Below are 57,671 nucleotides of genomic sequence, written 5' to 3'. Positions count from 1 at the left end.
GGAAGTCATTAGCGATGTTGGAATTATAAATATTTTGTAACAGTTTCACCGCTTTGACATTTTTTGTGGTGAATTTAAGGCGATCGTCACCACTAACGGTTATTCCTTCTTTGGTCACTCTCCCATTTTGTTCTGTAACATCAGCATAAAAGTATAAATTTCCCTTTGTACCCTCATAACCGTGGGCTTCGGTGTTGTATCTCAGAGTTGGTAGTTGTGATCGAGTTTTTGCCCATTTAACAACGGTGCTAATATTTTGTTCTGGAAGCGCATTTGCAGGAGTGACAGCTAAAATAACTGCGATCGCAGACAAAGTAGCATTGAATAAATAGTTAAATTTAGAACTTTTGTGCATAGTATTTTCCGGTTAAAGAATGCTGATAGCTAATGCTTAAACCACGACAATTTAAGAATTATTTCCAGGGTGGGATTATTTCTTAATTTTAAGTGACTAAGTAGCAAAAATAACTTAACATTGACTAATGACTACTGTCCACTGACTTACTGAAGGGAATTTTATTTCAACTGAGATTTTGCACAAATTGCAATAATTCTAGGGTAGACACTGCCACAAACTATCAAAATCGAAGTTTTCGGCGTCGGTAGACCATGCCTACCCTAGTACTGAGTTACAAAACTTAGATTTTATCTCAGCAAATAAGAGTATCTATTTTTGAGATTGCATGGATAAAAGCTACAGGTTCTACACACTTCTTAATAAACCCGCCTTGAGAACGCAAAACGTTTTAATCTAAAAGCTAACTGGGTTAATTTACTGGCAGTTTTGCAGGCAGTACTCTCAAGCTCAAATAGCATAGACACAGCGATGTGTCAAGCCTCAAAACGATCCAGACTTAACACATAAACGCTTATGATGGGAGTTTTACAAATCCGATGAGTGTTAAGGCGAGTGGTGGAAGCTCAGTTGCGCGTCCGCAACTATATCAAACCCTAGCTGTTGCGACAATTACCCAAGCGGAGCAGCAAGACCGCTTTTTGGGAAGTGGTGAACTAAATGAACTGGCAAGCTATTTTGCATCTGGTGCAAAGCGTCTAGAAATTTCCCAGAGGCTTACGGAAAATGCCGAGATTATCGTATCTCGAGCTGCCAACCGGATTTTTGTCGGTGGTTCGCCAATGGCTTTTCTAGAAAAGCCTAGAGCAGTAGAAATAGTACCTGTTAGTGCTGGTGCTAATGTTCAACAAGGGATGCAACTGGGAACTGTAACCTACGTTGAAAGTCGTGGTGGGTTCCTAGAAAATTTACGCTCAATCTTTAACTCATCCCCCAGTGGGCCGACACCTCCAGGTTTCAGACCAATTAACATTGCCCGTTATGGTCCGAGCAACATGGCCAAGAGCTTGCGGGATTTATCCTGGTTCTTGCGCTACGCTACTTATGCGATCGTTGCTGGAGACCCCAACATCATAGCGGTGAACACACGAGGTTTGCGGGAAATAATTGAAAATGCCTGCTCTGGTGAAGCAACGCTAGTAGCTTTGCAGGAAATCAAAGCTGGGTCACTTTCCTTTTTCCGCAATGATGCTGAGGCTATAGAGATTGTGTCTCAGTACATGGATGTTTTGCTAACAGAATTCAAAGCAGCCACACCTTCAAATAAACTGCGCCAACGCCCCTCTAGCGACCAGCAAGGGTTGGAACTACCGCAAATTTACTTTAGTGCGGCAGAACGGCGTCCCAAGTTTGTGATGAAGACTGGGTTATCAAGTAGCGAAAAAAATGAGGTAATTAAGGCTGCATATCGGCAAATCTTTGAGCGCGATATTACCCGTGCTTATAGCTTGTCTATATCTGACCTAGAATCCAAGGTGAAAAATGGCGACATCTCCGTGAAGGAGTTTGTCCGTCGTCTAGCTAAATCTCCCCTTTACCAAAAACAGTTTTACCAGCCTTTTATTAACAGCCGAGTCATTGAACTAGCTTTCCGTCATATTCTGGGACGGGGGCCAAGTAGCCGCGAAGAAGTACAAAAATACTTCTCCATTATTTCTAACGGTGGTCTATCAGCCTTGGTAGATGCCTTAGTAGATTCTGCTGAATACGGCGACTATTTTGGTGAAGAAACAGTACCTTACCTCCGGGGTCTGGGTCAAGAAGCACAAGAATGTCGCAACTGGGGACCGCAGCAAGACCTGTTTAACTACAGTGCGCCTTTCCGCAAGATACCTCAGTTCCTCACCACATTTGCTGCTTACGAACAACCGCTACCAGATCAGCATCCTTACGGTTCTGGGAATGACCCCTTGGAAATTCAGTTTGGGGCAATTTTCCCGAAAGAAACTCGCAACCCCAGCACCAGTCCGGCTCCTTTTGGTAAGGATACCAAGCGCATCCTAATTTACCAAGGAGCAGGGATTAATAACCAAAATAGTAATCCCAAGGCGCGGGGTGAAGCTCCTGGTACCCTTGGATCTAAGGTGTTCAAATTAGACCAACTGCCTGGTACTGTTGGTAGAAAAGCTGCCAAAGGTTCTAGCGTCAGATTCTCCGAAAGCTCTACTCAAGCAGTAATTAGAGCTGCTTACCTGCAAGTTTTCGGTCGTGATGTTTACGAAGGTCAGCGGCAAAAGGTATTGGAAATCAAGCTGGAAAACGGCCAAATTTCCGTGCGGGAGTTTATCCGTGCTCTAGCTAAGTCAGACGTATTCCGCAATCTGTACTGGTCATCGCTGTATGTTTGTAAAGCGATCGAGTATATTCACCGCCGCTTGTTGGGTCGTCCGACTTATGGTCGTCAAGAAATCAACAAGTACTTTGACATCGCTGCCAAACAAGGCTTTTACGCAGTAGTTGATGCCATTATTAACAGCGTAGAATACAGCGAAGCATTTGGTGAAGATACAATCCCTTACGAACGGTATCTAACTCCTGGTGGTGTAGCAGGGCGACAATTGCGCGTTGGTAGCATTCGTGATGATGTTGCTGCGAAAATCCAGAAGGAAGTAACGCCGAGCTTTGTGACACTGGGTACAGTTACAGAAAAACGGTCAGAACCAGATATTCAGTTCCGCATTAACCAAGGTGTCAGCAAGCAACGGGAACAGACCAAAATCTTCAAATTGGTGGCGAATACTACTGACAAGGTTGCAGTAAAAACTTTGATCAGCGCTGCGTATCGTCAGATATTTGAGCGGGATATTGCCCCCTACATCGCCAAAAACGAATTTACAAAATGGGAAAGCAAGCTGGGGAACGGCGAAATCAGCGTGAAGGAATTTATTGAAGGTTTGGGTTACTCTAACCTCTACCTGAAAGAGTTCTACACACCCTACCCCAACACCAAAGTGATTGAGTTGGGAACCAAACACTTCTTAGGACGTGCGCCACTAGATCAAGCAGAAATCCGCAAGTATAACCAGATTTTGGCTACTCAAGGTATTCGTGCTTTTATCGGTGCCCTGGTAGATAGTGTGGAATATAACCAGGTATTTGGTGAAGATACGGTGCCTTACCGTCGCTTCCCGACCCTACCTGCGGCAAACTTCCCAAATACGGAGAAGTTGTACAACCAGCTTACCAAGCAAAACGATGACGTGATTGTACCGAGCTTTAAGCCAGTGCAAACCCGCGTGGGAGTGAGTAATGATACAGCGCTTTCGATACAGGCGATCGCAGATATATCAGCGCAAACAAATGGTATAAACCAGAGTCAGCTCTCATTTGCTGAACTAGGTCGTTCCTACAACGATGGTAGCGGACAATCCGTGGAGCTAGATGGGCGTAAACATGCACGCATTTACCGTCTGGCACAGAGCACCAACCCAACCGAAAGACAACAGGTAATTAACGCCATTTACTGTCAAGTGTTGGATGTTAGCGGTGAAGTGCCTGATAATTTCCGCCGTACTGATCTAGACAGCAAACTCCAAAATGGTGAAATTTCCGTCCGGGAGTTTGTGCGTGAACTAGCCAGTTCCCAAATTTATCGCCAGCGCTTCCACATACCTTATCCTCATGGCAAGGTAATTGAGTTCCTCTTCCGTCACCTGTTGGGGCGTACACCCACAACTCAGGAAGAAATTCGCCAGTATAAGAAGCTGCTAGCTGATAGTGGTTTGTCGGCTGCTGTAGAAGCAATAGTCGAAAGCCCAGAATATAGCCGCTACTTCGGTGAAGATGTTGTGCCTTACAACCGCTTCCCATCTCTGCCAGCAGGTAACTACCTCGGCAGTGTACAGGCGGCTGAATAGGGAATAGGGGTTGGGGATTGGTGACTGAGGAGTTAATTTTCTTCTCAATGCCCAATACCCAATATCCCTTTGTAACCTTTCGTAATATTGCTCTCAGATTACAGCTAAAACAGGGAATTCTGAAAAGCAATATTACAAAGTGTTAAGATCAGTCATAAATGCTCAACAGAATGCCGGAAAATGTTTTGCGGAAGGTAACTGAGTTTAAAAGCTTGTGTACTTGTGTTGACTCAAGAAAACTCCTAATTCATTAGCTATAGCAGTTATTAAACTGTTGTATCTAAAAGAACTAGAGAATAAACTCAGTGAACCAAATTAAAGTCGTACCAGTTTAATCAAATCCTGGTTTCATTAGTATTGGAGGAATCCATTAATGAGTATCGTCACGAAAGCTATCGTGAATGCTGACGCAGAAGCTCGCTATCTCAGCCCTGGTGAATTGGATCGGATCAAATCCTTTGTTGCCAGTGGTGAACGCCGTGTGCGGATTGCTCAAGTTTTGACAGAAAATCGTGAACGGCTGGTTAAGCAAGCTGGCGATCAACTGTTCCAAAAGCGTCCTGACGTTGTGTCTCCTGGTGGGAACGCTTACGGTCAAGAATTGACTGCTACTTGTCTACGTGACCTAGATTACTACCTCCGCCTCGTTACCTACGGTATCGTTGCTGGTGATGTTACCCCGATTGAAGAAATTGGTGTTATCGGTGCCCGTGAACTGTACAAGTCCTTGGGAACCCCTATTGATGGTGTTGCTGAAGGAATCCGTGGGCTGAAGAATGTAGCTGGTACATTGCTGTCTGGTGATGACGCTGCTGAAGCTGGTGGCTACTTCGACTACTTAGTTGGCGCCCTGCTATAAGGTGATGCTGTTTCCCTGCCGAAACAGAAGTATTGCAATACGGTTGGAAATAAGGAATTAACAACATGGCTCAAGACGCAATTACCGCTGTCATTAACTCCGCAGACGTTCAAGGTAAATACCTAGACACTTCTGCTTTAGAGAAGCTAAAAGGCTACTTCTCTACTGGCGAACTGCGGGTACGTGCTGCTAGCACCATCAGCGCCAACGCTGCTGCGATCGTCAAAGAAGCTGTAGCAAAATCTTTGCTATACTCTGACATCACCCGTCCCGGCGGCAACATGTACACTACCCGCCGCTATGCTGCTTGCATCCGTGATTTGGATTACTACCTCCGCTATGCCACCTACGCTATGTTAGCTGGCGATCCTTCCATTTTGGATGAGCGTGTATTAAATGGCTTGAAGGAAACCTACAACTCTTTAGGAGTTCCCGTTGGTGCTACCGTGCAAGCTATCCAAGCAATCAAGGAAGTAACCGCTAGCTTGGTTGGTTCTGATGCTGGTAAGGAAATGGGTGTTTACTTAGACTATATTTCTTCTGGCTTAAGCTAAGAACTAGTTTGCGCTTAAGAATTTAGGTGCGGCTTTATTAAGGTCTGGAAATCAACTGTGAGTGCTAGAACGTTATATTGCTTATCTTGGTAAATTATCAGTGATGAGTGTTGGTGGTCTAGTATTGATGTTTGATTTCCAGGCTTTGAATATTAAAGGATTTGCACTCAAGATTTTGAGATAAAAAAAGTTTTCACAAAGTATACAGGAGATTTTCAAAATATGTCCCGTTTGTTTAAAATTACTGCTCTAGTTCCCAGCCAAACCCGAATTCGTACCCAACGCGAACTGCAAAATACTTACTTCACTAAGCTAGTTCCCTATGAAAACTGGTTCCGCGAACAGCAACGCATCCAAAAAGCAGGTGGCAAAATAATCAAGGTGGAACTGGCAACTGGTAAGCAAGGTGCTAATACTGGCTTGTCGTAATTCTGTAAATAGAACGTTATTTTAGAGAATTAGTAAGAGGTCAGCAAAGACCTCTTTTTTGTTGAGAATGTGTATAATTAGCTTTTATAATATATATATCTTCTGTCCACTTCCGTATATGTACCCTGTTTGAAGTAAATACCTAGAATTTCTCAAGATATTATTTCATTTCGGACAATAGATGGAAAACTTTTATTTTGGAAAATTGACTATAGGGGTTCTCAATTGCATGGAATACAGACCTAATAAGAACAGCCCCAACCCTTGTAGCGTTGGGGAGTAAAATTCAAAGCCTCTCTTCTTTTAGGATAGAGGTTTGGAGAGGTCAGAGTGTATTGCATCCAAACGAGAAGCGCTATATCGCAAAGTTTATGAATCTAGCTCTATGGGTAATAAAGATTGATAAAGAGGTCTGGTATTAGACCTCTTTCTTTTTGTTGCTTGTATTTATGAAAGTTAAAAGTTGAACATTTCTACAAAGCGATACCCGCGAGTATATAGCGGAACTGGAGCGCCAGAATTCTGTTTTTTCCTTACTTGTTCAAAACTTTCATCAAACACAATTAGTGTTTCCTTACCAACTTTCAGCCAGTCTTCATAGGGCACACTCATATTTTCTTCAATACCACCAATATTAGGTGCTAGCATTGGCCGGTAAGCTTCATTGAATTTCCTGCGAAACCGAAAATCTACTGAAATTCTCAAACCTTCAGTTTTCCTTCTTACTGTTTGATGCAATCCGCGGGCATCATTAAAGTACATCGTACCGTGTTGCAGTTGTGCTTCCGTGTAGGAGACAACCATTGGAATATTACGACCTTTATCGAAGTCTGACATCACCTGCATAGCCTGTAGTTGCATCTCATAGGGCATTTCACCTGCTTCGATGGTTATATTATCGATGTCGCCAAACAGTGGTAGAACCACTACAGTCGCATCAGCGGCAACACCTGCCCAGACATCGCTATGGCACTTTGAGCTAGCGAAGGGTAAACGCAACTTTGTCGAGTCAGTCTTAGCGTAGACCATACGGAGATTGACTGGTAAATCCACTGCATCAATCAGGTCATTTGCTCCTAGTTGGTAGAAAGCTTCAGCTACACTCTTTTGAAAGAGGTTAAATGCCAGAGTATGTTCTCGCTTAAGCATCAAAAGACCAGTTCCTGTGTAGTTCGGCAAAGTATTTCTTGCTTCCAGTAGTCGTTTAAGCATTTCAGCTTCTGAAAGAATGATCGGACTATTCAGACATACTGAAATATAACCCGCAGCAGCAATGCGGATCTGCTGGAATAACAAGGAACGACTGTTTGATCCATTTTTTACAACTAAGCCTGTAGGTAAGGGTACAGGATTAGGTTTATCAATTAGCTATCAGATTGTAGTTGAAAAACACAGGGGAACACTGACATGTTTATCAGAACCTGGACAAGGAACTGAGTTCTGGATTGAAGTTCCCCTATCTATGGACAGACAACCAGTTAATTGCGTTAAATCATTGAGTTTGATTAAATAAATGGGTATTTGTCCCCATAAAATCGTTCGCGTAGCGCCCGCAAGCTTGAGGCGATCGCGTAATTCATACTTCAATTATGCAACGCCTAAAATTTTATATAATTTGATACTTTTTTTGTAGCGATGTCTTCTCTAGGAGACGCTACGCGAACAGCAGGCATAGCGATCGCAATTTCTCAGAAATATTGATCGAGCGGTGTATTGAAGTTGACAACTTTAAAATTTATGGTTGTAAAGCCTACTTATGAGTTATAAATTATGATTTATGAGTTTTATTGCTAACTCCTAATTTCTAACTTTTTACCTGTACTGATCGTGAATCTACGCCGCCTGATTCCAATTTTTGATAGTTCAGTCTCCAACTGGGCATTAGAAGCGCGGTTGTTGCGCTGGTTAACGTTGATTTGGCTGTTCGTCGGCTTGATCATGCTATTTTCAGCATCCTATCCTGTGGCTGACGCCCGTCATCATGACGGGCTGTACTACTTTAAGCGTCAACTACTTTGGGTGTTAGTTTCTTTAATCGGATTCAATATTATTGTTAATTTCCCATTGCAGAAAATTTTGGGACTATCTCATTGGTTTTTGCTGCTGTTTTTGGCGTTAATTTTCGTCACACTGATCCCAGGATTGGGAAAGAAGGCTTTTGACGCAGCGCGTTGGATAGCGATCGGGCCAATTCCGATTCAACCCTCAGAATTAATTAAACCCTTTTTGGTGCTGCAAAGTGCGCGGCTTTTTGGTCAGTGGGAACGAATCAGTTGGCGGGTTCGCTTGGCTTGGTTGGGTATTTTCGGTCTAGTACTTTTAGGAATTCTTGCCCAGCCTAACTTAAGTACAACAGCACTTTGCGGCATGACTATTTGGCTAATTGCCCTAGCAGCTGGGTTACCTTACAAGTACCTGGGAGGAACAGCAATTGGCGGAGTAATGTTGGCAATCCTCAGTATCAGTATTAAAGAGTACCAGCGTAAGCGGGTGATGTCATTTCTCAATCCGTGGGCGGATGCTACAGGAGATGGCTACCAGTTAGTGCAAAGTCTACTAGCCGTAGGTTCTGGTAGAACTTGGGGAGCCGGATTTGGGCTTTCCCAACAAAAGCTGTTTTATTTACCAATTCAGGATACCGATTTTATTTTTGCGGTGTTTGCCGAAGAGTTTGGCTTTGTTGGCAGTATGGTGTTGTTGGCACTTTTAGCTACATTCGCCACTCTCGGATTAATTGTGGCGCTGAAGGCTAAAAATATAGTGCATCGATTGGTGGCGATCGGCGTGACAATTTTGATGGTAGGACAGTCATTGCTTCACATCGGTGTTGCTACAGGTTCTTTACCAACTACTGGCTTACCTTTACCCATGTTTAGTTATGGTGGTAATTCCATGATTGCCAGCTTAATAGCTGCTGGGTTGCTGATTCGGGTAGCACGCGAAAGTAGTGAAGCTGAGGTAGTACCGTTGCGAAAACCCCTGTTGGAAAATGGGCGCAGACGCCGAGCTTTTCAGAAAAATAAGAATTGAGCTACTACGCTCTTTGCACGATCAAATTAAATAGATTATGAAAGACCTAAAAAAAACAATAATCAGCTACTCCAGCACAGACCTCGAACAGCGCAAAAACTGGTATTCTCCAGCAGCAGAAGCTTACAACAAGGCAAGACCCCGCTATCCTCAGGATTTGATTCAGCAAGTTGTGGAAGTTGCTCAACTCTCCACAGACTCAAAAATTCTGGAAGTGGGATGTGGCCCTGGAACTGCAACAGTAGCGATCGCTCAATTGGGTTGCTCAATGATTTGCTTAGAACCAAACCCAGATTTTTTCCAGTTAGCTCAACACAATTGTCAACCGTATTCCAATGTAGAGATTCATAACACATCCTTTGAAGAGTGGGAACTCAAGCCATTTGAATTTGATGCCGTCTTAGCAGCAACTTCTTTTCATTGGATATCACCAGAAGTTGGATATCCAAAAGCTGCAAATGCCCTACAAGAAAATGGCTACCTAATTTTATTATGGAACAAGGAACTTCAACCCAGCTACGAAGTGTATCAAAGTTTATCGCAAGTCTATCAACTACATACTCCATCTCTTGACCGATATGAAGACCAAGAAACTCAAGAATATATCTTGAGACAATTAGGAAATATGGCCATTGATTCGGGGCAATTCAAAGACTTGATATCTGGACAAGTTATATCAGAAGTAACCTACACTGTCGATGAATATTTAACACTTTTGAATACTTACTCGCCATATATAAAATTAGATCCACACAACAAAGAGTCTTTATTTTCCGGATTAAGGCATCGCATAAAAGATGATTTTGGAGGCAATCTTCAACTTTCATATATCTCTGCTTTTCACATCACCCAAAAAGTTATCTCAGAGGGAAGGGAATCTTAAATGGGCTATTGTTGCGTGGTAGAGTAGATGGAATTGGGTTAATGCTAGGTGTAGGAGTAGGAGTAGGCACCACTTTTTTGATGACTGTGATTGCAAATCCTTTTTGCTGGGGTTGTTGCTTGCCAGATATGTCATTAACTTGCAGTGCGATTTGAGGCGGGAAGGCTTGATTGACTGGAAGTTTTATTGAGTCAACTGGTTTAACGTCATTGCCGTATGGCAGAAGTTTAACCTGAATATTTTCTCCCTCTACTCTCCAACTTAGAGTAGTAAATTCCCCTTCTTTGAGAACCAGATTTGGTTGCTCACTACCGTTGATTCTAAAAGAGACAATCTTAAATGGTTTCGGTAATATTTCAATTTTTGAATCAGTCTTTTTTAAACTATTTTTTTGACTTCCATTGTTAGAAAAAGCTTTGATTTGAAAGGCAAAGTTTCCAGCTTTATTTGCTGGTAGAGGAATATTTGTACATCGTAGTTGTTGATTTTGTTGTGTACATAGTTTTTGAAGTTTAGGGTCAGTAATCTTACCTTGATTAAATTTATAAGCAATTTGTTGACCATAGGATGTACCATCATCTGCACTGCCAGCAATTTGAATTTGTGCTAACAATAATGGACGAGCAATTGTCCAACTGAAAAGAATATTTTGACCTTTTGTATATAGTGGTTTATCTGCTTGGAAACCAACTACTTCAGCAATTTGTTTTTCAGCTATTTCTACTTGTGTTGTTTGGCTTACTACTTGGGTATTTGGAGAAAATAATTGTATACCATTACGATAAAAGGCTTGTAAATCAAAAGTGTAATTTCCTTTTGTTTTCACTCCAGTTTTAACATTGCTACAAATTAGCTCTTGTTTTTCTTGCACCTGACAAGGAGGTATTTGATTAACACTTCCTTTGCCTAGTGTTTCAGGAATACCATTGCTAAAGTCATAGGTAATAGGCTGAATAGGTTGCGAACTTTTGGCTGTTAGAACCAACTTTTGTAACTGTTGATAATTGTGAATGTCCCACTTTAAAGTAACCTCATCCTCCTCTTCAGTAATTCGAGGGTTATTGGCACTAAAGTTTTCTAATCTCAAAGGATCGGGGTTTAAAATTCGCCAAATGATAAATCCTATCCCTCCGATTAAGCCCAAAATTGCCAAAATTAACAGAATAAATTGCCACAAAGGACGGGGTTTCCATACCAAAGTTCCCTGAGGCAATGTGTTAGGTAAGGGTAAATTTTGTTCATCTTTGATATCGAGTTGAAAGTTGACTACTAGCCCTGTGCCAAACCACGGTCTTCGCCACCAAGGTCTGGGTTTAACCGTCAAATTGGCGGCAGCACTTCTATTGGGTAATAATCTTACTTCAGTCGGATCAAATTTGTAAGTATATAGTTCTTCTTCGTCTCGACTTTTTAAATTTAATATTAGTTCGCGAACAATATTGCCCTGGTTTGCTAGCGATAATTCGTACTTGCCAAGACTACGGCTAACTTGTCCCAAGATGGTATTAAGTTCTATATCTAGGCGATAATTTGTCGGAATTTGGATGTACACCAAATCCAGCAGTACTAAGTCTGGAGAGCTTTCCGAATACAAGCGGATTGTTGGAGAATAGCTTCCCGCAAGGGTATCTCCAGGTGGATGAAATTTCAACAATATTTGACCTTGAGTACCAGGGTTGAGTTCTAGTGCACTCACATCAGACACTAACCCTGGCCCCTCAAGTCCAGTTGCAGGATAATTGATTGTGAACCAGTCATTATCTAAATCTGGGCAACTCAAGCGGAACCTGTCTACCAGATAAGAGCGATTGTCAATTATTACCTCTACTTGCAGAGGCTGACTAGGATTGAAAATTAGCGGCTTGCTGGGGTTGGTGTTAGGTCTAATGGAAAATGTCGGGTCATTCACCCGAATTGCGGTCTGTTCTTTTAGTAAAACCTTAATTTGGTTTGGGAAGGTTACGGGAGTGTCTTGTGGATAATGTAGAGGAGAATCTACGACTAGTGTATAGTCATAGGTTCCTGGGAGAGCATTTGCGGGGATTTGAAATTCAAATGTTATTTCGTCACTATTCTGTTGGGGAGCTAATGCTAAACTTTCTCTAGGAGAACTAGACCAACCGATTAAATTTTGAAATACTTCGTCAAAAACAAAATATAAGTCAATAACCGCACTCTGGTCTCCCTGATTGATTACAACAACATACAGTTGAATGGTATCTCCTGGCATCCCAAATTGAATTCCAGGTGGGTTGATAATAACTTCTAGTGGATTGAATTTAGCTTGCATGTGATCGACTCCCTTATTTGATGCGGTGTAGTTTGACCTGAAAATCTTCACTACCACTCACAATCATGGTTCCTTGATTACTTTTCAAGTCGATACTATTGATTTTTTTAGAGCTTTGGTAAATTGTTTTACCTTCTGCTGCCTTTGTTTTGTCGAGCTTATGTTCGGAGGTTAAGTACCAAACCACTACTCGTCCATCATCGCCACCACTTACTAACAGACTACCATCATCACTAAATGCCAGACTATGCACAGATGTTTTTGATGCTGGCCAACGGTCTAGTGGCGAACAATTAAGTTCATTAACTTTTTCCTGCGGATTCGGATTTTTGATAGTTTGGCACTGATTTAAATTCCAAATCGTAATGAATCCCGCAGAATCGGAGGTTGCTAAGATTTTTTCTGCCGAGTTAGGAACAAAAGCTAATCCCCAAATATAGTCTTCACGCCCAACTAATGGATCTAGTTTTTCTAGATTTTGGACTGATAAACCTGGGAATTGTTTATCAGATTGAATTCGATTCCACTGCCATAATATAAAACGCTTAAAGTTTCCGGCAATTACTAAAGTTTTTGCATCTGGGCTGAGATTTAATGCCCGGACTTGGAAACCTGATAGTTTCAATGTACTTTGTACGTCGATAACTTCTCGCGGTTCTGGCAGAAAATCAGTGTTAGACGCTGGTCTTGACCATAATCTAACTTTACCACTGCCATAACCACTGAATAAGTTAAGTGAGTTTGAGGTGAAAGCTAGGTCAAAGACGCGATCGCCTTTTGCTTTAGGATCTTTAAAGTCTTGAAGTTCACTGATCTTTGCACCTGAGGGGACATCTCTTAGTTCAATTACACCATTATCTAAACCAACAGCAACACGATCATTTTGTAACGGCATGAAGCGTAAGACTTCTACAGCGTCGTCAGTAATCGCCATTAAACCTTTGGGCTGTTGCGCTTTATTACAAGCAACAGGCTGCCCAACATATGTTACTCTATCGTCGGGGTCTAACCTTTCAGCACCGATGCTCCAAAGTCTTAAGGTGCAATCATCTGAGCCACTGACCACAGATAAACCAATGCCACTAAAACGCACTGAATTCACAGAACGTGTATGCATTACATCTCTTGGTTGCAGTATCCATGCTAGGAGTGCGGCTAATAATGCGATCGCAGCCAGCTGTAGCCATAGAGGTATAATTGGCAGAGCCTCCACTTCTAATGTCTGCGTGGCCGGGTCTGTACTCCCTAAACGTTGGTCGGATAATTCAGATTTGGCCTCCAGCAACAAAGTTTTGCCGATTCCTAACCAAGGGCGTTTTGTTTTAACATCAAGGATGACTTTACTTGTCTCTGCTAGATGGAGATTGGTAATTTCGGGAAGCTTTTTGAAACTACATTTTCGCCAGTCTCTACCCTGCACTTGTAGATTAATTTCCTGATTGAGGTTACTAGCATTTTTAAATAGTAATTCAAAGGAAGCTGTATCAGACTTCCAGTCAGGCAACCATGCCGATTTACTAGGAATTTTCAGGTGTTTTTGTGTAATACCAAAGTCTATAAAACCCACAGGCAAGACTTCAATATTACCTTCAGCACTACTTGGATAACCATTATTGCTAACAGCTTCAATAGTAAAAGGATAATTTTGACTGGGCGCTTGTACTACAGAAGGAGGTTGGCATTGGAATGTCGCTTCTGCTAAACCACCTGCTTCTAAGAATAATCGGCGTTCTGTACTGCCTGTTAGCCAAGAAGGATCAACGCCTGTAAAACGTAGTACCACATCGGTAGGTTGTTGTCCCAAGTTCCGCACCCGAACTGGTATATCTACAGAATTTCGGGGATAAACTTGGAATTCTCGCACAGGCAATTCCACACTTAAATGTGTTGGTCTGTTGTCTCGCTCGATTTTTAGCCTCAGCACAAGTCTTGACTGCTGTGCTAATTGCGGTGAAAAAATCTTCACCATCAGGTTGACAGTACCGACAAATCCCGGAATGGGTGTATTGTATATGAAGACTTGGAATATTGTACTACTGCCTGGTGGCTTCGCTGCTGCCACCTCTGGTTCGAGTCGATACCAGAGATATCCTGTGTTCCGGGTTTCTCCTGCTGCGGTAACTTCTATCTGAAAATTGACAAAGCGATCGCTGTCATTATTGACAGCTACCTCAAATGAGACAGGAGTATCACCTGGACGAAAGGTTAGGTTCTGAGTAGAAAGACTGGCATTAATAACACTTTTTTCCATGCTATTATTTATACTTCTTTAATATTTTGCATGACTAAGACTCTTAAAAAATTAATATCTGCGAAAATGTCACAATAGTTCTTTTGCTTTGATTATTCAAATGTATATATTCAATATTGTGTAATAAATTTGTCAATTTATAAAATTCATTTTCAGAAAAGCTATATATTCAAATCCAAATTCATCAATTGCATATCTGGTACAATTCCCAACAAAACTTGCTAAACCGGGTTTATGGTCGGAAAATTGAGGTTTTCAGGTTTAACCAGCATAAAACCTGATTTTTGATGCCCATGCTAAATATGAGTTGAGCAACTTAGTAAAATTACATAGTTTGATTGCTTTACAAAAGTGGCAACTTGCTAGATAATAGCAACGAAAGGGAAAGTAATTAGTAGTATAGTTTTTTAGTTATCGGTAGTTGTGTGAAAACCCTGTAATACAAGGCTGAAGTCGGTTTGAGTTTCCCTCATCACCTAAGCTCAAAGTAACAAAATGGCAACGCTACATACCTTACACTTGCAACTAAATCACGCAACTTCCACCTCCAATACTGATAGTCTAGTCTTCATCGACATGGCAGTTGAAGACTATAGCGGTTTAGTCAATGGCGTGCTTGATAATACCGGAGTGTTTTTGCTTGACTCGACAGACAACGGTGTAGAACAAATTACGGAAATTCTGGAGAGTTGGGCTGGCGAGAATTTGACTAATATTCATCTTGTTTGCCACGGTGCCCCAGGTTACTTACAATTGGGGAACACACATTTAGGACTTGATACCCTCGAGGAATACAGCCAGCAACTGCAACAATGGCAGAAAATATTTTCAGCCTCTACCAAAAGCGATAATCCCTGCAACTTACTCATCTATGGTTGCAAAGTGGCTTTTGGTGATGCGGGGGCAGAATTTGTCGAAAAACTGCACCAACTCACAGGAGCGAATATTGCCGCTTCTGGTCACCTGATTGGGAATACAGCATTGGGTGGTAACTGGGAATTGTCAGTTCGCACTGCTGATATGGAAGTAAATCTTGCCTTTGCAGAAACGACGCGAGAAGCTTACGCAGGAGTACTGGCAACGTTCACGGTGAATAATACCAAAGACACGGATGATGGAAATGCGAACAACGGCATCACCACACTGCGAGAGGCAATTAACTTAGCCAATGCCACTCCTGGGGATGATACCATTACCTTTGGGGGTGTATTCAGTGATACTACCCCAGATGTGATTACCCTGACCTCTGGACAACTGACGATTACCGATGATGTGACTATCTTGGGGACTGGGGCATCGAAGCTGACTGTGAGTGGCAAGAATGCCTCTACAATATTCGAGATATCGGGATTAGCGACAGATGCCATCATTGATGGCTTGGCGATCGCTAGCGGCAGTATTAAGGTTAATAGAAATTCCATCCTTAGCCTAGCTAACATCAGCGTGTCTGATAATACAGCAGAAAGTGGCATTTCTAACAGTGGTATCCTCGGTCTTACTAACACCAGCGTCTTTGGCAATACACAGGGCGGTATCTATAATGGTGGTACTCTCAGCCTAACTAACAGCAGTATTCGTGGCAATACCGGGGGAAGCGGTATTTTTAATGACGGTTCTAGTGGTAAAACTGGTACTCTTAGCCTAACCAATAGCAGTATCTCTGGGAATACGGCAAACTCCGGTGGTGGTATCTATAATCAAGGCGGTACTCTCAGGCTGACCAACAGTACTGTCTCTGGCAATAGTGCAAAATTCGGTGGTGGCATTTTTAACGGAGATGATGGTAGTTATTTTTCCGGTTCAGCTACTTTAACTAATAGCACCATCTCTGGCAATACAGCGTTAGAAGATGGCGGTGCCATATACAATGGCAATGCCTACGTGGGAAACAACGAACTCACCATAATCAGCACCACAATTAATCACAACACAGCTGACTCAGATGGTAATGGTACTGGTAATGGTGGAGGTATTTTTAATAATGCTGGGTATATTAGTAGTAGCAACGTCAAAGTTAGTAACACCATCATCGCAGGCAATTTCGACAACTCCACCTCCGGTGATATAAACCCCGACGTGCGTGGTGAACTGATTGACTCCGGCAATAACCTGATTGGCAATAATACTGGTAGCACTGCCTTTACCACTAGCACCCTCGTCGGCACAAGTACTAGCCCCATTAACCCTAAACTTGGACTGCTGCAAAATAATGGTGGTACAACCTTAACTCATGCCTTACTTGCGGGTAGTCCCGCTATTAATGCTGGTAAGAATTCCTTAGTGACGACTGGAATTACCACTGACCAACGCGGTGCTGGATTTAACCGAATATTCAACGGTGTTATTGATATTGGTGCTTATGAAGTCCAGCCCCCCACAACTAAGCCACCTGTTAATACTGACACAGTGGTGACTAATACCAACGATTCTGGGGCAGGGTCATTGCGGCAGGCTATCCTCAATGCTAATGCTACTCTTGGGGCAGATACGATTACCTTTGCGGGTGTGTTCACCGATGCCACCCCGGATATCATCACCCTCACCTCTGGGAAATTGACGATTACCAATGATATTACGATTTTGGGGACTGGGGCATCTAACCTCACTATTAGCGGGAATAATGTCTCAGGCGTGTTCGAGATATCGGGCACAGGCACAGCTGCAAGCATTGATAGCTTGAAGATTGCTAATGCTAATGACCCCTTGGGCAGTATTTTGGTCAATAGTAATGCCAACCTTAGCCTGACAAGAAGCACTGTCTCAGACAATAAGGGGGTGGTAGGCGGTATATTTAACAGAGGCACTCTCAGCCTGACAGGAAGCACTGTCTCTGGCAATAGCGGTTCGTCCTTAGGCGGAGGCATCTTTAACAAAGGCAACCTTAGCCTGACAGGAAGCACTGTCTCTAATAATAATGCATACGTAGGTTTCAACCCTGCCTATGGCGGTGGTATATTCAACATAGGCAAGCTCAGTATAACAGGAAGCACTGTCTCCAATAATAGCGCGTTCGCTAGTGGTCTTAATCGGGGAGGTCCTGACCCTTATCCATCCTTTGGTGGTGGCATTTATAACTTAGGCAGCGTTGATATCACTCGCAGCACTGTCTCTAATAATAGTGCCGCAGACGGCGGTGGCATCTCTAACTCAGGTACTTTTAGCCTGACGGGAAGCACTGTCTCTGCCAATAGTGCATACTACGACGGCGGTGGCATTTATAATAGCGGCACTCTCAGCCTTGCCAACGACACCATTACAGATAACACATCAAAAGGCTTTGTGGCGGATATAGGCGACGGTGGGGGCGTTTTCAATAACTCTGATGGGACTGTTATTGTTGGGAACACCGTCATTGCAGGCAATTTTGATATGGCACCCAACATAACAAATTCTGGACTTTTTATCTTCACCCCTGACGTTTCCGGCAACTTCACCGATGTCGGCAACAACCTAATTGGCGATCGCACTGGTAGCACAGGCTTTACCACCAGCACCCTCGTTGGCACCAGCGCCAACCCCATTAACCCCAAACTCACCCCGCTGCAAAATAACGGTGGTGCAACGTTGACTCATGCATTACTTGCGGATAGTCCTGCAATTAACGCAGGCAAGAATGCTCTGATTCCAGCAGGGATCACCACTGACCAACGTGGCGCTGGATTTGACAGAATATCTCAGGGTACAGTTGATATTGGTGCATTAGAGTTTAACAGGCTGAATGGAACTAATGGCGCCGATAATCTCGTGGGTAAGAACTATGGTGACATCATTAACGCTCAAGCCGGGAATGATACCATCACAGGTAATCAAGGCAACGACGTCCTAACTGGTGGTAGCGGCAAGGATAAATTTGTTTACAACTTAGGTGACGGTGTTGATACGATCACCGATTTTGGTGGGTTAGGTAAAGGCTCAAATCCCTCGGCAGCAGTCATTGCTGAATTGGATACCTTGAAATTCCAAGGTACTGGATTAACTGCCAAAAATTTGCTACTCACCCAAAATGCTAGCAATCTGGAAGTCACCTTTGATGGGGTGGTTAATGAGAAAGTTATCCTGCAAAACTTTCCTTTAGAAAACCTAGACAACCTATCAACGCTGGGCAATATCCTGTTTGATGGGCAAAGCAGCATTAGTGACAGCTTTGATGTCTTCGATGCCAACTCCACCCAAAGCAACATCTTCAACAAAAACACAGTCACCTTTCTCAATGACCTGAACAACAATATCAATGGTTTTGACAACTCAGCTGATGTGATTAATGGTCAGGGGGGTGATGACCGCATCGACGGCAAGAGTGGTAAAGACCTGCTGCGCGGTGGTACGGGTAACGATACCCTGCTTGGTGGTGCAGATGATGACATCCTTGTTGGTGGTGCAGGTAACGATAGTCTTATCGGCGGTGCTGGCAATGACATTCTTATTGGTGGTGCAGATAACGATATCTTGACTGGCGGTAGCGGTAATGACCAGTTCATCTACCAAACCTTAAACAATTCCGGTGATACCATTACTGACTTTAATCAAAGCCAGGATAAGTTAATCTTTACCGACCTGTTTAAGAGCGTGGGCTATAGTGGCAGCGATCCCATCGGTGATGGCTACCTACAGTTTGTGCAATCGGGTACTTCTACACAAGTTAATTACTCTGCTGGTCCTTATTCTGTTTACACCTTGGCAACTTTGAATAATTTTACGGCTACAAATCTGGTAGTCGGTACTAACGTCATCGTCTAGCGCTCAATTATAGCCTGTAGCGACTGTCTTAATAATCAAGTGATTTGCCACTTTTTTCTAAGAGAATAAGACACGCAGTAGATTTAATCGAGACAAAAAATTATAACGAAAGACGACTCTCAAGGACAAGTAATAAAATGCCCAGTTGTCGCTTTTGCCTGAAGGGCAAAAGCACCAAAATACTTGGTTTTGCCAACAGTATCATTGAAACAGCTGGGCATTTTATTTTTTGGATGTTCCCAAACCACGCCAGCTAAAATTAGGCTTTTTGAAAAATCGAGAGAAACTTCACAATTGATAATGCAGAGTTAGACGAAAAGGGCGATTTAAGAATTATTGGGCAAGACGGGGGCAAAGCAGCGATGCCTACGGCGGTAAACTACGCACATTGAGGCGATAAAGACTATGAATTTTAGTTAAATTGGTGTTTTGATGAACAGGAGTTATTAGACATCTTCGAAAACTAGCATAAAATCTGATTTTTGATGACCATGCAAAATATGAGTTGAGCAACTTAGTAAAATTACATAGTTTGATCGCTTTACAAAAGCGGCAACTTGCTAGAAAATAGCAACGAAAGGGAAAAGAATTAGTAGTATAGTTTTTTGAGTTATTGATAGTTGTGTGAAAACCCTGTAATTACAAGGCTGAAGTCGGTTTGAGTTTCCCTCATCACATAAGCTCAAAGTAACAAAATGGCAACGTTACATACCTCACGCTTGCAAGTAAATCCCGCAACTTTCACCTCCAATACCGACAGTCTAGTTTTTATCGACACGGCAGTTGAAGACTATAGCGGTTTAGTCAATGGCGTGCTTGATAATACCCAAGTATTTTTGCTTGACTCGACAGACAACGGTGTAGAACAAATTACGGAAATTCTGGGTAGTTACGCTGGCGAGAATTTGACTGATATTCATCTTGTCTGTCACGGTGCCCCAGGTTGTTTACAATTGGGGAACACGCATTTAGGACTTGATACCCTCAAAGAATACAGCCAGCAACTGCAACAATGGCAGAAAATATTTTTAGCCTCTGCTAAAAGCGATAATCCCTGCAACTTACTCATCTATGGTTGCAAAGTGGCTTTTGGTGATGCGGGGGCAGAATTTATTGAAAAACTGCACCAACTCACAAAAGCGAATATTGCCGCTTCTGGTCAGTTGATTGGTAATACAGCATTGGGTGGGAACTGGGAGTTAGAAGTTCGCACTGCTGAGATGGAAGTAAATCTTGCCTTTGCAGAAACGACGCGAGAAGCTTACGCAGGAGTATTGGCAACGTTCACGGTGAATAATACCGGAGATACGGATGATGGGAATGCAAACAACGGCATCACCACACTGCGGGAGGCAATTAACTTAGCCAATGCCAGTCCTGGGAATGATACCATTACCTTTGGGGGTGTATTCACTGATACTACCCCAGATGTGATTACCCTCACCTCTGGATGGCTGACGATTACCGATGATATTACCATCTTGGGGACTGGGGCATCGAAGCTGACTGTGAGTGGCAATAATGCCTCCAGGGTGTTTGTGATATCGGGCGTAGGAACAGATGCCATGATTGATGGCTTGACCGTTGCTAATGGTAATAGCTATAGCAATCCCAATGATGGCGGTGGTATTTATGTCAGTTCCGGTAACATTCTTAGACTCACTAACAGCACTGTCTCCCGCAATACGGGAGGTGGCATCTATAACTCTGGCATCCTCAACCTAACAGGAAGCAGTGTCTCTGACAATAGAGAAGGCGGGATAGCTAATAATGGCTTCCTCAACCTAGCGGGAAGCAGTGTCTCTGGCAATACAGGAAATACGGGAGTTGGTATTGACAATGATGGTGGTACAGTCAGTCTAACTAATAGCAGTGTCTCTAGCAATACGCTAGGCGGCATCATTAATGAGGCTATTGGCGCTTATTTTTCTTACTCTGCTTCCCTTAGCCTCACCAATAGCAGTGTATCTGACAATACAGGATATTATGGCATCTATAACTCCGGCAGCTTTCTTAGACTTACCAATAGCAGTGTTTCTAGGAATACGGCAGGAGGCATTTCTAACTCACACTACCATGATTCATATACTGATATCTCAAGTTCAGCAATCTTGATTAACAGTACTGTATCTGGTAATAAGGCAACCTCTGACGGTGGCGGTATTTATAACAACGACACTCTCAGCCTTATCAACACCACGATTACCAATAACACAGCTGACTCAAACGGCGATGGTACTGGCGATGGTGGCGGTGTTTTCAACGATGGTGGAACTATCACTGTTGGGAACACCATTATTGCAGGCAACTTCGATAAATCCCCCTCCGCTAATATCTACCCTGACGTGGCTGGAAGCTTCACTGACTCCGGCAATAACCTGATTGGTAATAACACTGGTAGCACCGGATTGACCACAAGTACCCTAGTTGGCAGCAGTGCCAACCCGATTAACCCCAAACTGGGCCCTCTACAAAATAACGGCGGTGCAACTTTTACTGATGCTTTACTTGTCGGTAGTCCCGCTATTAATGCAGGCAATAATTCTCTATTTCCTGGTAGTGTTACTACTGACCAAAGGGGCGTTGGATTTAACCGAATATCTGACGAGACGGTGGATATTGGTGCTTATGAAGTCCAGTCCACTAGCCCACCACCTGTTAATACTGACACAGTAGTGACTAATACTAACGATTCCGGAGCAGGATCGTTGCGGCAGGCTATTCTCAATGCCAATGCTACTGTTGGGGCAGATACGATTACCTTTGCAGGCGTCTTCACCGATGCCACCCCAGATATCATCACCCTCACCTCTGGGAAATTGACGATTACCCATGATCTAACTATTTTGGGAACTGGGGTATCTAACCTCACTATCAGTGGGAATAATGCCTCTGGCGTGTTTGAGATATCAGGTACAGGAACAGATACAAGCATTAATGACTTGAAAATTGCTAATGCTAATGATGGCTTTGGTAGTATTCTGCTCAATAGCAATGCTAGCCTCAGCTTGACCAATAGCACTGTATCTAACAATAGTGGGTTGGTAGGCGGTATCTTTAACAGAGGTAGCCTTAGCCTGACTAATACTACTGTCTCTGATAATCGGGGGTCGTCATTAGGAGGCGGCATATTTAATAATGGCAATCTTAGCATAACGGGAAGCACTGTCTCTGGTAATACGGCAGATACTTATGGTGGCGGTATCTTCAACAAAGGCAGTCTCAGCATAACGGGAAGTACTGTCTCTAGTAATGGCCTGCAAACCATATCAGGTATTGAGCGCGACGGCAGTGGTCCAAATTTAGAAGATAGCTACGGCGGTGGCATCTATAACACAGGCAACCTCAGCATAACCAAAAGCACAGTCTCTGACAGTATCGCGGTCAACGGCGGCGGCATCTTTAACAGTGGCACCTTCAACCTTAACAATAGTACTGTCTCTAGCAATAAATCTTACATCCAGGGCAACGGCATCTCTAACAAAGGCACCCTTACTCTTACCAACAGCACTATTACTAATAATGAAATTTATCCATATAATACCAGTGATGGCCTGTCTTATGGTGGCCAGGGTAGCAGCGTTTTCAATGACTCTAATGGTAGTGTCATTGTTGGCAACACTATCATTGCAGGCAACTTTGGCTTACAGGGCGACGTTTCCGGTAGCTTCACTGACCTCGGCAGTAACTTGATTGGCAATAGGACTGGTAGTACTGGTTTTACCACCAGTACCCTCGTTGGCACCAGCGCCAACCCCATTGACCCGAAACTCACCCCCCTGCAAAATAACGGTGGTGCAACCTTGACTCATGCATTACTTGAGAATAGTCCCGCGATTAACGCAGGCAAAAATGCTTTGATTCCAGCAGGCTTTACCACCGACCAACGTGGCGCTGGATTCGATAGAATATCTCAGGGTACAGTTGATATTGGTGCATTAGAGTTCAACGATCTGAATGGAACCAATGGCGCTGATAATCTCGCGGGCAAGAACTATGGTGACATAATTAACGGTCAAGGCGGGAATGATACCATCACAGGTAATCAAGGCAATGACATAATTAACGGTCAAGGCGGGAATGATACGATCACAGGTAATCAAGGCAACGACGTCCTAACTGGTGGTGGCGGCAAGGATAAATTTGTTTACAACTTAGGTGAGGGTGTTGATACGATCACCGATTTCGGGGGGTTAGGTAAAGGCTCAAATCCCTCCGCAGCAATCGTTAGCGAATTGGATACCCTGAAATTCCAAGGTAGTGGATTAACTGCCAAAAATCTGCGACTCACCCAGAATGGTAACAATCTGGAAGTCACCTTTGATGGGGTGGCTAATGACAAAGTTATCCTGCAAAACTTTCCTTTAGAAAACCTAGACAACCTATCGGCACTGGGCAATATCTTGTTTGATGGGGAAAGTAGCATTCGTGACAGCTTTGATGTCTTCGATGCCAACTCCACCCAAAGCAGCATCTTCAACAAAAACACAGTCACCTTTCTCAATGACCTAAATAACAATGTCAATGGCTTTGACAACTCAGCTGATGTGATTAATGGTCAGGGGGGTAATGACTACATCAATGGCTTGAGTGGCAACGACCTGCTACGCGGTGGTGATGGTAACGATACCCTGGTTGGTAGTGCTGGTGATGACATCTTAATTGGCGGTAAAGGTAGCAATAACCTCAGTGGTGGTGCTGGTAATGACATCCTCCTTATTGGTGATGATAATTATTTTAGTACTGTTGAGAATAATGATATCCTTTACGGCGGTAGTGGTAATGACCAGTTTATCTATCAAACTGATAGCGCTGATAATACGATTATTGACTTTAATCCGAGTGATGATAAGTTAGTTCTTAGTAACGTGTTTAAGAATCGCGGCTACACTGGCAGCAATCCTATCGCTGATGGCTATCTACAGTTTGTGCAATCGGGTACTGCTACAAAAGTTAATTACTTTCCCTATGGTAATGGTGGTTTCGATTATACCTTGGCAACTTTGAATAATTTCACGGCTACAAATCTGGTAATCGGTACTAACGTCATCGTCTAGCGCTCAGTTATAGCCTGTAGTAGAAAAACAGTCGTAGCACTGCTACGTCTCTATAAGGGTTTTGGATAACGCATAATTAATTTCTGGAGATATCTATTGCTAGATTTTGGATTTTAGATGTTTCTAAAATCCAAAATCTAGAACTTTTACAATTGCCGCACTAATGGCTGACCATCTTTGACTTCACCAATCAAAACTAAATCGACACAGTTAACGAAGATACCATTTTCCAAAACGCCAGGAATGTTATTCAATGTCTTTTCTAGGCTGACTGGATCTTCAATAGAGTCAAATCTGACATCTAAGACAAAGTTTCCTTGGTCAGTGATCACTGGGCCAGCTTTTTTTACACCCATGCGGAGTTCTGGTTTACCACCGAGTTTTTTGATGGCATTGGTAACAGGAGTAATTGCCATTGGAATCACTTCCACAGGTACAGCAAAACTAGAACCCAAGCGGTCTACTAACTTGCCACTATCCACCACGACGATGAATTGTTCTGCCAGGTAATCTACGACTTTTTCGCGGGTATGTGCTGCACCACCGCCTTTTATCAAATTCTTCTGCGGATCAACTTCATCTGCACCATCAATGGCAATATCGATGTGGTCGATAGCGTCCAAGGTGGCGAGAGGAACACTATACTGCTTCGCCAGCACTTCTGACTGAAACGAGGTAGGTATACCAATGATATCTTTGAGTTCACCAGACTTGAGGCGATCGCCCAAAAACTGAATCGTATATGCTGTAGTTGACCCCGTACCCAACCCAACGATGGAACCAGATTTTACCAGGGCGGCGGCGGCTTTGCCAACTTCTTGCTTCATCAACTTTACGGGATCTGTTGCTGTCATTCCCAAAACTCCTGAAAAACTGACTATAGTCCATAGTAGTGGGCAGATAACGTCAAAAGATGAAAGGTAAAAAACAAGTTTTTGCTAATTTCTACTTCCTTGATTAGGCACTTCCAAAAAATAAAACATCATAGTGTCCGGGACAAAGGAGATGACCAATGTAATAATAGTGTATATTAATATACGAAGATTATGAATAAGCCACAGTACACTGCTTCTACTTTTGAGCAACTTTTCGCTGAGATTGCCCCGGAAGTAGCAAATACCTTCACGGTGGAGCAATTAGAAGCCATAAAAAGGGGTTTTGTCTCTCGGGGTAGGACCCGTCATGCTTTAGACATAAGAGTTTCAGTGCCAATTCCCGGATTAAGGTTTTATCTGGTGTTGTTAGCAGGTTCAGAACGTCGCTCTAAAGCGCGTTTACGCTCTGAAAAAGGTTTATATCCTTTTTGGACTCCAGCCAATATCTTGTTCCTCATCGGATTTCTAATCATTCTATCGGCTTGTAGCTACACTATATTTTCTTTTGCATTGTCTTCACTTACTCCCATATCTACCTCGTATTACCCTACTTCAATTCCTTGGATTGAGGATAAATCAGAATGTGAACACACTAGTAGAGTCTGGCATGATGGGAAGTGCTGGGATTCTGAACACAGTCCTAATTTTTAAAATTTATAGCTACACGCTACGTAGCGGGAGCAACATTACCCAGTCTAAATTCGTCACTAGTTAAGTTACAGGTTATTAGGAATACCAAATTTCGCCTTAACCTCAATAACGTAGTTTTTTAAATTCATTTAGCAGCTAAAAGTGGTTATTATAATGCGTCAGCTTTCAATTACTCTATCTTTAGTAGCCCTACTACAAAACTTACCAGCAATTGCTCAAGCTCAAGTGCCAGAAACTACTTCTGGAATCCCATCTGATTCCATTCAACAGGTAACTGCTGTCAAATGGATGACAAACTTTTCCGATGGCAAGTTTTATCCAGAAAGGTTAGTGAGTAGGGCCGAATTAGCGTCAATTATGGTAAAAGCATTTCAGCTAAATAAAAGACAAGCTGTTAGCAAAGAAAATTTAGCTATTCCAGATGTTCCTGCTTCTCATTGGGCGTTTAATGATATACAGACAGTCTTAAAAACTGACATTATGAAAGGGTATCGGGGCAATGAATTTTTCCCTAATCAAAAGGTGACAAGGGCAGAAGCTCTTGCTATTTTCGCCCAGGCTTATGGTGTATTTCAGTTTCCTGATGACGCTGTTAATGAGATTCTGGCTTCACATCCAGATGAAAAGTCTATCCCAGCTTGGGCTAGAAAAGCGATCGCTACAGTGGCTAGTGAGGGATTTCTTAACACAGATGCTCAAGGAAATATTTCCCCATTAAAACCTGTTACCCGTGGGGATATGGCTTATGTATTGAGTAAATATTTGCAACGACAACAGCGACAACCCGAAACACCAGAAATTCCGGTTATTCCAGATAGCCGACAATCTCCTTAACTGAATTTTATTCAGTTAAGCGACGTGTTTAAAATCAGTTTTGACCAGGACTTCTATACTTGTCTCGAATCTGGCGAAGATATAAGGAATTAGACTGTGTTGGTTGCTGCAACACATAATTCCCATAATTAGACTGTGGTAGTTGCGTCGGCTGCTGCAAGCCATAATTAGACTGTGGTAGTTGCGTTGGCTGCTGCAAGCCATAATTCCCATAATTAGACTGTGGTAGTTGCGTTGGCTGCTGCAAGCCATAATTCCCATATCCCACAGGGTTTATTGGGGTGACAACGCCTTGACTCGGAATCTGCCTAGAGTAAGGTGAAATATTAGTTGGTGCGGCAGAGGTAACTGGGGGCGTCACTGGTGCTACATTAGGCACTACCTGACCACTATTTAAATTATTATAGGGATTTTGCGGTAAGTTCGTACCCGTTGACGTATAACCTGTACCAGTAGTTAACCCATTACTAGGCAATACCTGACCGTTATTTAAATTACTGTAGGGATTTTGTGGTAAGTTCGTACCCGTTGACGTGTAGCCGTTCCCAGCAGTTAACCCAGTACTTGGTAGAGAATTCTGACTGGGTAAGCTGTTGATGGGTGGCATTAACGTTGTTCCTGAGTCAGAGACTCGGCCCAAGGGATTTGTCTGAGTTGCAGTGATCCCATTGAAGCTAGACGATTTCTGGTTTGTTGATTGGTTGAGTGCTGCTTGCAGAGGGCTAAGGGAGACAGAATTTTGATTTTTTTTGGTTTGATTAGTGAATCCAATACCCAGGGTAGAGGATGTTTGTTCCCCCTCTGTTGGTTCAGACGCTGTATTTAAGGTCTTCAGACCTAGAAACTGGTTATTACTATCAACCGTCCCAGTTCGCAATAAATTTTCTGTTTGGACAACAAAGGGATTTTTCACGGCTGGGGAGGCGTCGCCATTAACGCCTAAACCAGGATTTAATTTGGTATCACTACCAGACTTTTGTTTGTTAGTTACATCCTCTAATAAGCCTTTGCTTTTCTTTTCCTCAGTGTTTTCATTAGGGGTATTTGGCGTTAATGAGACAGTTGCTTGGTCAAAATCATTAAACAAAACTGGCAGGTTATCAATATCTGCGGCAATAGCTCGGTCTTCTGCTGACAGTGAGGAATCAGCAGGCTGTTGTGAAGCGACTTGGTTTTTTTGCTTATAAACGAAAAAATCTGGGTTTGACCAGTATTCCCAGGTTACTAGCCCTACTATAGATAAAAAAATTGCAGTTACCCAAAAACCAGGTCGCCCTAGATTCCATAACCTGGCTTTGAGATAGCGTAAGTAGGCGGGAGGATAATGACGATTTGGCATGGGATTGGTAATTGAAATTTACTCAAAATCGGAAAAACTTGACGAAAGTTGAAAGCGTTGCTGTTTAATGCTTTTGCTTTCCTCAACAGAAAATATCTCAACTTAAGTTTGAATAGTAATTTCATCCTAACTTCTCCATCAGTTATTAGTCATTACCAATAGACATGTAGTAGTCAAAAATTTACTTTTTAGCGGCTGGAGTCCTTTGGCAAGATTTTCTAGAAAGTTATGGTAATTCATGCTCAGTTTTTGGCTATTGGTCACATTGGATAACATCAGGAGTTGACAACTGGTCTAATTTATTGTTGTGGCGGGACAAAAGTTCAACTGTTTTTACTTTCTAGTTAGCAAACTGTGCGCTGCAATGCTTCGATACGCCTCTGAGAGCACTATGCTGCACCGTACTATTAACCAGGAGACTACAGCAATGATGAAAGCTGAAGATATCATGACCAAAGATGTAGTTACCATTCGCGGTTCGGCGACTGTTGCTGAAGCGGTAGGGATGATGAAGGAAAAAAAATTGCGGGCGCTGGTTGTGGATCGTCGCTATGACAATGATGCTTATGGCATTGTCACAGAAACGGATATTGTCTATAAGGTAACAGCCTACGGTAAAGACCCAAAGCAAGTACGGGTTTACGAAATTATGAGCAAGCCCTGCATTGTGGTCAATCCTGATTTGGGTGTGGAATATGTAGCGCGGTTATTTGCTAACACTGGTATTCATCGAGCACCTGTGATTCAAAGCAAGCTGTTGGGTATCATCTCGATTACCGACATTTTGACCAAAAGCGACTTTGTAGAAGCTCCAAAAGCCCTACTGCTGGAGGAGAGAATTCAAAAAGCCATTGAGCAGGCTCGGTCTATTTGCACCGGACAAGGTGCTTATTCTAAAGCCTGTGCAGCTGCCTGGGATGAGGTAGAAGAACTTCAAGCAGAAGCAGCTCATCAGAAATCTGAGGGTATGGTATCAGCCAAAGTCTCTTTTGAAGAATACTGCAAGGAAAACCCAGATGCACCAGAGTGTCGAAGTTATCATCCGTAATTGAGGTGTGGGGATGAAGAGGAAGGGGGCAAAGAAAGGGGCAGAGAGAGGTTCCCCTGTTCCCCGCTTCCTCTACCGTTTGGCAACTCGCATTAATAAAAATAAACCTATTCCTAAAAAAAGAAAGTTCGGCAACCAAGCCCCCATAAAGGGAGAGAGGACACCTGCTTGCGCGATCGCACCACCAATAAAGAAAATTAAGTAGTACGAAAATATAACTACAACGCTAATCCCAAAGCTGGTGCCTCTTCCAGTTCGCTGCGGTATGCTTCCCATAGCTGCACCTACCAAGCCAAAAACTACACATACAAAGGGCAAAGAGATTTTTTGTTGAATCCGCACTTCGAGTTTACGAATTTTTTGGCGATCGCCACCGAGAAGTTCCACTTGTAGTTGATCTAGGGCTTCAGAAATATTCATCTCACCATAATCGCGGCTTTTTTCTGCCAGACTTAATGGCGTGCGCGGTAGTTGCAGTTGTTGGTGTTCAAATCTAACAATGTTGCGATAGGAGCGATCGGCAGCAACAAAATAGATCGTGCCGTTATAAAAATCCCAGACATTTTCAGAAGCATTCCACTGGGCAGATTCTGATACCACAATTTGATTCAGACCTTTTGTTGAGCGGTCTATAATCGTCAAACCTTTCATCCGCTTACCATCAAACTGGTCGGCGTAAAACAAGCGTGTCAATATCCTATTTTTAGAGCCATCTGGCTGGGCAGCATCCTGGTATTCAGGATAGAAAATATTTTGCTGTTTAAAAGTTGGCTTGTCTGATTTCAGGGCTTTATCCAGAGTCATTGCCGCTTGGTAATTTGCTGCTGGTGCAATTTGTTCATTAAACACAAATGTCATTCCTGTAACCACAAGACTTAACATCACAGCAGTTAGCACCATGCGATAGACGCTCACCCCACAACCACGCAGGGCAATTAGTTCGCTCTCGCTAGAAAGACGACTGTAGGTCATCAAAGTAGCCAGCAGCGTAGACATAGGGAAGGCTAAAACAATAAAGTTGGGAAACTTTAACAAAAAAACTTGAATAGCAATGTCTAGGGGTAGCCCAGATTCTACGATTTTTCTAATTAGATCAAATACAGCATCAATGGTGACACCAATTGATGAAAAAGCTCCGACACCAAAGAAAAACGGCGCTAACAATTCGCTGGCAAGGTAGCGATCCATGATCGTAAAAGGCAGCAGCGAATGGAGGTTGTAGAAAGACGTAAACTTCTTTGATATCATAAGCAAAATTAAATAGTTAAATATTGGCAGCCTTAGTGAAGTAAAGTATATCTACTGTATTTAGGATCAAAATTCAATTTTAAATAGCTAAAGTTAATTAATAAATTCATGCTTATACCAATTCTTTAGGAAACTGCACAAAATCAAGCTTGGTCAGACTTAGGGCAAAATCCCCAAGTTCAGGAGCAACCTCAGAATAAAAAATCAAAATAACCTTTGAAATTATTAACTAAATAATTGTTAATTTAGACTTGAAAATTATCCCCTAAATAATATTGCCGCACAAGAGAATTGCCGTAGAGTTCGTCAGTAGCGCCAAAAGCAAGAATTTGTCCCTCGCGCATGATGTAGGCGCGATCGGTGATCGCCAGGGTTTCGCGGACATTATGATCTGTAATTAAGATTCCCATGCCGCGATCGCGCAGTCGTGCGACAATTTGCTGAATTTCTGAGACTGCGATCGGATCAACTCCAGCAAATGGTTCATCCAAAAGTAAAAATTTTGGACCTTCTTGTCCAGCAGCTAAAGACCTTGCTAATTCTGTCCGCCGTCGCTCACCACCAGAAAGTTGAATTCCTTTGCTATTGGCTAATTTTTCCAACCGAAACTCCCGCAGTAAAGTTGTGAGTCGTCTTGTCCACTCCCATCGTGGCACATTAGTTTGCTCTAGCACTAACAGAATATTATCCTGTACCGAAAGTTGGCGGAAAACACTTGGTTCTTGTGCTAGATAGCCAATACCCAGTCGCGCCCTTTTGTGCATTGGCATTCCCGTAACGTCCAGATTACCTAGCCAGACTTTTCCTTGATTGGGTTTTTCTAAACCTGTGGCAATGTAAAAGGTCGTCGTTTTACCAGCCCCATTGGGGCCTAGTAAACCAACGACTTCGCCCTGAGCAACAGAAAGATTGACACGATTGACAATTACTCGCTTGCCATAAGATTTATGAATATTCTCTAAAACAATTTTCATTGTTCGCGCCCTTTCTTGACAGTAGATGCTAATTAGAACGCTTAAATGCTGGTGTTTGTGGGGCAGGTTTTGCAGTTTGTCCATCATTATCTGATTCCTGGATCATATAGATGGACTCTACCTGACGGTTGGATTGGGGTAAGGCAACAAATCGCCCTTGATCAATTAAATAGGTTACTTTCTCCGCCCGGATACTGTTACCGCCCTGTTGCAAAATATAGACATTGCCACTGAAATCAATTCGGCGTTCCTTACTAAAGTACTGTGCTTGGGCAGATGTTGCTTGAATTTGGCGAGCCGGATACGACATTTGCACATTACCGCGAGCAGTGATTACTTGATTTTTGGCGTCATATTCTTGGACATCAGCACGGATAGTGAGGGGGCGATTTTCTCTAGGTGTTTGTGCAGTAGCGGTTTGCAATTGGTTAGGGAAGGCGACGCCCAAGAGTGCAACTGGGAGCATTAAAGCTAATCCAAAGCGACGCATCTGGGATATGGGCAATTGATAGCAGGGCATCATAGCAATTGGGGATTCAGGATTTCATTGCATTCTAATTATCTCAAGTACTTTATCCAGAGATGAAATATCCAATCTGGAGTGATTTACGATAACTACTGGCTGAAATAGTGACGCTACGCCCAACCTCAAGGTTTCAGGTAATTGGCATTTGAGTGAAAATGACGTAGGCACAATTCATGAATTGTGCCTACCAAGGATTTCGGGCAACGTATAATTAATTTCAACAGATGTCTAATCAGTACTTAGCAGAATTATAGGTAAAGATAAGACTTGATTTTCACCCAGATCACCAGCCATAATCAAGTCTGGCCCTATTTGTTGTAATGTCGTCAACAACACTGCGCTCTGACTCAATAGTTCATCTACATCAACACCGCTGTAACTAGATGGGTAACGGCGTAGGCGATTGCTGCCTTCTCCCAGTAGAATTACTGCACCTCGCCAGTTCCGATTCTCCAAATGATACAGCGCTACAGCAATTTGGAGAATGCCTTGATAAAAGGTTTTTTCCGGTTCGCCAGCTTCAATCCACAAAGCTTCTAAAGTGTCATGACAGGCGTAGAACTCACCAGAATTGAACTGTTCTACGCCTTGCCAAAACTCTTGGGGGATGGTTTGGCTCATCCCATGCTGTCTCGTACTTCTTTAATTGTTTCGAGAGAGATTTCTTGTTTTTCTCCAGCAAACTCGTTCTCAGGGGTAAGGAACAACATGCAGTGACACTCTTTGCGTTCTCTCATTGGTACACAGGGACAGTTCCAATATGTGCCGTGAACCTCAGCCTCTTTATCTTCGTAGTGGCGACAGGGACATAAAGGCGCACCCAGTTCATCTTTATGTTTGGCTAGTCCCTCGATCACAACTGCGGTAACAGAAGGTTCAGAACAAAAGTATGTTCCAGTCCGCTTGGCGTATTGTTCGGAAAAATGCCGCATTGCCTCTAGGCTTTTATCGCTGGATTTTGTGTTAGCTTCTGATGAGATCATGTGGATCGGCGACTCATAATTTAAATATTTCTTTGCATTGTACCTCAGCCTCATGTAGGGATTACTGGGTGTTTTTCCCCAACCTCACCTACTCAAATTGTTTTACCTTTGCTCAAAGGCTGATATGTCTGGTCTGCTGGGATCAAAGAAAATCTCAGAAATCACAGAAGCTTAATTTCTAAACTAATCAAAATTCAAGTTGCATCTTCAGGCAGACTTTAAAAGTCAAGAGGTTGATTTATTCTCATCAACAAACGACGCTGTGATGGATCTAAGGGAAGACGCCAAGCGTGATCCTTTTATCAGCCTTATATCAGGCTTTGTATATTTATACATTGTGCTGAATTCTCTTCATCATAACTTTATGAAACTTTATGAAATAACTAAGTAATAACACTTACTACTTTTTGCAATTTAGTGTATTTGCTGAGATGTGTAACAAAAAGCATAAACTTATCAAGAGTTACAACTACTACCATATGAGCATTTCAACTTTTGCAAAAAAGTTATCGACTGCTGCTATCGGGGCAACAGTCATCGTTTTGGGAATAGGAGCAGTAGCACAAGCAACTGTTTTAACATTTGATGATATAGCGCCTGTTTCTTTTGCTCCAATTTCTAACGGCTACGGAGGATTCAATTGGGACAATTTTGACTACACTGATGGCTCAAATTTTCCTATTACAATCTGTAAAGGCAGGCTTTGTTCGTATAGCCCTTTTAGGGTGTGGTTTTTTGCTGAAGGTATTGATTAATATGAATGTAATGTTTTTTGCAGTTGGGATTGTAGTAGGCGATCGCTTTCCAAAACTATACCCGGGTGTTCCCAATTGATTAGCTCTTGTCCTAGTGGTGAGGAAATATTTGGCCACAAAACCCAGCGACTGCCTTGAGGAAGAGTAGAAAGACTCAGGGAGTTTTGAGTCAGCCAAATCAAGGGATAGCTTTTAGGAACTACTGAACTGGTATCTTCTAGGGCTGTGGTTGCTGCTAAGGTTTCTAAAACAAAACGCTCACCTTTGATTAAACTTGTTGATGCTGTCCATAGTTGCACCTGTAATTGCTGTTGCTGTGCATAAAAATACAGTGATGCTGCGGCAATTACTGCTTGTTCAAAGTTTTCTTCTTCCCAATTGCTAGTGCTGTCAAGGGCAATAACTATCTCTTGTCCACCTGTGACCATTTCCAACTCCCGCACCCTTAATTCGCCATAGCGGGCGCTAGTCCGCCAGTGAATTAGACGAGTAGGATCTCCGAGGCGATAAGGACGGAGCGATCGCACCAGCCCTGTTGTGGCTGTCTGCAAGGGTCTACCACGAGGATCGCCCCTTTTGCTCTCTTCTTGTCCCATTTCATCTACTAAGGGGCAGGTAGCCAAGGGTAACACTGTGGGATAGACGATCGCCATTGCAGCACAGTCACGTTGACGGCGACACCAAAACAATCCCAAAGGCGCACCAGAACCCAGTTCGACTGTGTGCCAACGATAAACGCCCCGGCGCTGGGTAGGGTGATAATATATCCAACGGTAACTGCCTTGGCTAGGAATTGTTTCTATTGCTTTTTGTACTGGTTTCCCTAAGACGAAGGGCAACATATCTACGACTTGCAACAAGCTTACAGGCTGCTGTGTCTGATTGCGGATTTCTAATTCTACCGTCAGATCATCGCCGGCTGAGACAGGTTGGATAGGACAGCGGGAGATGGATAGACCTGTAAGCGATCGCGGCGGTAAGATGGCTGCTACACCCAAAAGGGCAAAACTGATGCCGCTAATGGCGTACAGCCAACCAGCCATCGTATTGATACCTGCTCCAAAAAAACAAATAGCCGTTGCTGCTAGTATCCAACCGCCGTATGCAGGGGCACAAGCGCGAGTTTCTAACCAATTGGTGATGGGTTTGATAAAATTCATGTTTCTTTTTTAACCCAACACAACCCGAAATTCACAGTATCTCAGGGGTTTGCCAAAAAAGCTTTTAGTTGGATTCCTCAAAAAGAGATGGAAAGTTACGACGACCACTTATAACCCGTAGAATTTCGATACCATCATCTAGCACTTTGTAGAAAACGATATAACCTTGCAAGGATAAACCTCGGAGGTCTGGACGAATTTTTGCGTAACTTTTACCACTGTTTGGAAAGGCAACAAGTTGTTGGCACTTGCGGTTGAATTCACTGAAAAATCGCTCTCCTGCTTCAACGCTAGTTTGAGCAAAGTAGTCGGCAATTTCATTGATATCTCGGCTGGCAAGAATGTTGATGACGTAGCGACTCATGCTTGCGCCTGATGTCCTTGTCGAAACCGCTCTAGAATTTGGTTTACGAATGTCTCTCCATCAATAGGTGGCGTTTGGTCTGAAGCTAAAATCGCCGCATCAATTTTCTCTCGCACATCCTCGACCCATTCAGCATCAGCGCGATCGTATTCATCAAGCAACCGTAAGGCAATTTCAAGGGCTTCTTCTGCGGAGCGATATTTCCCAGACTGGAGCTTGGTTTGAATAAAGCGTTCTTGATCAGGTGTGAGACTGATGCTCATAGAAAACCTCTATTCAGATTATTCACCATTTTAAGTTAAAAAACGCACCCTGCTTTTTCGTTCAGTTAAAGTTTATTAAAGAAACAAGGAATCCACAGCCTCAAACCATTGTGACCATTTTTCCACGGGTGATTCATCAGGCTGACTCTCAGCAATTTTAACTTGATGTTTGTGGATAACAAAATCAATGAAATCAGTCACTTCTTGTAGGAGTGGTTCGGAAAGTTGCTGCAATTTTGCGTTAGCGAAGCTCGCCGAAGGCATCGCAGTTTCACGAATAGTCATGGGAATAATCCTTTTTCAGTCCTCTTCATTTTTACTCAAGGATTTGACTAAATACACGGCAATTGCGTAGGCGTAGCCCGTCGTAGACATCGCTTTCTGTAAGAATGCCTGCTGGCTAGCGATCTGTCTTTACGGATAACTTGAGGAGCTAAGGTTATGCGGCGTTGATTATGCTGATTCTAGATGAGTGACCGGAATTTGTTCGGTTCTTTCAGGGGGTTTCGCTCCAGTTGCAACAGCATGAACCGTATGAAGAATATCGGCAGAATAGTACCGATTGCCACAGGTATCACAAACACCTATCGTCACATCTTCGAGGATGACAAATCCATCTCTATGTTTAAATGCCTCGCGCTTTACAATTCGAGGTTGAACAGTTCCTTCGCAATACTCGCATCTATATCCATACATAAGGCTAGCCTTGAGCTTCAGTAACTTCATAAACAGTGATAATCAAATAACGTCCGTTGCTTGCGAAACGCCCAACAATCCCAACAGGCGTTTGTTGATCTAATGCAGTTCCTACTACTATATATTTTGTTCCTCTTGGGTCATCTTTTTCAACTCGAACGACTTGACCTTTCAGAACCGCCTCTTCCACATCTAAAATCGTCAGCATATCTTCAGCCATTTCTTCCATTGCATGGGCTGACATATCGTATTGGCTGAGTCTAATCTTTTCTCTGATACGGTCAATATCACTGCGAGGCACTTGTTTGTTTAGATAACATTCAGCTAATCATACCAAGTCTTAAGTACAAAAAATTATACCTTGGTTAAGAGATAAACTAAATCAATTTGATAATAAAGATTAAGGTATTGTACTGTTAAGGATTGTATTAGTCATTTCTATAAAAATATATAAATTGTAGATTGTCGATACTTCCGTAACATACCAATTCTTGTCCAGCCAACCACTATTTTTTTACTGATGTAAAGTTTTCCTGCTGAAATATCTATACTTTTAATGTCTAACCAAGGTAGAGTAACATTTTTAACTTTAATTCCCTTTTTGCTAATTGTTATTTCTCCAAAAACAACCTCTTGTCCTAGAGCATAATTAAACTTGAGGCTAGGCATCAGGTGTTTAAAAAGTTCATAATTTAAATACTTACCTAATTCTTCGTTAGCAATTATTTCATCAATAATTATTTTTTTACCATCTTTAGTTTCAATAGTGTACTCATAAGTTGTTCTAGCAGTAGGAATTACAAAGTATAGATAATATTTAACGCTGTACTGCCATAATGCCACAATATCACTAAAATTTATAACTCTTGTTTTATCGCTAGACTGATACGCTAATCCCTTCTCATACACGAATAAACGGTCTTTTAATATATCTATAATTCCGTATGCCAAAACACTAGACACTATAAGACATCCTAATCCTATAATGAGGCGGACACTTCCTTGCGGCAACCCATCTATAAATAATACGACACCTAGTAAAAGAAAAAATAAGGTAGCACCAATAGTCTTACTAAGTTGTCTGGAAATTTTTGGTCTAAATTCTTTGACCAACTTTCCTAATACAGGATGATTTAAGTGCTGCTTACGCTGGCTCATGTATGATATACATCAAATATTATTAGACTTGTATTATTGTTATACCCATTTTAAAAATCATTGTTACACACCTAGCAAACAAAAAAGCCCACTGGTGTGGGCTTTCTAAATCAATTAGATTATGGCTTGACTTACCGTTTCGCCAACTTTTTCGACATCTTCCGCAGACGAATCGATTGGGGTGTAACTTCCACCAATTCATCAGAGCCAATATATTCCAAAGCACGTTCTAAGCTCATGTCTATCGGTGCTTGCAGTTGCACTAATTCATCGCTACCAGCGGCGCGGTGATTGGTTAACTGCTTGGTCTTACAGATATTCAGTTCTAAATCTTGGGGACGATTGTGTTCTCCCACAATCATGCCTCTGTAAACCCTTGTACCGGGAGTAATAAAGAATGCTCCTCTATCTTCGGCGTTTCTCATGGCGTAGAAGGTAGAAACACCCTCTTCAAATGAGATTAAAACACCTTTGTTCCGGGCTTCAATGTCGCCACTGAGTTGACGGTAGTCTAAGAAGCTGTGGTTCATGATGCCTTCGCCACGAGTCATCCGCATGAATTCACCCCGGAAACCAATCAATCCACGGGCGGGAATGACAAACTCTAGTTGGGTGCGATCGCCACTACCTGGTTGCATATCTTGCATTTCGCCTTTGCGTTGTCCCAGGCGTTCAATACAGCTACCCACAGCATCAATAGGAATGTCTAACACCAAGAGTTCGTAAGGTTCGCAAGGTTGACCGTTGACTTCGCGGTAAATTACCTGTGGCTGAGATACCTGAAACTCGAAGCCTTCCCGGCGCATGGTTTCAATTAAGATACCCAGGTGGAGTTCTCCCCGACCAGAAACGAGGAATTTATCGGGAGAATCGGTTTCTTCGACACGCAAAGCAACGTTGGTTTCAAGTTCGCGGAATAGGCGATCGCGCACTTGTCTTGATGTCACCAACTTGCCTTCTTGACCAGCAAAGGGCGAATCATTCACACAGAAGGTCATTTGCAAGGTTGGTTCATCCACTTTAATTAGTGGTAAAGCTTGCGGTTCATTGGGGTCTGTAATCGTTTCCCCAATATAAGCATCAGCGAAACCAGCCACCGCGACAATATAACCTGCGGTTGCTTCTTCCAGGTCTACGCGCTTCAACCCTTCAAAGCCCATCAATTTGGCAATTCTACCCTTGACAATGGTGCCATCTTCTGTTACCAAAGCTGCTTGTTGTCCTGAGCGGATAGTACCGTTGTGAATTCTGCCAATAACAATCCGTCCCAGATATTCAGAATAATCTAAGGTTGTGACTTGCAATTGCAGAGGCTTATTGCTGTCGCCCACTGGTGAGGGAACGTGTTGCAGAATTGCATTAAAAAGAGGTTGCATATCTACCGATTCTGCTTCCAAACTTTCTTTGGCAAAACCTGCCATACCGGAGGCAAATAAATAGGTAAAATCACACTGGTCTTCATCTGCCCCTAATTCCAAGAACAGATCCAATACTTTATCGACAGCAACGTGGGGGTCAGCTTGACCACGGTCGATTTTATTGATCACAACGATGGGGCGCAGCCCTTTTTCTAAAGCTTTTTTGAGTACAAAGCGTGTTTGGGGCATAGGGCCTTCGTTGGCATCGACAATCAGAAGACATCCGTCAACCATGCCGAGTACTCGTTCGACTTCGCCACCAAAGTCAGCGTGTCCAGGAGTATCAACAATATTAATTAGTGTTTCTTTGTAGCGAACCGCCGTATTTTTGGACAGGATAGTAATACCCCGTTCCCGTTCTAGGGCGTTGGAGTCCATAACGCAATCCGGAACGTCTTCGCCTTCGCGGAAAATGCCGGATTGTTTGAGGAGTGCGTCAACCAGGGTAGTTTTACCGTGGTCAACGTGGGCGATAATGGCGACGTTGCGAATTGGGAGCGTCATAGAAACTTTTGGTGAACTCTAGAGGGGGTTTTGAGATTTACATTTGAATGCTAGGTTTTTGTAACAGAATTAGGTATCATTAACAAAACTCTGTAAAGAACCTTTAACAATTCTAGCGTAATCGTCACAATTGCGGTGAGGTTTGTCAAGGCTGCATGGCGATCGCCTGAGTACACGTCACCGTAAAAAGGGTTCGGAAATATTGAAACTTGATGTTAGGTTTCACTACCCTTTGGCTGTCTACGTTCTACCCAACCTGCGAATGATTAAATTTCATACCCTTTTTGTGCTGTTTCGACCAAACTAGAAATAAAGGGTGAAGACAAGTAGGCGAAACGACAGGAGAATTAACCGTAAAGGTTGAGGTAGTAGACTAGCAGATTGATATATAGTAGTAAAAATGTACTAATTTAATAGATTTAAACTAAAATACAGGAATCATATTTGATTTCTGAAAAAGGCCACGAGATAATACGGGGGGATATATCTGTCTAACAGCAAACAATGATAAACCAGTATCTACAAGCTGCCATTACTTCCTTTCAAGGGCGACTTGTACTAAAGGTTGTTTTGCCTACATATTGCTATAACTGTATAACCTGAGCAGAAATTTTGTGAAATGTTTGTAATTTAGGTTAAGTTATGCGCTTATCTAGCACAGACATCAGAAGATTTTTAGAAGAAGGAAGCCTTAAAATAGTTGGTAAAAGTGAACTTGAGTTCAATGCTAATGAGCAAATCAGACCTTCTTCTGTCGATGTTCGTATCTCCGATGATTTTTGGAAATTTAAAAATTATGAAACACTTGAGTATTTAGATATATTAGATATAGAAAAAGCTAGATATTTTAAAGATAATCCTAAATTAATTTATGAACAAATACATTTACTAAATGGAGAATATTTAGAAATAAAACCCGGTGAACTAATTATAACTGAAACTTTTGAGTGGATAGAGTTACCAACTTTTCTTTCGGCAAATTTGAAAGGGAGAAGTAGTTTTGCCAGACTAGGTATTTCAATACATTGTACTGGTGATTTTATAAATCCTGGATATAAAGGTCATATGCCGATGCAGTTAGTTAATCATAGTTCTATACCAATCAGAATATATCCATATCTAAGTATGGCACAACTAGTTTTTGAAAGAGTATCTTCAGAACCAGATGTTGATTACCAGAACCTCTCAACCAGTATATACAAATCTGACAGTGGAAACGTCGGTGGCTTATCTTTATGGTTTCGTGATAGAGAAATAGAAAAAGTAGCACTTCGTATTAGTGGTGCAAAATTTGAACAGAAAACTCAAATGATGATTGAAGACGCACTAATTAGAAGTGAAAAACGAACATTAAAACAAATAGAAAGTTCTCTTAAACGAGCTAAAGTATCAGAACCAAAGCAAATTGAAAAACGGTTGCAAAATTTTGAATCTAAAGATATCAAGCGTGACAAGAAAATGCGGATATTTTTCTGGATTTTTACATTGCTTTTTGGCGCAGATTTAAGTGTATTTATACCTGAACTTATTAAATTTATTATTACTGGAAATATTCATGAGCCAATGTTTTGGATTAGTTTCATAATAGGATTATTTTCATTAATTATTTTGTGGATTACATTTGATATCAAATTTATTGGGTTTTAATAAAAAGTTTATAATTCAATTGAGGATCAATATCCTATTAATTATCGTAACGAACCTTTATCTAGAAAGATTGAATTAGCTGAAGGATGGTTATTTCATAAGTTATAGTTTAAGGTATCGAAGGCACTTCGGGACAAATTAGATTAATGTATTTAGTCAATACAACTAATTGTGTAATCAAGCTTGTGTGGATTTATAGCCACGAGCAATTTGAATAACACCCTACTGAGGTGGATTTAAAAAACGTTATTAAGAAAATATTAATAATTTAATATTTTAGTTTTTAGATTTTATTAGCTAGGCGTCAATAAATTAAAGTTTGTAGTAAAACTTTAGTCCTGATAATTGTTGTTTTGAGCAATGAATCACTCAGAAGAACTATGATTTTGTTTTATGCTTAATTATACCTACCTATTTAAGATATATGGTTTTAGAAAATTAGCATTAAAATGTTATCCGCCTGGGGATAGAATACAGATTTAAATATTATCTATCTAAAAGTATAAAAATATAATTTGTAACTAAAAGTATTGTTTTTCTACCCATAGTTATGAGAGCGATCGCTCAAAAGAAAGATGGAATATCCCTAACCTCTGTGTAAAAGTTATATCAGTTAAGAATTATGAACACTGCCGAGGAGAACACGGATGGTAGCTACTTTAGATGATACGAAACGCAATGCTATTGCTCTGAAATTGGCAGACCTGAAAGCACTCCAACAATTGGTCATCGAAAAAGAGCAACTCTTTTTGAAAGAAGGACTTGATGCCGAAATTGCTGATCGCATCCGAAATTTTATCAATGATGATCAAAAAAATCTTGGCGTTCTGGAAACCATAATTGGTCAGTATGGCATTCAGGCGGAACCGAGAAATATTGTGAGAGAATTCATTGAAAAATCGAGAGAATTGTTTAAAAGTTCTGAATTAAGCTTATATGACAAAGTATCTCAGCATGAATTGCTGAAACATCAACTAGTAACCACTGGCTTAATAATTCACAAGGCTGCTCAAAAAGTTGGTGCTGACGTTTTGCTAGCGATCGCACCTTTGAATACCGTTAATTTTGAGAACCGCGCTCACCAAGAACAACTTAAAGGTATTTTAGAAATTCTCGGTGTCCGCGAACTCACTGGACAAGATGCAGATCAAGGAATTTGGGCCCGTGTTCAAGACGCTTTGGCCGCAGTCAGTGGTGTGGTAGGTAGTGCTGTTACTCAAAGCAGTGACAAAAAGGATATAAATATTCAAGATGTTATCCGCCTCGATCATGGCAAGGTAAATACCCTATTTACCGAACTCCTGCAAAGCGACAATCCACAGAAGATCCAAGAGTACTTCGGTCAAATTTATAAGGATCTAACTGCTCACGCCGAAGCTGAAGAGGAAGTAGTATATCCAAAAGTACGTCCTTTCTACGGTGAAAACGACACTCAAGAATTGTATGACGAACAAGCTGATATGAAGCGGGTGTTAGAGCAAATTAAGGCTATCAGCCCTTCTTCATCTGAATTCAAAGATCAAGTTAGACAGCTTATGGAAGCTGTTGGCGACCATATGCGTCAAGAAGAAAGCACAATGTTTACTGCCATTCGCAACAACTTGAGCACTGAGCAAAGTGAGCAACTGGCTACTGAATTCAAAGCTGCTAAGACCCGAATTCAACAAAAGCTAGGTGTTGTTAATGAAGCAAATGTGTAGGATGCTTTCGAGCTTTCTATATCCGCTAAGAAAGGTTAGTTAAACAAAAACTCCTAGCAGATCAGCGCTGGGAGTTTTTGTTTAAAAATGTTACTGACAGTATTTATAAGCCGTATAGGCCATAGTCACAACCCCGGTAATAATAGCAGATTCATCGACTTCAAATTGGGGATGGTGTAATGGGTGGTTAATGATTCTTTCTTTGTAGCCTACACCCAAGCGAAACATCGAACCGGGAGCGTGTTCCAAATACATAGAAAAATCTTCAGATCCAAGGGAGGGTTCGGGTAATACTTGAACGCGATCGCTACTCCAAGCTTCTTCGGCGGCTGATTGCAACAATTGTGTCAAGGTGTAATCATTTTGGACACTGGGTACGCCTTGGCAATAGTTGACTTCATACTTTGCTCCGTAAGTATGGCAGATATTAGATACAATGTTTTCAATCCAGTTCGGGAGATCGGCACGGGTTTCGGGATGGAGCGATCGCACGGTTCCTAATAACTGCACTTTATCCGCAATTACGTTTGGCGCTTTGCCACCATTAATCTTCCCTATGCTCAATACTACAGGACGCAAGGCATTTTGTGTCCGGCTGATAGCTTGTTGTAGTGCAGTAATCACTTGGCAAGCAATCCAAATTGCATCAATTGCCTCATGGGGACGCGCCCCGTGCCCAGATTCTCCCATAATCAGAATCTCTAAATTATCAGAGGCGGCTGTTAATGCTCCGTAACGCACACCAATAGATCCTGCGGGTATGGAAGGGAAAACATGAACCCCTAATACAGCTGAGACGTTTTCCATCGCCCCATCTTTCATCATCCAGTTTGCCCCTTGAGCAATTTCCTCGGCTGGCTGAAATAAAAACCGCACTTTACCACCCAATTCCTCTGCCACTTGAGACAGCACCATCGCTGTTCCTAATCCGACTGTGGTGTGGACATCGTGACCACAAGCGTGCATAATACCCTCTACGCTAGAGGCGTATTCCAAATTGGTGCCCTCTTGAATTGGCAAGGCATCCATATCGGTACGAATTGCCAATAAACGGTCATTTTGGCTAGTGCCTTCCAGTTCTCCAATGACGCCCGTTTTGCCAACTCCCTCTTGTACATGCAGACCACTGGAAGACAAAACACCAGCTACATAGGCTGCTGTTTGGTACTCCTGACCGCTGAGTTCTGGATGAGAGTGGATGTGGCGACGAATTTCGATTAAGCGAGGCGCTAGTTCTGCTGCTAAGTCTTTAATACGGGTAAGCATCGATTTAATTAATCTATAGGCTTTTTTCCCATGATAAAGAAATGTTAACAAACAAAATGCTTTTTGCCATACAACCATAAGTGAAAGATGAAGCAAAGGGGCAGGGGGGAGAAATAATTTCTCATGACTTAGGCAGTGAAAACCTGAAACCTTGATCCCCCCTTAAAAAGACAACCCGTCCAACGTAGTGGCTCCCCAATCCCCCATTGCTAGTTATTTTGAGTAGCAGGTTGTGCCTCGAGTATTTTCGGGTTCAAACTCGTTACATTCTCTGGGATTTTGACGTTCTAACGACCAGCTATAGGGCTTGTCGGAGGTGACAACACCATTAGCTAGAGTTGTTAGTCGAAAGTTAGCCCCTCGAAAATTAGTAAACTGCAATTTGGTATCTTTTAAGTTTGCTGCTTCCAAATTGGCACTGATCAAGCCGGCATAAGACAGATCAGCATTTTCCAGGGATGCTGATTTCAAATTTGCTCCTGTTAAGGAAGCACCACTGAGATTCGCCGAATTCAGAATCGCACCTTCTAAATTTACACCGGTGAGATCGGCATTCGTGAGATTAACTTGAGATAATGTAGCGCCACTCAAGTCAGCCCCTCGCAAATTTGCTCCAGTTAGATTCAGTCGAGTTAGGTCAGCACCACTCAAATTACACCGGGGGCAGGCGCTTGTTGCCTTCAACTGATCTAAGTCTAGCTGACTTAAGGCAAGGGCCTGCTCTGCAAACCCAAAACAAGCTAACAGGACGACGGTAGCAACAATTTTAAGTTTCATATTTTACAGATATTTACAAAAATGACAATTTACGCACATTGCGTACTGTCATACTTAATAATATGCTTCCCAAAATAACAACAGGGATGAAGCATTGATTAAGAAGCTGTGAAAATAGTATAAATTCTAATGGTAAGACTACTCAAACTGAAATATAAATTATAGAATCAAATCGTAAGCAAGTATACCGAACCTTTTATAGACTACCACTTATGTGATCCCCCTAGCTCGATGAAAAATGCGACTAGGGGGATCTTGTTTTTAGGTATTGGGCATGGGGCGAAGCATTGATTAAGAAGCTGTGAAAATAATATAAATTCTAATGGTAAGACTACTAAAACTGAAATATAGATTATAGAATCGAATCGTAAGCAACTATACCGAACCTTTTATAGACTACCACTTATGTGATCCCCCTAGCTCGATGAAAAATACGACTAGGGGGATCTTGTTTTTAGGTATTGGGCATTGGGTATTGGGCATTGATTATTTCTCCATCATTTCCCTCATCTCCCTCATCCTCCGCTGCCCTTCTGCCCCTGCCTTCTTCACCGCCACCCTAAAAAGCGCAATCCAGGCACAATTAGGTAGTAACTCACTCCTAACCAGAAGCTGATCAACAAGCCCAGAGAACCAAAAAAAGTCAGAGGTAAGTATAACTCTGACCAGGCTGGTTGACTAGAAAATTGGAAGATCGCAGGTGCTAACCTCGAAAGAATCAAAACTGCATAGGCGATCGCACTGCCAAAGGCAGCGAACACAGCGTACACTATGTGATGGCTGCGAAGACCTAAACTCAAGGTGAGTAGGCAAACTGCCACCAAAATTACTGCCACTAAGCCCTCGCCGCTGTCTTTTGGTGTGATTAATTGCAAAATCAACCAGCCGAAGCCATAGCTAATCATGCCCATCAGCGACGCCACTAAAAAGCGCCGCCGTTGACCAAAACACCCAGATACTGTTAGTCCCCATGCGGTTCCCCAGCCTGCGGCGACGAACACCAAAATATCTGCCCCGAAGACGGGTTGAGTATTTGGCACTAATTGGTTTAGCTGACTTAAAATCAATTCCACAACCTGACGACCTAAGCTGGTGCGATATGCCAAAATAAAACCAGCGATCGCACCAAAACAAGCGCCGATACTAGTCAGGATCATCGCCCAAATCGTCGCTAAACAAGCTTGGAAGGTTTTGATGATTGCCTGAGCAATAAAAATAACGGTTTTAGTTACAGCTTGGCTAAAGTTAGCTAAAGCTTGTTTAATAGCTTGTGTTAGTAGTCTAAATCTCTGGGAAGCTTGGGTTGAGGCTTGCTTAACGTTATCCCGTAGTTGGAAAAATAACCCTGACGGCGGTAATGGTCGAGAAATCTTCGCCAACCGTTTTTGAATCATAGCTGCATTTGCTGGACGCGATCGCACATCCTCCTGCACCATTTCATCAAGCAAAGAAGCTAGTTGCGGGTTGACATTTACCGCAGTTCGCCAGCGCAATTTCCCCGTTTGCTGATCTTCCAACTCTAACGGGTATTTGCCTGTTAGTAGTTCAATCACCGTTCGACCGAGGGCATAAAAATCGGCACTTGGCCCGACAATACCTCCAGTAACTTGTTCTGGTGGACTGTAGCCCGAAGAAAATAATCGGGTGGAACTAGAGTGAGAACGTAGCTTAGAGGCGCTAAACTGTTTTGCCCCTCCAAAATCAATTAGTACCACGCGATCGCCCTCTATTTGCCCTTGAAGCGGGGTTACAGATGGCGAAGAGTCCAACATTAAATTAGAAGGTTTGATATCACGGTGAATAATCTGACGTTTATGTAATTCCTGTAAAATCTGTACAGCTTGGGCGAACCAGTTTAAAACCAAATCCTCTGGACACCCTTGGGGAAACTTTTTTAATATCTCCTCTAAAGTCCGCCCATTGATTTTTTCCATTACCAGACAAGGCAGTTGGTGTGGTTTGGGATTAAACAATTTTACGTGAAAATACCCATCGGCATCAACTCTGGGGACGCCAGGATGCTGCAAGCTAGATAAAACTGCCGCCTCTTGGGTAAATAATTCCAGTGCCTTTGGTGAATCTTCTACCAACACTTTCAGCACTTTTTCGGTTTGAGTTTTTTCATCCCAAACCGTGTAAATTTGAGCAAATCCTCCCGACCCTAAAGGCTGAAGTGGAACATAGCGGTCTAACAACTCTAGCGGTGCGCCACAGCTGTTACAAAATTTGTTTCCCCAAGGCTGAGGATAAGGACGTTGACAATCAGGATTTATGCAGTGAACCGCACTCTGAGTGATGTGGGACACAACCGCTACAATACAAAGGCTGACTTGATTTTAGCGTTTCTTTAGGTTTCCTGATTTTAAAATAGGCAAAAGGAAAACCCTCATAAAATCTATGAGGGCATTCGTTTATATGTATGTCAGTCCTTAATTACGAAAACTTCTCTTACTCTGCCTGTGCTTGGCAACTTCTTTGCGCTTGCGTTTTTCTAAGGGCGTTTCAAAATGACGATGTTTTCTCATGTCTGGAAAAATTCCAGCCTTGGAAACTTCTCGCTTAAATCGTCGTAAGGCTGACTCAATGTGTTCATTGTCACCTACAATTACTTGGGTCATTATTTCTCCTACTAAGTTGACTTCATCAATAGCTATGCAGGCAGTAGCAGTACAAAAAAAAGACAGACTCTTTGTCTGACCTTAAGAATCTTGGTAAATTTTTTTTCCAAGGTTAGTAGCGGGAGCGTCCGCCACCGCCACCGCCGTATCCTCCTCGGTTACCACCAAAGGAACCTCTATCACCTCTGTCTTCTTTAGGTTTAGCCTTGTTCACTTTCAGGTCACGACCCATCCACTCAGCACCGTCTAGAGCTTCAATGGCAGCTGTTTCTTCGGCTTCAGTTCCCATTTCCACAAAAGCAAAGCCTCGTGGACGACCAGTTTCACGGTCAGTAGGTACTTGAACCCGCTTTACAGTACCATATTCTGCAAAAATACCACTTAAATCCTCTTGTGTAACGTCATAAGAGAGGTTACCTACATAAATTGACATCGATTCTCTCCAAAATCATCACTGTGTAGAGATTTTAATTTCTCTGAGAAGTCTGTAAATACTAAAAGGAAAAAGCCCTTCAATACTAAAACCAAAGACATCACCGAATTAACTCTCCTAAATCTAGGATGACATAGGAGCCAGCTCTCTGCATCCAGTAGATAGTTAATCAGTGATGCGATCGCGTAAGTGCGATCGCCTGCCCCCACCTACCCTAAGTACAGCCCATTGCAAAAAAGGTTTGGAAATGCAAGAAGATAAATTCTGTAGGGTGATAAAGGAAATCAGACATGGAGGGGCGCATCTTTAATATCCGAATTGAACGTTTGACTGCATTAACCATGAAGCATTACTCCCAAATTTTAATATGAAAGGCAAAGTCAGGCAACAAATAAAGGCTATGTCGGCTTGTACTTCTTTGGATAACCCGCTATGAAAACAACTGCGGTCTTCTCCCAACTTGAAGAGCATCGTCCAAAAGTTGGGGAGCAAGTGGCGTGAGAGGCTAAGAGTTGAACTTCTCCTACAGTCGCGGTTACGCAAACGATGATTTTGAATTTTTTTATGACATTTTGACTATGTCTCCTTATCATCACCTTTCCAAGCCGTTTCCAATTCGGCTTTGACAACTAACTTGAGCGGCCTCATGTTTGCCTAGTGCCTGCAAGCCAAATAGAGAACGCCCATAATGGGGATACTTTTTAAACTTTCTATAATCACCCTTAGCCAAAAGCACACTGCCCAGAGATTCCCGCGTGGGAAAGTAGAAGTCTGGTGATTTCAGGTAATTAAGTCCGGTATGATTTGGTTTACCTTTGAGAACAGATTCCAAAACAGAATTAAAACTTGTCTAAAAGTAATCTATAAACATGGCAACGCTTTCTTAGCAAGCAATAACTAATCAACTGCAATGATTTCGATTATAACATAAACTTATTTTTGCATTTACTACTCTTGCTACTTCCTTTTCTAGCCATCCACTAGTGCAAATTTTGATAACGTTTATGGGATAGGATTTCTATAAACAGTCCAAAAATTTAATCATTTCATACAACGAATGATGAATGTACACATTCTGACTGGTTGTGATTTTCCACAAAACTTGTTTAGAATTTGTTATCACTTCTACTGAGATTGGTAAGCTATTTTTATTTTGATTAACTTGGAAGCCTGCACGTTTTAAAGCATGAATAGTCCACACAGACGCAATCCCCTCGCCTATCAAATTAATTTCTCCTTTGTAGGATGTATGGAGATGAAATTCACCAGAAGCAACATCAAACTCTACACCTTCACTACGGAAAGTATCAGCAAATGCACCATTCACTACCAAATCTTCCGGCGCACCAACGTGTAAAAGACCATTAGTTGATAATAGCCAAACTTTATCTGCAATCCGCAAAGCTAAATCTAAATCATGGGTAGAAAGGAGAATTGCTTGATTAGTTTCCCGTACTAACTGGCGCAACAATTGCATAATTTCTACCCGTCGCGGTAAATCGAGAAATGCTGTTGGCTCATCAAGTAACATAACAATAGGTGATTGAGCCAAAGCACGCGCAATCATAATTTTTTGACGTTCACCGTCGCTTAATTCGCTAACTTGGCGTTGTGCTAAGTGTACTGCTCCTACAGATTTAATTGCCCAATGTACTATAGCTTCATCTTGGGGTGTCAAATTTCCCCACCAGTCAGTGTAAGGATATCGCCCCAAACTCACCAAAGTGTAGGCTGATAGCATTCCCACATCAACTTTCTCAGTGAGTACCAAACTCAGACGTTTTGCTAATTCTTGTGGTTTTAAATGATATATGTTTTCTCCCAAGAGTCGCACTTCACCTGCTATAGGTGGTTGCATTCCGGCGAGCGATCGCACTAATGTGGATTTACCCGCACCATTGGGACCAAGTAAACAAACCAGTTCCCCAGCTAAGAGAGATAGAGAAATATCTGATGCAACACACCGAACAGTTTTTCGGGATGTCTTGTAACCAATAGTCAGGTTGTGAGTTGTTAAAATCGCATCATTCATCAGGGAAAAGATTTTTGGGAATTACGCCGCAGAATTACCCATGTGACAACAGGAGTTCCAATTAAAGCGGTGACAGCATTTAAAGGTAAAACCATCTGACTTACCCAAAGTTGGGAAAACAAATCTGCAATTAGCGCTAATATTGCACCCATGATTATTACAATAGGGATTAATATTCGATGGTCGGAAGTATTGAACAGACTACGACACAGATGGGGAATTGCCACACCTAAAAATGCTATAGGGCCACAAAAAGCAGTAATTCCACCTGCTAATATAGATGCACTAGTAATAATAGAAAATCTGGTTTTTTGCACCGTTAAACCTAGACTACGTGCATAAGATTCACCAAGTAAAAGTGCATTCAAAGATTTTGATTGCAGTACTGCTCCCAATAAGCTTAAAAGTATAACTGGAATTAAAACAACTAACTGTCTCCAAGTCACCCCAGCAAAACTACCAAAAGTCCACATGATATAACTTTGAATACGTTCTTTTGAACTAAATTGCAGCAGTATACTGACAATTGCACTCGTAGCATAGCCAAACAATAAACCTAAAATCAGTAGTGTCATTGTGTCTTGCACTCGGCGAGAAACAACTAACATCATTCCTAAAACTGATGCTGCACCGAGACTTGCAGCTATGACTAAACCAAAATCACTAATTATTCCCAAATCTGCTAATAATATTGGTGTCGTAGCACTTGCTGTCAGCATAACTAACGCTACACCTAAACTTGCACCAGAACTAATACCCAATACAAAAGGCCCTGCTAAAGGATTTTTAAATAAAGTTTGCATTTGCAAGCCACTCACACCTAAAGCTGCACCTGCTAAAGTTGCAGTCAAGGCTTTAGGTAGGCGAAATTTCAGAAGAATATTAGCCCATGTTGCTTTTTCTGGTTCTTGTCCAAGCAAAATTTTAACTACTTCATTAATAGGAATATCAACTGAGCCTAAAGCTAAGTCTAATAAAAAGGTAAATAGTAAACCTATTAGTAAAATTGAAAAAATAATAACTTTTATAATCAGAGCTTTTTGGTTTAGAAAGGGAATTTTAAATTTAGATTTTTTAATCAACATTATTAAATAAGTTTGTCGTAATAAAAGAGTTGATGATTAGGTAATATATCTGGATGCAGTATCTTAAGCAAGTCAGATAAAACGACATCTGGGTTACTAATACCATCTTCCCAGTAATCATTACCTCCATTTTCATTGACACGGGCATTATTATTATAAAGATTTCCCTGTTTCACAGCCTTAAAATCGGCATAACGATTATCTTCCGTAACTAAATCTTTTAAATTATTCCAAGATTGACGAAAATTTAACCAGTAATCAGCATTGGCTGCACGTTCCAAAACGACTTCAAAAGATAAAGGTAGACTACCAGATGATTTATCATTACTCCAGAGGTAGTTTGCTCCTGCGTCAGCCAGATATTTGGCTACGTAACTTTTGCCTCCAGGCATATACCAAGTTCCTTTAAAGTTAAATCCAAGAAATACAGTCGGGCGATTTTTTACAGATTTGGCTTTTTGAGCTATTTGTTTATATTTATAAGCAATTTCATTGAATATTTTTTCTGCTTGTTCTTCTTTATTAAAAAATAAAGCCGTAAATTTGAGCCATTCACTTCTTCCCAATGGTGTGTCTTCCATATATTCAGCATTTATCCCCACTTTCAAACCTGCCTCTGTGAGTTTGGCATAGCTATCAGTTTGGGAATTTCCAGTACCATAAGTTGTTACCAAGTCAGGATTTAATTCTAATAATTTCTCTATATCCACATTGTCATTATTACCTATTTGTGATACTTTCCCAGCTTTGATTCTTTCTACCACATCAAGAGTATTTACTTGTTTACTATTACTAACGCCAATCAATTTATCCACTACTCCTAACTTTGCTAAGTGCGGTAAATGAGTAGTAGAAAGAGAGACTATAGAATTTACTGGTACTGTAATTACCTGTCTTTGATTAAATCCTTGTGGCGTAGGAGTTCCACATTGAACTAGAACATATTGAAAACCTGTCTTAGCATTTTGCCAAGGATTTTTGATGGTGACTATTTTGTAATGTTTGTGATATTCTACTGCCAAGCCTGTGGCATGAGTAATTTTGATTTTAGTTGGGAAGTAATCAGTATTTTGCTCGTATTTTTGAATACAATTATTGATATTATTTGTAGATGTGTTGATTGCTGTACTATGACAAGCAATGATAAAAGTGACAATTAATAAGAATTGACTCGCGCCTACAGCAATACGAAAAACCAGCTTGCGATCGCGAAAAAGCCGCGCAACTATAGCCATCATCCGTACCTCGCAGATGGTGTGAACAGTAAGTTAACCATCGGCGGGCATCCTGACTCTGAGGCATGAGCCTCTTCACAGTTGCTCCCAAGCGCCGGATTTACACCAGACTTTCCCCCTTGCGTCTGATGGCTGCTCCCCATCAGAACCGACCTCTGCATTGGAGCATATTTTGAAGCGTGCTGTATGCAAAAGCAACAAATTTTTAAGAAGTATACCGCTTGTACGGGTTGATAGAGTTACAGGTAAAGCAAGCATTGATAGCGATCGCCCTTGCTTTTCATACTCCAGTCAGGCGATTCTATAAAGATACAAATCATTCTCATTTAAGCGTTTTTCTGCAACGATCTCCATTTGATTCTAAGTCATAGCTTAGGAGCATCTATCATGAAATCTAAATCACTCCGAAATATTACATTTTTCTTACACCGCTACCTTGGCTTAGTTGCAGCGTTAGTGCTAATCATTGTCGGCTTGACTGGTTCTTTGTTGGTATTTCAGCACGAGATCGACGAATTTCTAGTAAGTCAACAATTCGGACAAGTCATTCCTCAAGACAAACCCCTGCCGATAGAATCCGTACTAGAAACCATCAAAACTGCCTATGCCAAGCAACCAGACATCAAAATCTCAAGCGTTAACACACTCCCAGACCCCCACCTTCCCTATAGTTTTTGGCTACAAGCCCCAAATGATAAATCTTTCCAAGTTATCGTCAATCCCTACACAGGGGCAATTATGGGTTCTCGTAATTGGGAGGAGACAATTATCGGCTGGACTTTTAAACTCCACTACCAACTCCTTGCAGGTGAAATCGGCACAATCATTGTCGGCATTGTGGCTTTTATGCTGTTGATTCTTAGCATTACAGGAATTGTGTTGTGGCCTGGTTGGCGCAAGTTAATCTCTGGTTTCAAAATTAAGTGGAATGCTCATCCTAAGCGAGCCAACTTTGATGTTCACAAAGTATCAGGCATCGTTACGGCTGTCTTCTTGACTTTTATTGCCTTTACAGGTTTTTGCTGGAACTTCTACGATTTTGCTAGACCTGCCATCCATGCAGCCACCTTCACACCAATTATAAAAGATCCAGTTTCTAAACCAATTCCTGGTAAGTCTGCCTTGAAACTCAGCGAAATTTTACAAAAAGCTGATGCAGCGCTACCTGGTGCTGCTACAACTTATATCAGCCTTCCTCAAAAGCCAGAAGAGGTTTACACAATTGGCAAAAAACAACCACGAGAGACAACAGAGTACGGTTATAGTCGGGTTTATCTTGACCAATACACAGGTAAAGTGTTGCAATTACAGAATGGGCTGAAGCCGACACGGGCAGAAGCAGTGTTGAATTCATTTTCACCACTGCACTATGGCACATTTTGGGGACTAGCAACGCGGATTCTCTATGTTTTTGTGGGACTTTCACCGCTACTTCTGTCTATCACTGGCTTTGTGATGTGGTGGTATCGCTACAAAGGGAAAAATCGCCAACAGCAGACTGTGAGAATAATTGAGCGTTTAGGTAAGAGTTAGGGTATTGGGCATCGGGAAAAGGGGAAAGGAAAAGAAAAGAATTTTTCTTTTGCTTCCCTGCTCCCCAGTCCCTAGTCTTCTAGTTCATAACGACTACTTACTACTCACCATGACTATCACCATTTCAGCGAATGCTCACTGGGAACTATTACTAGAAACTCAAGACACCATACGCCTTTACGATCCCTGCGATTCATTGGATATCCTCTGGCAGTACCCGCCCCGACTCGGTGAGGGACAGTCTCGATTGATTGAATTGCGAGAAGGATTGGAACTATGCATTAGTAACCATCAGCTTCATGACACTGTAATTACAAAAGTTAAGGAGCGTGAACATTATCTGGAATATTGTTTCGTCCTTTCAGGAGTTGGAGAAACTCGGCATATGTGTAGAGAAAGTTCTATGACCTTTAGTGCCGGAAAGTATTTTTTTACTGGGAGTGGTGTTGCACCTAGAGAGATTGGCAAGTTATCGGCACAGCAACCGCATTTATATGTAGGAGTTCACATGAATCCAGAACTCTTTCGTTCTTTTGCTGGTGATCCTTCAGGGGAACTTCCACTAAGTCTGAATCATTTGATTAGAAAACCAAGCCAGGAATATTACACCCGCGTGGGGACAACCACCCCAACGATGCAAATCACGTTGCAGCAAATTCTAGGTTGCCCCCATCAAGGGTTGCTCAAGCGGATGTATCTAGAAAGCAAGACTCTGGAACTGATGGCACTGATAGTTGAGCAAGAACTAGAAATGCAAGAGGGCAGGCAGCATTCCGGCACACTCAAACCAGAAGATGTTGACCGCATTCATCACGCCAGAGACATTTTACTTGAGAATGTGCACAATCCTCTTTCATTAAGAGAACTAGCTAGACGTGTTAATTTGAATGATTTTACTTTAAAACAAGGCTTTCGTCAAGTTTTTGGTACTACAGTATTTAGCTACTTACGCAATTATCGCTTAGAGCAGGCACGACAACTTTTAAAAACTGGAGATATGAATATCACTGAAGTTGCTCAAGCAGTGGGCTATACAGACCGCAGTCCTTTTGCATTAGCATTCCGTAAACATTTTGGATTAAACCCCAAGGAGTATCAGAAACAAGGAAAAAATTCCCTCTAGCTCTCGAAAAATTCCCTCTAGCTCTCTAATATCTCATCTATCACACCTGATTTACTTGTATTCTTTTTGATATTCATTTTTATTAGTCGTGTGTGGTGATGTTGACTAAGCAATGCCAATTGTTGTTGATAGTTAGTACATGGATGTGGCTGATTGCTACGCCTGCATGGGCTGAGGGAAATTCAAAGCACGTCAATACTGCTCAAACCCCTGCCAAGCTATCCTTGGTCAAGGAAGATGCTGTAGGCGGTGGGGTGAAACGACAAAAACGAGGTGAGCTACCATCTAGTAAAATTCCTCGCCTCAGCGAAATTAACCGTCCTGCTACTAGCGTCAAACAGTGGCTTTCTCAGTCTTTAATTCAAGTAACAGGTGTAAAACTCAATACTACTGACAAAGGGCTAGAGGTGATTTTAGAAACACCTCAAGGGCAGCAATTGCAACTTACAAATCGTAGTCAGGGAAATAGTTTCGTTGTCGATATTCCGAACGCACAACTGCGTTTACTCAGTAGTAATATATTTCGTCAAGAAAAGCCTATTGCGGGAATTACTGAAATAACAATTGCAAATGTTGATGCAAATACTGTGCGAGTGACAGTGGTAGGTGAGAAGGCTTTGCCCACAGTTGAGTTATATGATGATAATGTGGGGCTGGTTTTTGCAGTAGCATCACAGGCAACAGCACAACAGCCACCCCAAACACAGCAGCCGGAAAACGAGACACAGCCGAAGCAACCTTCAGCAGAGGGTGATGAGCCAATTGAGTTAGTGGTAACAGGAAAACAAGATACCTATCGTGCAACAGATGGCTCAACTGCTACCAAAACTGATACGCCCCTGCGTGACATTCCACAGTCGATTCAGGTCGTACCTCGGCAAGTGCTGGAAGACCAGCAGGTGAGGAACCTCGGAGAAGCACTAAGAAATGTGCCTGGTGTGGCGCAAGGAGGGAATTCATCAACCCGTGGAAGTTTTAACCAGCCATTAATCCGAGGCTTTGGTGCTGCTGATGATATCCAGAGAAACGGATTGAGAGACTCTACGTATAGATATCAGAGTGATACAGCTGCTATTGAACGGATTGAAGTGCTTAAAGGGCCAGCTTCTGTTCTCTACGGTCAGGGTTCCTTGGGAGGGGTAATTAATTATGTCACCAAACAACCCCTGAGTGAACCATACTACGCGGCGGAAGTCTCTGCTGGCAGCTTCAATTTCTATCGCAGTGCCATAGACCTTTCGGGCCCACTCAATCCCAGCAAGACGGTGTTGTATCGTCTCAACCTTGCGGCTCAGACCACAGAAAGTTTTCTTGACTTTTATGATGAACAAAAATACTTTGTAGCACCTGTACTCTCCTGGCAACTGGGCGATCGCACCAAGATTACTTTTTTTGGAGAATATCAGGTTCGACCCCAAAAATTTGGTCAGCAGGGGCTTCCTGCTGAGGGAACTGTCTTACCCAATCCGAATGGTCAAATCCCACGCGATCGCAACACATCGGAGCCGTATAGTACAAACGATGCCAGTGCCCTTCGCGTTGGGTACGATTTTGAACATCGCTTTAGTGACAACTGGCAGATCCGTAGCGCTTTTGGATTTACATCGACTCAACGTTACAAAGTTTGGGTTTTTAGCAGCGCCTTGGCTGGGGATAAGCGTACCCTCCGCAGGAACTACACCGATGGTGTTAATGACGATAGAGTCTATAATCTTGACACTTATGTGGTGGGTAAATTTGCCACCGGCAGTATTGGGCATGAACTGGTCACAGGTTTTAATCTCACCAGGATAAACAGTACTACCATCAATAAAAACCGCCAAATTGCTTCCCTTGACCTGTTTAACCCTGTGTACGGTAGTCAGCCATTCGGTGATCTTGACGTTAATAGCGATTTCCAGTCGTCAGATTCACTGGGTCTTTATGTTCAAGATCAGGTGACATTGGCTTCTAATCTGAAACTGCTATTAGGTTTGCGATTTGATACCCTCAACCAGACATCAGGGGATCAGGATCAGGTTTCCAATACGGAACAAACGCAATCTGATAATGCCTTTAGTCCGCGTGTTGGTCTTGTCTACCAGCCGATTCCAGCAATTTCGCTGTATGCCAGCTACAGTCGTTCCTTTACCCCAAACATTGGAAACGCTTTTGATGGCAGTGCATTTAAACCACAGTATGGCACTTCCTATGAAGTGGGCATCAAAGGCGATATTAGCAATCAACTGTCGGCGACCCTTGCTTTTTACGACCTGACACTCTCCAATGTTTTGACGGATGATCCAGATAATGTAGGCTTCTCTATCCAAACAGGTGAACAACGCAGCAAGGGGGTTGAACTCAGCATTGGTGGTGAAATTTTACCAGGATGGAACCTTATTGCAGGCTACGCTTACACGGATGCAGAAGTTACTAATGACACTAATTTTAGTCTGGTAGGTAACTTCCTGAACAATGTTCCCAAACATAGCTTTAACATCTGGACAAGCTACGAAATTCAATCAGGTAGTCTAAAAGGATTTGGTGTTGGTGGAGGATTGTTTTTTGTAGGCGATAGACAAGGAGATTTAGCGAATACCTTTGAATTGCCGAGTTATCTCCGCACCGATGCTGCCATCTTCTATAAACAAGATAGATTCCGGGCAGCGATTAATTTCAAGAATCTGTTTGACGTAGACTATTTTGAGTCGGCGTTGAACAGGGTAAATGTTTATCCCGGTGAGCCGTTTGTTGTGCAAGGAACGATTCGGTGGGAGTTTTAGGGAAAAGTAATGATTTGAGTATTGAGTAGATGCATAGTATCTCCAGCAGAAAATCGCCCAATGAACACTAAGCGAGTTTAGCGTGGTTCTCCGGTTGCCAGGAGCGATCGCTAAGATGATACAACAGTTTCAAATTGCTATTGCGTAAATCAACTAAATTAAATATAAAATACTCAGGTGCTAGATCCCCGACTTTTTCAAAAAGTCGAGGATCTGAGTATTCAGGTTTCTAAACATTTGTGCCAAGAGAAGACTTTTGTGTTTCGTGCAGCCAAAAGCAACTTCTGTCGTCTTGGAAGTAACTTCTGCCGCGACGAAACCGTGTTTCGCGCAGCCAAAAGCAACTTCTGTCGTCTTGGAAG

General features: G+C 42.2%; 43 protein-coding genes, 2 pseudogenes and 1 riboswitch (1 of these 46 running past the window's edge). Of the genes and pseudogenes, 18 read left to right on the top strand and 27 right to left on the bottom strand.

What is annotated here, in order from left to right; genetic code table 11:
* Window positions 1-355, bottom strand: partial view of a hypothetical protein gene (locus V7K40_RS14625; protein ID WP_334960714.1) — the 5' portion only. The gene continues 176 nt to the left of window position 1, outside the view; only the first 355 of its 531 coding nucleotides appear in the window; its start codon is at window positions 353-355; the stop codon falls past the left edge of the window.
* A gap of 539 nt (window positions 356-894) precedes the next feature.
* Here V7K40_RS14625 and V7K40_RS14620 point away from each other — a divergent pair.
* The 4 genes and pseudogenes from V7K40_RS14620 to V7K40_RS14605 all read left to right on the top strand — a co-directional run.
* Window positions 895-4,206: pseudogene (locus V7K40_RS14620) on the top strand (phycobilisome rod-core linker polypeptide); the annotation flags it as partial.
* A 379-nt stretch (window positions 4,207-4,585) separates the two neighbouring features.
* Window positions 4,586-5,071 carry an allophycocyanin subunit alpha gene (gene apcA, locus V7K40_RS14615; RefSeq protein ID WP_334960712.1) on the top strand — a complete coding sequence of 162 codons (486 nt, stop codon included), beginning with the start codon at window positions 4,586-4,588 and terminating at the stop codon, window positions 5,069-5,071.
* A 65-nt stretch (window positions 5,072-5,136) separates the two neighbouring features.
* The gene (gene apcB, locus V7K40_RS14610) at window positions 5,137-5,625 is read left to right on the top strand and encodes an allophycocyanin subunit beta (protein WP_334960710.1); all 489 of its coding nucleotides are present in this window, start codon (window positions 5,137-5,139) and stop codon (window positions 5,623-5,625) included.
* 222 nt (window positions 5,626-5,847) lie between these two features.
* On the top strand, window positions 5,848-6,054 hold the full coding sequence (locus V7K40_RS14605) for a phycobilisome linker polypeptide (protein WP_012411143.1): 207 nt from the start codon (window positions 5,848-5,850) through the stop codon (window positions 6,052-6,054).
* Between the two features lie 456 nt (window positions 6,055-6,510).
* On the opposite strand, the gene V7K40_RS14600 is transcribed toward V7K40_RS14605, so the two are convergent.
* Window positions 6,511-7,266, bottom strand: a complete 756-nt coding sequence (locus V7K40_RS14600) for a hypothetical protein (protein WP_334960708.1) — start codon at window positions 7,264-7,266, stop codon at window positions 6,511-6,513.
* An 82-nt stretch (window positions 7,267-7,348) separates the two neighbouring features.
* Here V7K40_RS14600 and V7K40_RS14595 point away from each other — a divergent pair.
* The 3 genes and pseudogenes from V7K40_RS14595 to V7K40_RS14585 all read left to right on the top strand — a co-directional run.
* Window positions 7,349-7,567: pseudogene (locus tag V7K40_RS14595) on the top strand (ATP-binding protein); the annotation flags it as partial.
* 314 nt (window positions 7,568-7,881) lie between these two features.
* Window positions 7,882-9,084: an FtsW/RodA/SpoVE family cell cycle protein gene (locus V7K40_RS14590; protein WP_334960706.1), complete on the top strand. Its 1,203-nt coding sequence runs from the start codon at window positions 7,882-7,884 to the stop codon at window positions 9,082-9,084.
* A 37-nt stretch (window positions 9,085-9,121) separates the two neighbouring features.
* Window positions 9,122-9,967, top strand: a complete 846-nt coding sequence (locus V7K40_RS14585; RefSeq protein ID WP_334960704.1) for a methyltransferase domain-containing protein — start codon at window positions 9,122-9,124, stop codon at window positions 9,965-9,967.
* Here V7K40_RS14585 and V7K40_RS14580 read toward each other — a convergent pair.
* Together V7K40_RS14580 and V7K40_RS14575 are read right to left on the bottom strand one after the other, a co-directional pair.
* Window positions 9,942-12,257: a hypothetical protein gene (locus V7K40_RS14580; RefSeq protein ID WP_334960702.1), complete on the bottom strand. Its 2,316-nt coding sequence runs from the start codon at window positions 12,255-12,257 to the stop codon at window positions 9,942-9,944. The genes V7K40_RS14585 and V7K40_RS14580 overlap by 26 nt on opposite strands.
* A 13-nt stretch (window positions 12,258-12,270) precedes the next feature.
* A complete protein-coding gene (locus V7K40_RS14575; RefSeq protein WP_334960699.1) occupies window positions 12,271-14,508 on the bottom strand; it encodes a hypothetical protein in 2,238 nt (745 codons plus the stop codon).
* Window positions 14,509-15,003: 495 nt separating this feature from the next.
* On the opposite strand from V7K40_RS14575, the gene V7K40_RS14570 reads away from it, so the two are divergent.
* Together V7K40_RS14570 and V7K40_RS14565 are read left to right on the top strand one after the other, a co-directional pair.
* Window positions 15,004-19,245, top strand: a complete 4,242-nt coding sequence (locus tag V7K40_RS14570; RefSeq protein WP_334960697.1) for a DUF4347 domain-containing protein — start codon at window positions 15,004-15,006, stop codon at window positions 19,243-19,245.
* 695 nt (window positions 19,246-19,940) lie between these two features.
* Entirely contained in the window at window positions 19,941-24,302 is a 4,362-nt protein-coding gene (locus V7K40_RS14565; protein ID WP_334960695.1) for a DUF4347 domain-containing protein, read from the top strand.
* Window positions 24,303-24,448: 146 nt separating this feature from the next.
* On the opposite strand, the gene rpiA is transcribed toward V7K40_RS14565, so the two are convergent.
* Window positions 24,449-25,156, bottom strand: a complete 708-nt coding sequence (gene rpiA / locus V7K40_RS14560; RefSeq protein WP_334960693.1) for a ribose-5-phosphate isomerase RpiA — start codon at window positions 25,154-25,156, stop codon at window positions 24,449-24,451.
* A gap of 192 nt (window positions 25,157-25,348) precedes the next feature.
* Here rpiA and V7K40_RS14555 point away from each other — a divergent pair, with 192 nt between their 5' ends.
* Together V7K40_RS14555 and V7K40_RS14550 are read left to right on the top strand one after the other, a co-directional pair.
* The gene (locus V7K40_RS14555) at window positions 25,349-25,828 is read left to right on the top strand and encodes a hypothetical protein (protein ID WP_334960691.1); all 480 of its coding nucleotides are present in this window, start codon (window positions 25,349-25,351) and stop codon (window positions 25,826-25,828) included.
* Between the two features lie 153 nt (window positions 25,829-25,981).
* Window positions 25,982-26,662: an S-layer homology domain-containing protein gene (locus tag V7K40_RS14550; protein ID WP_334960689.1), complete on the top strand. Its 681-nt coding sequence runs from the start codon at window positions 25,982-25,984 to the stop codon at window positions 26,660-26,662.
* A gap of 34 nt (window positions 26,663-26,696) precedes the next feature.
* Here the strand turns inward: V7K40_RS14550 and V7K40_RS14545 are convergent, their stop codons facing one another.
* Window positions 26,697-28,001, bottom strand: a complete 1,305-nt coding sequence (locus V7K40_RS14545) for a hypothetical protein (RefSeq protein ID WP_334960687.1) — start codon at window positions 27,999-28,001, stop codon at window positions 26,697-26,699.
* A 427-nt stretch (window positions 28,002-28,428) separates the two neighbouring features.
* Here V7K40_RS14545 and V7K40_RS14540 point away from each other — a divergent pair, with 427 nt between their 5' ends.
* Window positions 28,429-29,049: a CP12 domain-containing protein gene (locus V7K40_RS14540; RefSeq protein ID WP_334960737.1), complete on the top strand. Its 621-nt coding sequence runs from the start codon at window positions 28,429-28,431 to the stop codon at window positions 29,047-29,049.
* 72 nt (window positions 29,050-29,121) lie between these two features.
* Here V7K40_RS14540 and V7K40_RS14535 read toward each other — a convergent pair whose 3' ends face one another.
* The 5 genes from V7K40_RS14535 to V7K40_RS14515 all read right to left on the bottom strand — a co-directional run bounded on the left by V7K40_RS14535 (window position 29,122) and on the right by V7K40_RS14515 (window position 32,780).
* Complete coding sequence (locus V7K40_RS14535; protein WP_334960735.1) at window positions 29,122-30,237, bottom strand: LptF/LptG family permease; 1,116 nt, start codon at window positions 30,235-30,237, stop codon at window positions 29,122-29,124.
* 305 nt (window positions 30,238-30,542) lie between these two features.
* Complete coding sequence (gene lptB / locus V7K40_RS14530; RefSeq protein WP_298909124.1) at window positions 30,543-31,271, bottom strand: LPS export ABC transporter ATP-binding protein; 729 nt, start codon at window positions 31,269-31,271, stop codon at window positions 30,543-30,545.
* A gap of 28 nt (window positions 31,272-31,299) precedes the next feature.
* Window positions 31,300-31,794 (bottom strand): LptA/OstA family protein, encoded by a 495-nt coding sequence (locus V7K40_RS14525; protein WP_334960684.1) that lies wholly within the window; start codon window positions 31,792-31,794, stop codon window positions 31,300-31,302.
* A 231-nt stretch (window positions 31,795-32,025) separates the two neighbouring features.
* The gene (locus tag V7K40_RS14520) at window positions 32,026-32,418 is read right to left on the bottom strand and encodes a DUF309 domain-containing protein (RefSeq protein WP_334960683.1); all 393 of its coding nucleotides are present in this window, start codon (window positions 32,416-32,418) and stop codon (window positions 32,026-32,028) included.
* A complete protein-coding gene (locus V7K40_RS14515; protein WP_334792480.1) occupies window positions 32,415-32,780 on the bottom strand; it encodes a ferredoxin thioredoxin reductase catalytic beta subunit in 366 nt (121 codons plus the stop codon). Before V7K40_RS14515 ends, V7K40_RS14520 begins: the two co-directional genes overlap by 4 nt.
* Window positions 32,781-33,259: 479 nt before the next feature.
* On the opposite strand from V7K40_RS14515, the gene V7K40_RS14510 reads away from it, so the two are divergent.
* Window positions 33,260-33,535, top strand: coding sequence for a hypothetical protein (locus V7K40_RS14510; RefSeq protein WP_334960681.1), 276 nt, complete (start codon window positions 33,260-33,262; stop codon window positions 33,533-33,535).
* Here the strand turns inward: V7K40_RS14510 and V7K40_RS14505 are convergent.
* The 8 genes from V7K40_RS14505 to typA form a co-directional block, all read right to left on the bottom strand.
* Window positions 33,532-34,695 (bottom strand): DUF58 domain-containing protein, encoded by a 1,164-nt coding sequence (locus V7K40_RS14505; RefSeq protein WP_334960679.1) that lies wholly within the window; start codon window positions 34,693-34,695, stop codon window positions 33,532-33,534. The two genes, V7K40_RS14510 and V7K40_RS14505, sit on opposite strands and share 4 nt — an antisense overlap.
* Before the next feature lie 64 nt (window positions 34,696-34,759).
* On the bottom strand, window positions 34,760-35,059 hold the full coding sequence (locus V7K40_RS14500; RefSeq protein ID WP_334691178.1) for a type II toxin-antitoxin system RelE/ParE family toxin: 300 nt from the start codon (window positions 35,057-35,059) through the stop codon (window positions 34,760-34,762).
* Complete coding sequence (locus V7K40_RS14495; RefSeq protein ID WP_334960677.1) at window positions 35,056-35,322, bottom strand: type II toxin-antitoxin system ParD family antitoxin; 267 nt, start codon at window positions 35,320-35,322, stop codon at window positions 35,056-35,058. Before V7K40_RS14495 ends, V7K40_RS14500 begins: the two co-directional genes overlap by 4 nt.
* 75 nt (window positions 35,323-35,397) lie before the next feature.
* A complete protein-coding gene (locus tag V7K40_RS14490) occupies window positions 35,398-35,607 on the bottom strand; it encodes a hypothetical protein (protein ID WP_334960675.1) in 210 nt (69 codons plus the stop codon).
* Window positions 35,608-35,775: 168 nt separating this feature from the next.
* Window positions 35,776-36,018: a YgiT-type zinc finger protein gene (locus V7K40_RS14485; RefSeq protein ID WP_334960673.1), complete on the bottom strand. Its 243-nt coding sequence runs from the start codon at window positions 36,016-36,018 to the stop codon at window positions 35,776-35,778.
* Window positions 36,019-36,022: 4 nt separating this feature from the next.
* Window positions 36,023-36,319: a DUF4258 domain-containing protein gene (locus V7K40_RS14480; RefSeq protein ID WP_334960671.1), complete on the bottom strand. Its 297-nt coding sequence runs from the start codon at window positions 36,317-36,319 to the stop codon at window positions 36,023-36,025.
* A gap of 137 nt (window positions 36,320-36,456) precedes the next feature.
* The gene (locus V7K40_RS14475) at window positions 36,457-37,176 is read right to left on the bottom strand and encodes a DUF6585 family protein (RefSeq protein ID WP_334960668.1); all 720 of its coding nucleotides are present in this window, start codon (window positions 37,174-37,176) and stop codon (window positions 36,457-36,459) included.
* A 131-nt stretch (window positions 37,177-37,307) separates the two neighbouring features.
* Complete coding sequence (typA, locus tag V7K40_RS14470) at window positions 37,308-39,098, bottom strand: translational GTPase TypA (protein WP_334960666.1); 1,791 nt, start codon at window positions 39,096-39,098, stop codon at window positions 37,308-37,310.
* 642 nt (window positions 39,099-39,740) lie between these two features.
* Between typA and dcd the strand changes: the two genes are divergently transcribed.
* Together dcd and V7K40_RS14460 are read left to right on the top strand one after the other, a co-directional pair.
* On the top strand, window positions 39,741-40,745 hold the full coding sequence (gene dcd / locus V7K40_RS14465) for a dCTP deaminase (RefSeq protein ID WP_334960664.1): 1,005 nt from the start codon (window positions 39,741-39,743) through the stop codon (window positions 40,743-40,745).
* 647 nt (window positions 40,746-41,392) lie between these two features.
* On the top strand, window positions 41,393-42,445 hold the full coding sequence (locus V7K40_RS14460) for a hemerythrin domain-containing protein (protein WP_334960662.1): 1,053 nt from the start codon (window positions 41,393-41,395) through the stop codon (window positions 42,443-42,445).
* Window positions 42,446-42,535: 90 nt separating this feature from the next.
* Here the strand turns inward: V7K40_RS14460 and V7K40_RS14455 are convergent, their stop codons facing one another.
* The 8 genes from V7K40_RS14455 to V7K40_RS14420 form a co-directional block, all read right to left on the bottom strand.
* The gene (locus V7K40_RS14455; protein WP_334960660.1) at window positions 42,536-43,711 is read right to left on the bottom strand and encodes a M20 family metallopeptidase; all 1,176 of its coding nucleotides are present in this window, start codon (window positions 43,709-43,711) and stop codon (window positions 42,536-42,538) included.
* A gap of 213 nt (window positions 43,712-43,924) precedes the next feature.
* The gene (locus tag V7K40_RS14450; protein ID WP_334960658.1) at window positions 43,925-44,488 is read right to left on the bottom strand and encodes a pentapeptide repeat-containing protein; all 564 of its coding nucleotides are present in this window, start codon (window positions 44,486-44,488) and stop codon (window positions 43,925-43,927) included.
* A 548-nt stretch (window positions 44,489-45,036) separates the two neighbouring features.
* On the bottom strand, window positions 45,037-46,794 hold the full coding sequence (locus tag V7K40_RS14445) for a serine/threonine-protein kinase (RefSeq protein ID WP_334960656.1): 1,758 nt from the start codon (window positions 46,792-46,794) through the stop codon (window positions 45,037-45,039).
* Between the two features lie 123 nt (window positions 46,795-46,917).
* Window positions 46,918-47,106 carry a 30S ribosomal protein S21 gene (rpsU, locus tag V7K40_RS14440; protein WP_012407716.1) on the bottom strand — a complete coding sequence of 63 codons (189 nt, stop codon included), beginning with the start codon at window positions 47,104-47,106 and terminating at the stop codon, window positions 46,918-46,920.
* 112 nt (window positions 47,107-47,218) lie between these two features.
* Entirely contained in the window at window positions 47,219-47,539 is a 321-nt protein-coding gene (locus V7K40_RS14435; protein WP_273762368.1) for an RNA-binding protein, read from the bottom strand.
* Window positions 47,540-48,557: 1,018 nt separating this feature from the next.
* Window positions 48,558-49,571, bottom strand: coding sequence for an ABC transporter ATP-binding protein (locus V7K40_RS14430; protein WP_334960654.1), 1,014 nt, complete (start codon window positions 49,569-49,571; stop codon window positions 48,558-48,560).
* The gene (locus V7K40_RS14425) at window positions 49,571-50,656 is read right to left on the bottom strand and encodes an iron ABC transporter permease (RefSeq protein WP_334960652.1); all 1,086 of its coding nucleotides are present in this window, start codon (window positions 50,654-50,656) and stop codon (window positions 49,571-49,573) included. Before V7K40_RS14425 ends, V7K40_RS14430 begins: the two co-directional genes overlap by 1 nt.
* A gap of 2 nt (window positions 50,657-50,658) precedes the next feature.
* A complete protein-coding gene (locus tag V7K40_RS14420; RefSeq protein WP_334960733.1) occupies window positions 50,659-51,891 on the bottom strand; it encodes an ABC transporter substrate-binding protein in 1,233 nt (410 codons plus the stop codon).
* Between the two features lie 24 nt (window positions 51,892-51,915).
* Window positions 51,916-52,059: riboswitch (cobalamin riboswitch) on the bottom strand.
* 219 nt (window positions 52,060-52,278) lie between these two features.
* On the opposite strand from V7K40_RS14420, the gene V7K40_RS14415 reads away from it, so the two are divergent.
* The 3 genes from V7K40_RS14415 (at window position 52,279) to V7K40_RS14405 (ending at window position 57,309) form a co-directional block, all read left to right on the top strand.
* A complete protein-coding gene (locus V7K40_RS14415; RefSeq protein ID WP_334960650.1) occupies window positions 52,279-53,424 on the top strand; it encodes a PepSY-associated TM helix domain-containing protein in 1,146 nt (381 codons plus the stop codon).
* 109 nt (window positions 53,425-53,533) lie between these two features.
* Entirely contained in the window at window positions 53,534-54,547 is a 1,014-nt protein-coding gene (locus V7K40_RS14410; RefSeq protein ID WP_334960648.1) for an AraC family transcriptional regulator, read from the top strand.
* A gap of 98 nt (window positions 54,548-54,645) precedes the next feature.
* Window positions 54,646-57,309, top strand: coding sequence for a TonB-dependent receptor (locus tag V7K40_RS14405; protein ID WP_334960646.1), 2,664 nt, complete (start codon window positions 54,646-54,648; stop codon window positions 57,307-57,309).
* Window positions 57,310-57,671: the final 362 nt, after the last annotated feature.

The organism is Nostoc sp. (assembly GCF_036917195.1).
Classification (GTDB): Bacteria; Cyanobacteriota; Cyanobacteriia; order Cyanobacteriales; family Nostocaceae; genus Nostoc.
Note: the sequence above shows the minus strand (reverse complement) of the source record. Positions and strands in the feature narration are given on the sequence as shown.

What these genes read in the sequence shown, in the direction of transcription:
- V7K40_RS14415 (WP_334960650.1), top strand. Translation starts at nt 52,279, where the DNA reads ATGAAATCTAAATCACTCCGAAATATTACATTTTTCTTACACCGCTAC.
- V7K40_RS14490 (WP_334960675.1), bottom strand. Translation starts at nt 35,607, where the DNA reads ATGACTATTCGTGAAACTGCGATGCCTTCGGCGAGCTTCGCTAACGCA.
- V7K40_RS14540 (WP_334960737.1), top strand. Translation starts at nt 28,429, where the DNA reads ATGATGAAAGCTGAAGATATCATGACCAAAGATGTAGTTACCATTCGC.
- V7K40_RS14455 (WP_334960660.1), bottom strand. Translation starts at nt 43,711, where the DNA reads ATGCTTACCCGTATTAAAGACTTAGCAGCAGAACTAGCGCCTCGCTTA.
- V7K40_RS14575 (WP_334960699.1), bottom strand. Translation starts at nt 14,508, where the DNA reads ATGGAAAAAAGTGTTATTAATGCCAGTCTTTCTACTCAGAACCTAACC.
- V7K40_RS14450 (WP_334960658.1), bottom strand. Translation starts at nt 44,488, where the DNA reads ATGAAACTTAAAATTGTTGCTACCGTCGTCCTGTTAGCTTGTTTTGGG.
- V7K40_RS14510 (WP_334960681.1), top strand. Translation starts at nt 33,260, where the DNA reads ATGAGCATTTCAACTTTTGCAAAAAAGTTATCGACTGCTGCTATCGGG.
- V7K40_RS14520 (WP_334960683.1), bottom strand. Translation starts at nt 32,418, where the DNA reads ATGAGCCAAACCATCCCCCAAGAGTTTTGGCAAGGCGTAGAACAGTTC.
- V7K40_RS14505 (WP_334960679.1), bottom strand. Translation starts at nt 34,695, where the DNA reads ATGAATTTTATCAAACCCATCACCAATTGGTTAGAAACTCGCGCTTGT.
- V7K40_RS14605 (WP_012411143.1), top strand. Translation starts at nt 5,848, where the DNA reads ATGTCCCGTTTGTTTAAAATTACTGCTCTAGTTCCCAGCCAAACCCGA.
- rpiA (WP_334960693.1), bottom strand. Translation starts at nt 25,156, where the DNA reads ATGACAGCAACAGATCCCGTAAAGTTGATGAAGCAAGAAGTTGGCAAA.
- V7K40_RS14435 (WP_273762368.1), bottom strand. Translation starts at nt 47,539, where the DNA reads ATGTCAATTTATGTAGGTAACCTCTCTTATGACGTTACACAAGAGGAT.
- V7K40_RS14495 (WP_334960677.1), bottom strand. Translation starts at nt 35,322, where the DNA reads ATGAGCATCAGTCTCACACCTGATCAAGAACGCTTTATTCAAACCAAG.
- V7K40_RS14570 (WP_334960697.1), top strand. Translation starts at nt 15,004, where the DNA reads ATGGCAACGCTACATACCTTACACTTGCAACTAAATCACGCAACTTCC.
- V7K40_RS14515 (WP_334792480.1), bottom strand. Translation starts at nt 32,780, where the DNA reads ATGATCTCATCAGAAGCTAACACAAAATCCAGCGATAAAAGCCTAGAG.
- V7K40_RS14580 (WP_334960702.1), bottom strand. Translation starts at nt 12,257, where the DNA reads ATGCAAGCTAAATTCAATCCACTAGAAGTTATTATCAACCCACCTGGA.
- V7K40_RS14430 (WP_334960654.1), bottom strand. Translation starts at nt 49,571, where the DNA reads ATGAATGATGCGATTTTAACAACTCACAACCTGACTATTGGTTACAAG.
- V7K40_RS14460 (WP_334960662.1), top strand. Translation starts at nt 41,393, where the DNA reads ATGGTAGCTACTTTAGATGATACGAAACGCAATGCTATTGCTCTGAAA.
- lptB (WP_298909124.1), bottom strand. Translation starts at nt 31,271, where the DNA reads ATGAAAATTGTTTTAGAGAATATTCATAAATCTTATGGCAAGCGAGTA.
- V7K40_RS14555 (WP_334960691.1), top strand. Translation starts at nt 25,349, where the DNA reads ATGAATAAGCCACAGTACACTGCTTCTACTTTTGAGCAACTTTTCGCT.
- V7K40_RS14485 (WP_334960673.1), bottom strand. Translation starts at nt 36,018, where the DNA reads ATGTATGGATATAGATGCGAGTATTGCGAAGGAACTGTTCAACCTCGA.
- V7K40_RS14535 (WP_334960735.1), bottom strand. Translation starts at nt 30,237, where the DNA reads ATGGATCGCTACCTTGCCAGCGAATTGTTAGCGCCGTTTTTCTTTGGT.
- V7K40_RS14550 (WP_334960689.1), top strand. Translation starts at nt 25,982, where the DNA reads ATGCGTCAGCTTTCAATTACTCTATCTTTAGTAGCCCTACTACAAAAC.
- V7K40_RS14500 (WP_334691178.1), bottom strand. Translation starts at nt 35,059, where the DNA reads ATGAGTCGCTACGTCATCAACATTCTTGCCAGCCGAGATATCAATGAA.
- dcd (WP_334960664.1), top strand. Translation starts at nt 39,741, where the DNA reads ATGCGCTTATCTAGCACAGACATCAGAAGATTTTTAGAAGAAGGAAGC.
- rpsU (WP_012407716.1), bottom strand. Translation starts at nt 47,106, where the DNA reads ATGACCCAAGTAATTGTAGGTGACAATGAACACATTGAGTCAGCCTTA.
- V7K40_RS14585 (WP_334960704.1), top strand. Translation starts at nt 9,122, where the DNA reads ATGAAAGACCTAAAAAAAACAATAATCAGCTACTCCAGCACAGACCTC.
- apcB (WP_334960710.1), top strand. Translation starts at nt 5,137, where the DNA reads ATGGCTCAAGACGCAATTACCGCTGTCATTAACTCCGCAGACGTTCAA.
- V7K40_RS14420 (WP_334960733.1), bottom strand. Translation starts at nt 51,891, where the DNA reads ATGGCTATAGTTGCGCGGCTTTTTCGCGATCGCAAGCTGGTTTTTCGT.
- typA (WP_334960666.1), bottom strand. Translation starts at nt 39,098, where the DNA reads ATGACGCTCCCAATTCGCAACGTCGCCATTATCGCCCACGTTGACCAC.
- apcA (WP_334960712.1), top strand. Translation starts at nt 4,586, where the DNA reads ATGAGTATCGTCACGAAAGCTATCGTGAATGCTGACGCAGAAGCTCGC.
- V7K40_RS14565 (WP_334960695.1), top strand. Translation starts at nt 19,941, where the DNA reads ATGGCAACGTTACATACCTCACGCTTGCAAGTAAATCCCGCAACTTTC.
- V7K40_RS14405 (WP_334960646.1), top strand. Translation starts at nt 54,646, where the DNA reads ATGTTGACTAAGCAATGCCAATTGTTGTTGATAGTTAGTACATGGATG.
- V7K40_RS14525 (WP_334960684.1), bottom strand. Translation starts at nt 31,794, where the DNA reads ATGATGCCCTGCTATCAATTGCCCATATCCCAGATGCGTCGCTTTGGA.
- V7K40_RS14545 (WP_334960687.1), bottom strand. Translation starts at nt 28,001, where the DNA reads ATGCCAAATCGTCATTATCCTCCCGCCTACTTACGCTATCTCAAAGCC.
- V7K40_RS14600 (WP_334960708.1), bottom strand. Translation starts at nt 7,266, where the DNA reads ATGCTTAAACGACTACTGGAAGCAAGAAATACTTTGCCGAACTACACA.
- V7K40_RS14425 (WP_334960652.1), bottom strand. Translation starts at nt 50,656, where the DNA reads ATGTTGATTAAAAAATCTAAATTTAAAATTCCCTTTCTAAACCAAAAA.
- V7K40_RS14410 (WP_334960648.1), top strand. Translation starts at nt 53,534, where the DNA reads ATGACTATCACCATTTCAGCGAATGCTCACTGGGAACTATTACTAGAA.
- V7K40_RS14475 (WP_334960668.1), bottom strand. Translation starts at nt 37,176, where the DNA reads ATGAGCCAGCGTAAGCAGCACTTAAATCATCCTGTATTAGGAAAGTTG.